This is a genomic window from Tropicimonas sp. TH_r6 (assembly GCF_033101155.1).
Classification (GTDB): domain Bacteria; phylum Pseudomonadota; class Alphaproteobacteria; order Rhodobacterales; family Rhodobacteraceae; genus Tropicimonas.
Map to the genome: position 1 here is coordinate 1 of NZ_JAWMPX010000029.1, position 55,171 is coordinate 55,171.

At 62.5% G+C, this 55,171-nt stretch carries 57 protein-coding genes (1 of these 57 cut by a window edge); 26 read left to right on the forward strand and 31 right to left on the reverse strand.

Annotated elements, in window-relative coordinates; translation table 11 throughout:
- Window positions 1-168: 168 nt before the first annotated feature.
- The 5 genes from R3X27_RS20735 to fliL all read right to left on the reverse strand — a co-directional run bounded on the left by R3X27_RS20735 (window position 169) and on the right by fliL (window position 4,845).
- Entirely contained in the window at window positions 169-2,460 is a 2,292-nt protein-coding gene (locus R3X27_RS20735; protein WP_317710805.1) for a hypothetical protein, read from the reverse strand.
- Window positions 2,457-3,329 (reverse strand): flagellar motor stator protein MotA, encoded by an 873-nt coding sequence (motA, locus tag R3X27_RS20740; RefSeq protein ID WP_317710806.1) that lies wholly within the window; start codon window positions 3,327-3,329, stop codon window positions 2,457-2,459. Before motA ends, R3X27_RS20735 begins: the two co-directional genes overlap by 4 nt.
- A gap of 74 nt (window positions 3,330-3,403) precedes the next feature.
- The gene (locus R3X27_RS20745) at window positions 3,404-4,012 is read right to left on the reverse strand and encodes a hypothetical protein (protein ID WP_317710807.1); all 609 of its coding nucleotides are present in this window, start codon (window positions 4,010-4,012) and stop codon (window positions 3,404-3,406) included.
- Window positions 4,009-4,389, reverse strand: a complete 381-nt coding sequence (locus R3X27_RS20750) for a hypothetical protein (protein WP_317710808.1) — start codon at window positions 4,387-4,389, stop codon at window positions 4,009-4,011. The genes R3X27_RS20745 and R3X27_RS20750 overlap by 4 nt, the downstream gene beginning before the upstream one ends.
- A 9-nt stretch (window positions 4,390-4,398) precedes the next feature.
- Entirely contained in the window at window positions 4,399-4,845 is a 447-nt protein-coding gene (fliL, locus tag R3X27_RS20755) for a flagellar basal body-associated FliL family protein (protein ID WP_317710809.1), read from the reverse strand.
- Window positions 4,846-5,097: 252 nt separating this feature from the next.
- On the opposite strand from fliL, the gene R3X27_RS20760 reads away from it, so the two are divergent.
- From R3X27_RS20760 to R3X27_RS20790, 7 genes are all read left to right on the forward strand, one after another.
- On the forward strand, window positions 5,098-5,709 hold the full coding sequence (locus tag R3X27_RS20760; protein WP_317710810.1) for a ribonuclease D: 612 nt from the start codon (window positions 5,098-5,100) through the stop codon (window positions 5,707-5,709).
- Between the two features lie 13 nt (window positions 5,710-5,722).
- The gene (locus R3X27_RS20765) at window positions 5,723-6,691 is read left to right on the forward strand and encodes an SIS domain-containing protein (RefSeq protein ID WP_411572519.1); all 969 of its coding nucleotides are present in this window, start codon (window positions 5,723-5,725) and stop codon (window positions 6,689-6,691) included.
- Window positions 6,663-7,316 carry an LPS export ABC transporter periplasmic protein LptC gene (lptC, locus tag R3X27_RS20770; RefSeq protein WP_317710811.1) on the forward strand — a complete coding sequence of 218 codons (654 nt, stop codon included), beginning with the start codon at window positions 6,663-6,665 and terminating at the stop codon, window positions 7,314-7,316. Before R3X27_RS20765 ends, lptC begins: the two co-directional genes overlap by 29 nt.
- 13 nt (window positions 7,317-7,329) lie before the next feature.
- Window positions 7,330-7,842, forward strand: coding sequence for an LptA/OstA family protein (locus R3X27_RS20775; protein ID WP_411572520.1), 513 nt, complete (start codon window positions 7,330-7,332; stop codon window positions 7,840-7,842).
- Window positions 7,839-8,603, forward strand: coding sequence for an LPS export ABC transporter ATP-binding protein (gene lptB / locus R3X27_RS20780; RefSeq protein ID WP_317710813.1), 765 nt, complete (start codon window positions 7,839-7,841; stop codon window positions 8,601-8,603). Before R3X27_RS20775 ends, lptB begins: the two co-directional genes overlap by 4 nt.
- 337 nt (window positions 8,604-8,940) lie before the next feature.
- Entirely contained in the window at window positions 8,941-9,519 is a 579-nt protein-coding gene (gene hpf / locus R3X27_RS20785; protein WP_317710814.1) for a ribosome hibernation-promoting factor, HPF/YfiA family, read from the forward strand.
- 36 nt (window positions 9,520-9,555) lie between these two features.
- On the forward strand, window positions 9,556-10,020 hold the full coding sequence (locus R3X27_RS20790; RefSeq protein WP_317710815.1) for a PTS sugar transporter subunit IIA: 465 nt from the start codon (window positions 9,556-9,558) through the stop codon (window positions 10,018-10,020).
- A gap of 3 nt (window positions 10,021-10,023) precedes the next feature.
- Here the strand turns inward: R3X27_RS20790 and R3X27_RS20795 are convergent, their stop codons facing one another.
- From R3X27_RS20795 to cysQ, 8 genes are all read right to left on the reverse strand, one after another.
- Window positions 10,024-11,448, reverse strand: a complete 1,425-nt coding sequence (locus R3X27_RS20795; protein WP_317710816.1) for a nodulation protein NodH — start codon at window positions 11,446-11,448, stop codon at window positions 10,024-10,026.
- Window positions 11,449-11,452: 4 nt separating this feature from the next.
- Window positions 11,453-13,138 carry a beta-1,6-N-acetylglucosaminyltransferase gene (locus R3X27_RS20800; protein WP_317710817.1) on the reverse strand — a complete coding sequence of 562 codons (1,686 nt, stop codon included), beginning with the start codon at window positions 13,136-13,138 and terminating at the stop codon, window positions 11,453-11,455.
- Window positions 13,135-14,145: a glycosyltransferase family 2 protein gene (locus R3X27_RS20805; protein WP_317710818.1), complete on the reverse strand. Its 1,011-nt coding sequence runs from the start codon at window positions 14,143-14,145 to the stop codon at window positions 13,135-13,137. Before R3X27_RS20805 ends, R3X27_RS20800 begins: the two co-directional genes overlap by 4 nt.
- Before the next feature lie 219 nt (window positions 14,146-14,364).
- Entirely contained in the window at window positions 14,365-15,414 is a 1,050-nt protein-coding gene (locus R3X27_RS20810; RefSeq protein ID WP_317710819.1) for a glycosyltransferase family 2 protein, read from the reverse strand.
- A complete protein-coding gene (galE, locus tag R3X27_RS20815; RefSeq protein WP_317710820.1) occupies window positions 15,411-16,394 on the reverse strand; it encodes a UDP-glucose 4-epimerase GalE in 984 nt (327 codons plus the stop codon). Before galE ends, R3X27_RS20810 begins: the two co-directional genes overlap by 4 nt.
- 18 nt (window positions 16,395-16,412) lie before the next feature.
- The gene (gene galU / locus R3X27_RS20820; protein WP_317710821.1) at window positions 16,413-17,303 is read right to left on the reverse strand and encodes a UTP--glucose-1-phosphate uridylyltransferase GalU; all 891 of its coding nucleotides are present in this window, start codon (window positions 17,301-17,303) and stop codon (window positions 16,413-16,415) included.
- 175 nt (window positions 17,304-17,478) lie between these two features.
- Window positions 17,479-18,279 carry a manno-octulosonate cytidylyltransferase gene (locus R3X27_RS20825; RefSeq protein WP_317710822.1) on the reverse strand — a complete coding sequence of 267 codons (801 nt, stop codon included), beginning with the start codon at window positions 18,277-18,279 and terminating at the stop codon, window positions 17,479-17,481.
- Window positions 18,276-19,076, reverse strand: a complete 801-nt coding sequence (cysQ, locus tag R3X27_RS20830) for a 3'(2'),5'-bisphosphate nucleotidase CysQ (RefSeq protein WP_317710823.1) — start codon at window positions 19,074-19,076, stop codon at window positions 18,276-18,278. Before cysQ ends, R3X27_RS20825 begins: the two co-directional genes overlap by 4 nt.
- Before the next feature lie 132 nt (window positions 19,077-19,208).
- Between cysQ and R3X27_RS20835 the strand changes: the two genes are divergently transcribed.
- The 4 genes from R3X27_RS20835 (at window position 19,209) to recR (ending at window position 21,680) form a co-directional block, all read left to right on the forward strand.
- Window positions 19,209-20,030, forward strand: coding sequence for an ABC transporter permease (locus tag R3X27_RS20835; RefSeq protein ID WP_317710824.1), 822 nt, complete (start codon window positions 19,209-19,211; stop codon window positions 20,028-20,030).
- Window positions 20,027-20,656: a COG3650 family protein gene (locus tag R3X27_RS20840; RefSeq protein ID WP_317710825.1), complete on the forward strand. Its 630-nt coding sequence runs from the start codon at window positions 20,027-20,029 to the stop codon at window positions 20,654-20,656. Before R3X27_RS20835 ends, R3X27_RS20840 begins: the two co-directional genes overlap by 4 nt.
- 77 nt (window positions 20,657-20,733) lie before the next feature.
- Complete coding sequence (locus tag R3X27_RS20845) at window positions 20,734-21,081, forward strand: YbaB/EbfC family nucleoid-associated protein (RefSeq protein WP_317710826.1); 348 nt, start codon at window positions 20,734-20,736, stop codon at window positions 21,079-21,081.
- Complete coding sequence (recR, locus tag R3X27_RS20850) at window positions 21,081-21,680, forward strand: recombination mediator RecR (protein WP_317710827.1); 600 nt, start codon at window positions 21,081-21,083, stop codon at window positions 21,678-21,680. The genes R3X27_RS20845 and recR overlap by 1 nt, the downstream gene beginning before the upstream one ends.
- A gap of 6 nt (window positions 21,681-21,686) precedes the next feature.
- On the opposite strand, the gene R3X27_RS20855 is transcribed toward recR, so the two are convergent.
- Together R3X27_RS20855 and R3X27_RS20860 are read right to left on the reverse strand one after the other, a co-directional pair.
- Window positions 21,687-23,189, reverse strand: coding sequence for a DUF6798 domain-containing protein (locus tag R3X27_RS20855; RefSeq protein WP_317710828.1), 1,503 nt, complete (start codon window positions 23,187-23,189; stop codon window positions 21,687-21,689).
- Between the two features lie 69 nt (window positions 23,190-23,258).
- Window positions 23,259-24,026, reverse strand: a complete 768-nt coding sequence (locus tag R3X27_RS20860; protein ID WP_317710829.1) for a DUF1013 domain-containing protein — start codon at window positions 24,024-24,026, stop codon at window positions 23,259-23,261.
- 122 nt (window positions 24,027-24,148) lie between these two features.
- On the opposite strand from R3X27_RS20860, the gene R3X27_RS20865 reads away from it, so the two are divergent.
- On the forward strand, window positions 24,149-24,778 hold the full coding sequence (locus R3X27_RS20865) for a ribonuclease T2 (RefSeq protein ID WP_317710830.1): 630 nt from the start codon (window positions 24,149-24,151) through the stop codon (window positions 24,776-24,778).
- Between the two features lie 182 nt (window positions 24,779-24,960).
- Here the strand turns inward: R3X27_RS20865 and aqpZ are convergent, their stop codons facing one another.
- The 3 genes from aqpZ to R3X27_RS20880 form a co-directional block, all read right to left on the reverse strand.
- Window positions 24,961-25,665, reverse strand: a complete 705-nt coding sequence (gene aqpZ, locus R3X27_RS20870) for an aquaporin Z (protein ID WP_317710831.1) — start codon at window positions 25,663-25,665, stop codon at window positions 24,961-24,963.
- A 109-nt stretch (window positions 25,666-25,774) separates the two neighbouring features.
- Complete coding sequence (locus R3X27_RS20875; protein WP_411572521.1) at window positions 25,775-26,764, reverse strand: NAD(P)H-quinone oxidoreductase; 990 nt, start codon at window positions 26,762-26,764, stop codon at window positions 25,775-25,777.
- Window positions 26,765-26,821: 57 nt separating this feature from the next.
- Window positions 26,822-27,532 (reverse strand): COQ9 family protein, encoded by a 711-nt coding sequence (locus R3X27_RS20880; protein WP_317710832.1) that lies wholly within the window; start codon window positions 27,530-27,532, stop codon window positions 26,822-26,824.
- Window positions 27,533-27,648: 116 nt separating this feature from the next.
- On the opposite strand from R3X27_RS20880, the gene rpsU reads away from it, so the two are divergent.
- Window positions 27,649-27,855: a 30S ribosomal protein S21 gene (rpsU, locus tag R3X27_RS20885; protein ID WP_005614280.1), complete on the forward strand. Its 207-nt coding sequence runs from the start codon at window positions 27,649-27,651 to the stop codon at window positions 27,853-27,855.
- 112 nt (window positions 27,856-27,967) lie between these two features.
- Here rpsU and R3X27_RS20890 read toward each other — a convergent pair whose 3' ends face one another.
- Both R3X27_RS20890 and R3X27_RS20895 read right to left on the reverse strand, forming a co-directional pair.
- A complete protein-coding gene (locus R3X27_RS20890; protein ID WP_317710833.1) occupies window positions 27,968-28,414 on the reverse strand; it encodes a YtoQ family protein in 447 nt (148 codons plus the stop codon).
- A 31-nt stretch (window positions 28,415-28,445) separates the two neighbouring features.
- Window positions 28,446-29,045, reverse strand: coding sequence for a sulfite oxidase heme-binding subunit YedZ (locus tag R3X27_RS20895; protein WP_317710834.1), 600 nt, complete (start codon window positions 29,043-29,045; stop codon window positions 28,446-28,448).
- 324 nt (window positions 29,046-29,369) lie between these two features.
- Here R3X27_RS20895 and R3X27_RS20900 point away from each other — a divergent pair, with 324 nt between their 5' ends.
- Window positions 29,370-30,296, forward strand: coding sequence for a glycine--tRNA ligase subunit alpha (locus R3X27_RS20900; protein WP_317710835.1), 927 nt, complete (start codon window positions 29,370-29,372; stop codon window positions 30,294-30,296).
- A 32-nt stretch (window positions 30,297-30,328) separates the two neighbouring features.
- On the opposite strand, the gene R3X27_RS20905 is transcribed toward R3X27_RS20900, so the two are convergent.
- Window positions 30,329-30,961, reverse strand: a complete 633-nt coding sequence (locus R3X27_RS20905; protein ID WP_317710836.1) for a MarC family protein — start codon at window positions 30,959-30,961, stop codon at window positions 30,329-30,331.
- A gap of 89 nt (window positions 30,962-31,050) precedes the next feature.
- Here R3X27_RS20905 and R3X27_RS20910 point away from each other — a divergent pair, with 89 nt between their 5' ends.
- The 10 genes from R3X27_RS20910 to R3X27_RS20955 all read left to right on the forward strand — a co-directional run bounded on the left by R3X27_RS20910 (window position 31,051) and on the right by R3X27_RS20955 (window position 43,095).
- Window positions 31,051-31,518, forward strand: a complete 468-nt coding sequence (locus R3X27_RS20910) for a DUF6446 family protein (RefSeq protein ID WP_317710837.1) — start codon at window positions 31,051-31,053, stop codon at window positions 31,516-31,518.
- Entirely contained in the window at window positions 31,518-32,726 is a 1,209-nt protein-coding gene (gene gltS, locus R3X27_RS20915; protein WP_317710838.1) for a sodium/glutamate symporter, read from the forward strand. Before R3X27_RS20910 ends, gltS begins: the two co-directional genes overlap by 1 nt.
- Before the next feature lie 10 nt (window positions 32,727-32,736).
- Complete coding sequence (gene glyS, locus R3X27_RS20920; protein WP_317710839.1) at window positions 32,737-34,950, forward strand: glycine--tRNA ligase subunit beta; 2,214 nt, start codon at window positions 32,737-32,739, stop codon at window positions 34,948-34,950.
- A 70-nt stretch (window positions 34,951-35,020) separates the two neighbouring features.
- Window positions 35,021-37,576: a putative PEP-binding protein gene (locus R3X27_RS20925; RefSeq protein ID WP_317710862.1), complete on the forward strand. Its 2,556-nt coding sequence runs from the start codon at window positions 35,021-35,023 to the stop codon at window positions 37,574-37,576.
- A 189-nt stretch (window positions 37,577-37,765) separates the two neighbouring features.
- The gene (locus R3X27_RS20930) at window positions 37,766-38,449 is read left to right on the forward strand and encodes a cell wall hydrolase (RefSeq protein WP_317710840.1); all 684 of its coding nucleotides are present in this window, start codon (window positions 37,766-37,768) and stop codon (window positions 38,447-38,449) included.
- A gap of 133 nt (window positions 38,450-38,582) precedes the next feature.
- Entirely contained in the window at window positions 38,583-39,371 is a 789-nt protein-coding gene (locus R3X27_RS20935) for an exodeoxyribonuclease III (protein ID WP_317710841.1), read from the forward strand.
- Window positions 39,372-39,441: 70 nt separating this feature from the next.
- Entirely contained in the window at window positions 39,442-40,362 is a 921-nt protein-coding gene (locus R3X27_RS20940) for a tetratricopeptide repeat protein (RefSeq protein ID WP_317710842.1), read from the forward strand.
- Window positions 40,363-40,389: 27 nt separating this feature from the next.
- A complete protein-coding gene (locus tag R3X27_RS20945; protein WP_317710843.1) occupies window positions 40,390-41,028 on the forward strand; it encodes an LON peptidase substrate-binding domain-containing protein in 639 nt (212 codons plus the stop codon).
- A gap of 38 nt (window positions 41,029-41,066) precedes the next feature.
- Entirely contained in the window at window positions 41,067-41,219 is a 153-nt protein-coding gene (locus R3X27_RS20950; RefSeq protein WP_317710863.1) for a Trm112 family protein, read from the forward strand.
- Between the two features lie 193 nt (window positions 41,220-41,412).
- A complete protein-coding gene (locus R3X27_RS20955) occupies window positions 41,413-43,095 on the forward strand; it encodes an ABC1 kinase family protein (RefSeq protein ID WP_317710844.1) in 1,683 nt (560 codons plus the stop codon).
- Between the two features lie 6 nt (window positions 43,096-43,101).
- Here the strand turns inward: R3X27_RS20955 and R3X27_RS20960 are convergent, their stop codons facing one another.
- From R3X27_RS20960 to R3X27_RS20985, 6 genes are all read right to left on the reverse strand, one after another.
- The gene (locus tag R3X27_RS20960) at window positions 43,102-43,614 is read right to left on the reverse strand and encodes a DUF3299 domain-containing protein (protein WP_317710845.1); all 513 of its coding nucleotides are present in this window, start codon (window positions 43,612-43,614) and stop codon (window positions 43,102-43,104) included.
- An 8-nt stretch (window positions 43,615-43,622) separates the two neighbouring features.
- Window positions 43,623-44,660 (reverse strand): hypothetical protein, encoded by a 1,038-nt coding sequence (locus tag R3X27_RS20965; RefSeq protein ID WP_317710846.1) that lies wholly within the window; start codon window positions 44,658-44,660, stop codon window positions 43,623-43,625.
- Window positions 44,661-44,671: 11 nt separating this feature from the next.
- Window positions 44,672-45,919: an ABC transporter permease gene (locus R3X27_RS20970; RefSeq protein ID WP_317710864.1), complete on the reverse strand. Its 1,248-nt coding sequence runs from the start codon at window positions 45,917-45,919 to the stop codon at window positions 44,672-44,674.
- The gene (locus tag R3X27_RS20975) at window positions 45,919-46,629 is read right to left on the reverse strand and encodes an ABC transporter ATP-binding protein (protein ID WP_317710847.1); all 711 of its coding nucleotides are present in this window, start codon (window positions 46,627-46,629) and stop codon (window positions 45,919-45,921) included. Before R3X27_RS20975 ends, R3X27_RS20970 begins: the two co-directional genes overlap by 1 nt.
- 11 nt (window positions 46,630-46,640) lie before the next feature.
- A complete protein-coding gene (gene zrgA, locus R3X27_RS20980; RefSeq protein ID WP_317710848.1) occupies window positions 46,641-47,273 on the reverse strand; it encodes a zinc uptake protein ZrgA in 633 nt (210 codons plus the stop codon).
- A gap of 134 nt (window positions 47,274-47,407) precedes the next feature.
- Window positions 47,408-48,925 (reverse strand): DUF2125 domain-containing protein, encoded by a 1,518-nt coding sequence (locus tag R3X27_RS20985; RefSeq protein ID WP_317710849.1) that lies wholly within the window; start codon window positions 48,923-48,925, stop codon window positions 47,408-47,410.
- Between the two features lie 157 nt (window positions 48,926-49,082).
- On the opposite strand from R3X27_RS20985, the gene R3X27_RS20990 reads away from it, so the two are divergent.
- On the forward strand, window positions 49,083-49,838 hold the full coding sequence (locus R3X27_RS20990) for an SDR family oxidoreductase (RefSeq protein WP_317710850.1): 756 nt from the start codon (window positions 49,083-49,085) through the stop codon (window positions 49,836-49,838).
- Window positions 49,835-50,467: an enoyl-CoA hydratase/isomerase family protein gene (locus R3X27_RS20995; protein WP_317710851.1), complete on the forward strand. Its 633-nt coding sequence runs from the start codon at window positions 49,835-49,837 to the stop codon at window positions 50,465-50,467. The genes R3X27_RS20990 and R3X27_RS20995 overlap by 4 nt, the downstream gene beginning before the upstream one ends.
- Window positions 50,468-50,492: 25 nt before the next feature.
- On the opposite strand, the gene mscL is transcribed toward R3X27_RS20995, so the two are convergent.
- The 4 genes from mscL to R3X27_RS21015 all read right to left on the reverse strand — a co-directional run.
- On the reverse strand, window positions 50,493-50,891 hold the full coding sequence (gene mscL, locus R3X27_RS21000) for a large conductance mechanosensitive channel protein MscL (RefSeq protein ID WP_317710852.1): 399 nt from the start codon (window positions 50,889-50,891) through the stop codon (window positions 50,493-50,495).
- A gap of 86 nt (window positions 50,892-50,977) precedes the next feature.
- Window positions 50,978-51,274, reverse strand: coding sequence for an HNH endonuclease (locus tag R3X27_RS21005; protein WP_317710853.1), 297 nt, complete (start codon window positions 51,272-51,274; stop codon window positions 50,978-50,980).
- Window positions 51,275-51,334: 60 nt separating this feature from the next.
- Window positions 51,335-52,381: a tRNA preQ1(34) S-adenosylmethionine ribosyltransferase-isomerase QueA gene (gene queA / locus R3X27_RS21010; RefSeq protein WP_317710854.1), complete on the reverse strand. Its 1,047-nt coding sequence runs from the start codon at window positions 52,379-52,381 to the stop codon at window positions 51,335-51,337.
- A gap of 2 nt (window positions 52,382-52,383) precedes the next feature.
- Window positions 52,384-55,171 carry the 3' portion of an AsmA-like C-terminal region-containing protein gene (locus tag R3X27_RS21015; protein ID WP_317710855.1) on the reverse strand. 605 nt of this gene lie beyond the right edge of the window, so only the last 2,788 of its 3,393 coding nucleotides appear in the window; the start codon falls outside the window, past its right edge; the stop codon is at window positions 52,384-52,386.

Below are 55,171 nucleotides of genomic sequence, written 5' to 3' on the forward strand. Positions count from 1 at the left end.
TGAAAGATACCGTTGCTAAGAAAGCAAACCGACAAAACTTTCACCGCGTCGCTCTAGTGAACCACTTCTCGGCACTCGTATGTAATTGATGAGTGCATCGGGGGGGGGGGGAGGGGCTCGTCCTATGGACGAATTTCGCATACACGCCTATTCCATGTGACACAACAACTACGGAAACCGGTTATCCAAAAGCAAGGCCTCGATAACATCTCTTGCTTCTTTGCTCCGAGAAAGCACAGCCCTGCGGCTTTCAAGTCCCGAGTCAACCGTAGCACCGGTGAAGGTTGGACCCTCATTCAAGGTAGAATTACTTCGAAGCGGCTGAGACCCACTTTTTCTATCGAGAAAACTAGGTGGAACATCCTGCATGGAGGTGTTAAAAAAATCAATGAAATCTATTTGGCTTGAGTTCCCCAAGTCCATTATCAAATCTATTTCTCCAGATAACCACGCCTCTCTAGAGAGCTCCTGCTTGGCAGTTCCTAAGTTCCTAAGGATATTTGCGGTCGCATCGTGCCGACCAAGACTAGACAATGCCTGTGCTCTAAGCTGAGTGCTTTCGATGTCACTTTCGGCGGCAATATAAGATAATGCAAGTGCGTGCTCGCCGTTCAAGTTCGCTATGCGAGAGCGCAGTTGTCGAACCCTTAGGAGTTGGTCATTTGCAGTGCCTGAAATTAGATCATAGCCCGATTTTGTGTTTCCATAGTCAAGATGCCACTCCGCTACAGCCAGAGCCGCTCCGGGATTAAGATATCCCGTGCGTTGACTAAAAAAGTCAGAGTGAATAAACTTTGCAATTTCAACGTCTTTCCTCGAGTCGATCAAATAGTTCACAAAAATAGAAAATGCTTCATCGGGCCTTGACCTTGATCTTAGCTCAAATTCTTTCCAAGCATTGATCGCTTGGGCAAAATCTTCATTCGCAGCCCACGATAGGGAGATCTCCTCAAGAAGTTTTTGGCCGGGTGCTGTCGCCTTATGCTCGAAAGCAATGGCCTCCGCAACCAAAATGCTTTGAGATTTGGTGTTGTTACTTTCTCTAGCGGCACTCAGGTGTATAGTCAGAGCGTTAGGAGTTAATTCCGTAGTTTCGAAATCCGGAAGTTGGTTTTGCGCAAGGGTTGAAAGAAAGGAATCATCTACAATAGCAGAATCGTCTTCGAATATCAAAGAAGAGGAGGCAAGGAAGGGAGAGGTTCGTTGTGTTGCACTCCGGATTGAACTTGCCAAAGAATTGTTGTCCGATAGAGAAAGTCGTTCAACCAGAGCAGCCCCGATTTGCACTCTCAGTGGGATAGGTAGCCGCAGAAATGCCGAATGAATTGCATCAAAATTCGGCGTCTTCTCACTGTGGATGCCTGAGATGAACGACCATAAAGATGTAGGGTCGTCACAGTCTTGACCAAATATTAACGCGCTTGGAGCGATCGGCATATCTCCGTCAACAATTTCCGACATTTCGAGGAGCAGCGCTCTGTTCTTTGGCGTCGCTTCGCTTTCTAGAATTATGGCGCGGGCCTCGGCGCCAAATCCTAAGGCTAGGTAGGTTTGAGCCATTTTTTGGACCGACCTCTCGCTCGGATAGTCAAGCTCTGAAACCATTCCGCGCCTAGCCATAGAGATTGCAGTCGTTGGATCCTCGTCCATTAGCCAGCTCGAAACGTCCAAAACGTCACTTCCATAGCAATTTGTTTTGGGAGGAATTCGACGTGATTCTTTTCTACTGTCCGCGTCGAGTGCTGTTCGCGCTGAAACATGGCGATCGATCGTTTCCCGCGGATTTACCTCAAAGTCGACTCGCGGCTTGGTTTCTGGGTTCGTCACGGGAGAGGCGTCTACTACAACTGCGATTCCCTGGCTTGCAGCGCGTCCAAGCTGCTCCAATAGTTTCGCCTCAAGTTCTGGAACAGATTTTGGTGACGCCTTTTTCTGGCCTTTCAAGTTTCCTTTCTGGGTTGGTAGTATTTCCACAAGTCCACTATTATCGCCGTGTGACTCGGGAGGCGCTGATAGATGGCCCCCGTATTGAGGAGTTCCAAACGGAAAGAAGTCGGGCTGAAGTTTTGTCGTGACTGTAGAGGTATAGTTGCTTGGCAGTATTTCGCTTTTTACGTCTATCGCTACTGTGTTTCGTCCCGCCGAAAAAACCTCCGTCGATCTGTGCCCGTTCGTTATGATCGATAGGGTGCCACTTTGGGGGTTAAACTTGACGTCTGATACTCGTGTCCTGGGAATTTTCTCGAATACACCGTCCAAATTAATTGTGGCATTTGTGGTGTTGAATTTTAGCGTCAAGCCGTTCTTTGTGCTTTTACTTTTCCAAGTGACTCCTTCGTTGTGGACGAGCACAATTCTTGAAAAATCCTCATGCTCTCCCGAGTATATTTTAATTTCAGCGGCTTTCGACAGGCTCGGGGCCAGTGATAAAAGGATCCAAAACAAGGCCGCTCTAATCATGCCGCTTCCCGTTGTTTGACTTCTTTCAATGCCTCTTCAAGTTCTGAAAAGGTTGGGCGAATATGTCTAGGTGTGTTTTGGCGCCCAACTTCTATGCAGATGTTGGTTGAGTGGCTGTGGAGGTTTGCAACGAGGACCTCCCGTATCAATTGGTAAAAGTGGCCATCTTCATCAGTTACATCCTTTACCTTCGCAGCGAATGGGCCTACCAGGCCGTAGGCAAGGAATACACCAAGAAATGTTCCAACCAGGGCGCCCCCAATCAGTTTGCCCAAGATCTCGGGAGGTTGATCAATGGAGCCCATTGTTTTGATCACGCCGAGCACTGCGGCAACAATTCCAAGAGCGGGCAAACCGTCTGCCATGGTCTGGAGAGCATGGCTGGAATGAAGGGCTGCTTCTTGGTTCGCGTCCATTCGTTTCTCAAGTACTTCTTCGACCTGATGGGGGTCGTCGTAGTTCATTGACGCAGATCTAAGAGTGTCGCAAATTAGGTCGATTGCTTCGCCGTCGCTGAGTATTCTGGGGTAATTTGAGAAAATCGAAGACTCTGCCGGATCCTCGATATGTTCTTCAAGGGCAACCGGATTTTGACGTGCGAGGCGAATGAGTTCGAAAAGGAGACATAGCAGGTCGCGATAGTCGTCTGGCTTCCATCGCGGTCCCTTGAATACCTTTCCGACGTCTTTCAATGTGTGCTTGATTCCCGCGATGTCATTTGAGATCACGAACGCGCCGACTGCGGCACCTCCAATCATTGTCATCTCGTACGGAAGGGATTTCAGAATGATTGCCATCTTGCCCCCAGCAGCAATGTAGCCGCCGAAGACCATTACGAAGATCACTATGATCCCAATGATTCCAATCATTCGTACTCTCCATTTTCGGAGTCCATTCTCTAGAGAATTCCTATCTGGCCGGTTAAGATTGGATCGAGAGTTCTCTATTCCGTCGGTACGTCTGTGTTTCTTCCGGCAAGCAAAATGCTTACTGAGTAAGCCTTCGCTGGCGACATGCCCGCCATAATCGCGGCCGAAACGTCCGGTCGTAATCGTGCAAGGAAACCGGCGGCAAAGGTTGGATCCATCGCCTCGAACAAGTTCGCGGCTTCTTTTGGCTTCATTTTTTCATAGACGGCAATCAGTCGCTCGATGTCTCGTTCGGCGGCACCGTCAGCTTGCGCGATTGTGGCCGACAAGCTCTCCTCGGCCTGAACCATCGCAGCCAAGTTCCTCTGGATCTCTTCTTCTGCGCGCTGCAGGGTCACCATTCGGTATTCGACTTGTTTTTCTCGCTCATCCAGTTCGGCCATTCTTTCGCGGACCGTTGACAAGGCTTGACCCAGGCCGTCCTCGGTTGCGCATTCCAAAGGCTGAGCTATCCCGCCCTCGGCCGGCGCCACTTTTGGGCGCGTGGTGAAAGCTTCAACTTCGCGCGCCACGGCGTTCCCCGTCCCGTCGGCAAGCCGGATTACACCGGATGCAAAAAACAGCGCACCGATGACGAGGAGGGTGCCGCGACCTGGGCGCCGTTTCTTAGTCCTGGCTGTCATTCTGCCGCATCCAATTCTTCAATCGGCTTGGACCGGCGGCTCCGTCGAACAGCCCCGCGCGTACCTTTCGGAGCATCGTCACGCTTTTCCGGTTCTTCGAGGTCATGCATGGAAGCCAGTACCAATTCGATCCTGGCTGCTGCGGCTTCTGCCCGTTCTGTCATTTGCTGTAGCGAGTCGGCAGAGCTCTTGGAGGTATTCTGAGCTTGTTCGAGGGCCTTGGTCATTTCATCGACCTGGACTGACAAAACGGCGACTGCGCCGCCCATACCTTGCTCCAGATTCGTGAAGCGATTGAGTCTCCTTGCCAGGATAAAGCAGTAGAATGCCGCGCCAAGCGCGCCGGCGATCAGGAGAATATCCGCAATCAAGCCCATCTCTCGCTCCTAGTTCAGCACGAATTCAGTCACCAACAGGTCGCGGATCTCCCGATCTCCTGCGATCAATTGGATCCTGCGAAGCATTTGTGCCCGAAGCCGTATCAGCGCCGTCGGGCGTTCCAGATCCTCTGTCGCGACGGCTCTGAGGTAACTGTTCAGGACGTCGAGAATTCTGGGCATGATCTCAGCCACAGCGTCTTTGTGTTCCGGGATCGTTTCGATCTCTGCCCGAAATCTCAGGTGGCGCGGCATGCTTTCATGCGGAAGCGACACGAGAATCGGCTCGATCGGAACGAAGGCAATAGCGTCACCAGCGTGGTTCGCGCCGTCAGGCGAATCTGTAGCCGCGTGTGCGTCTTCGCCTCCACCTCCCCCGAGCATTCCGGAATAGGTTGCATAGAATCCGCCTCCACCAAGCAACACGGCCAGAACCAGGCCGGCCAGCAGCGGCATTTTTGTCTTTTTCTTCGATTCGCCAGCGTCGGTTTCGGCGGCAGATTCGTCGGGCATCCGAAAACTCCCTTGTCCTCGTTTGCTCCATATCTACGCTCGATAGAGCTAACCGACTGTTAAGCACGCTCGTTTTTCTGCAGCTGATCCCGTGGAACGCTTGCTCCTGATCCCCTGCCCGAAAGACGCCGAGCATTGAATTTGGTGTGCGAACTCCGTATCTGACCGCAAAAGCAAGCGGAAAGGGCCCCGAACATGGCCATCCATCTCCACCAGAACGACCTACCCGACGACCTCGATCTTGGCAGTATTGTTGCCATCGATTGTGAGACCATGGGGCTCAACCCGCACCGGGACAGGCTCTGCCTCGTGCAGCTATCTGCCGGAGACGGGGACGCGCATCTGGTCCAGATCGGTCTCGGACAGACCGACGCGCCGAATCTGGCAGCAATGTTGACCGACCCGGCTGTCCTCAAGCTGTTCCATTTCGGTCGTTTCGACATCGCGGCGCTCTTTCACAGCTTTGGCGCGCTCGCAGCCCCGGTCTATTGCACGAAAATCGCATCGAAGCTCATCCGTACCTACACGGACCGCCACGGGCTTCGGAATCTCTGCCAGGAACTCATCGACGTCGATATTTCCAAGCAGCAGCAATCCAGCGATTGGGGCGCGGAGAAGCTGACCACAGCCCAGCAGGAATACGCCGCGTCGGACGTGCTCTATCTGCACAGGCTCCGTGCGGAACTGGACCGGCGACTCGCCCGCGAAGGACGCAGTGATATTGCCCAGGCCTGTTTCGACTTCCTCCCGACCCGGGCACGGCTCGACCTTGCCGGTTGGCCGGAGATCGACATATTTGCTCATTGATCGGATGGATTCCTTGCCCGAAGCTGACTGCCTGATCGCCACTGGCCGCCGCGTGATCGCACGCGAGGCCGATGCCCTCGCCCTTTTGAAAGACGCGCTTGGCCCCGGTTTCGCCGAAGCCGTCGGGCTCATTCTCAAGGCGCGCGGGCGGGTGATCGTTTCGGGCATGGGCAAGTCGGGGCATATCGCCCGCAAGATCGCCGCAACGCTTGCATCGACAGGAACACCCTCCCATTTCGTGCATCCCGCCGAAGCCAGCCATGGCGATCTCGGCATGATGGCCGAAGGGGATGTGGCGTTGCTGATGTCGAATTCGGGTGAGACGCCGGAACTGGCGGACATGATCGCTTACACCCGGCGCTTCGGGATTCCGCTGATCGGGATCGCCGGGCGTCCGGATAGCACGCTCTTGCGGCGTGCAGATGTTGCGCTGTTGCTCCCCGCAGCCCCCGAGGCGTGCGGAAATGGCATTGTTCCGACCACGTCAACCACGATGACGCTCGCGCTTGGCGATGCGATCGCGGTTGCCCTGATGGAACACCGCCGTTTTACACCGGAACATTTCCGCGCCTTCCACCCCGGCGGCAGCCTCGGCGCGCAGCTCGCCAGCGTCTCGGATCTGATGCATGGTGGTGTGGCCGTGCCGTTGGTTCAGGAGGAAACGGCGATGTCCGATGCGCTCCTGACCATGACCCAGAAAGGGTTCGGAGTGGTTGGCGTTGTCTCCGAAAGCGACGCCCTGATCGGGATTGTTACCGACGGAGACCTGCGGCGCCACATGGAGGGCCTGCTCAAGATGAACGCCGCCGAGGTCATGACACATACCCCGCGGACCATCGAGCCCGACGCGCTTGCCGAAGAGGCGGTGGCCCGGATGAATGAGAGCAAGATAACCTGTCTCTTCGTCGTGGATCCGGTTCAGGGCGGGCGCCCGGTCGGGATACTGCATATCCATGATTGCCTTCGCGCGGGGATCGTCTGAGCCGATGGCCGCCCGGGACAATCTTCACTCGCGCGTCGTTGCCTGGCTGAAGATTCTTCTGCCGCTCTCCGCGCTTGCCATTCTCTCCTCTGTCTTCCTCATGGCACGACAGGGAGAAATTAGTGGCGAGCTTCCGTTCTCGAAAAAAGATCTCGAGGAGATGGCGAACGAGCAGTCCATCGACTCTCCGGTTTTCTCAAGCGTGACCGATGATGGGAAGCGCATCGTGGTCACGGCGCAGACGGCAACGCCGCGCACCGGAGACTACAGTGTCGTCGACGCGGTTGTACTTCATGGTACGCTCGAAGAGACCGATGGCGAGACCATCGATGTCCGGTCCGAAACCGGGACGGTCTTCTCCTCCGACTCGCGAACGATCCTGCGCGGAAATGTCCGAATCGCGACCTCGTCCGGTTACCGGCTGGTGACCGAGGAACTGACTTCCTACATGGACCGAACCGAGATGGAGACCGCCGGCCCGGTCAGCGGAGACGGACCTCTCGGCACCATCGAAGCCGGCCGGATGTTTGTCACCTCCGAACCGATCGGGGAAGGGCCGGAAGAGAAGATTACCGTGGTTTTCAAGGACGGTGTGAAGGTGATATACGATCCCGGAACCCAGTGAGGTAATGCGCTCCGTGCTCTTGAAAACATCCCTGTTCTGCGTCGCTCTTGCGCTGGCTGCCCTTCCGGTCGCCGCACAGGGCACCGAGGTCGGCTTCGGCAATACCGAGCACGACAGTTCCGCCCCTGTCGAAGTCGTCGCCGACCAACTCGACGTCCAACGCTCTGAAGGAAAAGCGAAATTCACTGGAAACGTTGTCGTCACCCAGGCGGAGATGCGCCTCTTCGGTGACGTGGTGGATGTCCAATATGCAGAGAATCTCGAAGGCGAAACCGAGATTCAATGGGTCCATGCGGTCGGAAATGTAACGCTCCTGAACGGTGCGGAAGCGGCCGAGGGAGATGATGCCGTGTACACCGTGGAGAGCGGCGAGGTTGTCATGACAGGGGATGTCCTTGTCACCCAGGGTGAAAACACGATGGCGGGCGAGATGCTGACGGTGAATCTAGACAGCGGAGTCGGCGTGATGGAGGGGAGGGTCAAGGTCTTCTTCAACCCGGAAAGCCAGTCGGATCAGGCGGAATGACCAAGGACGGACGCGGGCTTTCCATTGCGCCGGGCTCGAGTGGCCTTCAGGTCGTGCAGCTTCGCAAGAGCTACCGCCGCCGCCCTGTGATTCATGACGTGACCCTGGAGTTGCAGCGCGGCGAGGTCGTTGCCCTGCTCGGTCCGAACGGATCCGGCAAGACGACCTGCTTCTACTCCATCGCCGGTCTGCTGACGCCCGAATCCGGTCTCGTTCAGATCGATGGCCGGGATGTAACCACGCTGCCGATGTATCGGCGCGCCCGTTATGGCATCGGCTACCTGCCGCAGGAAGTGTCGATCTTCCGGGGCCTCTCGGTCGAGGACAATATCGCCGCCATCCTGGAGATCACCGAGCGCGACCACCATAAACGCCGCGAGCGCCTCGAAGACCTGCTCTCCGAGTTCGGGATCGAGCATCTGCGCCGCGCCTCTGCGCTCTCGCTTTCGGGCGGCGAGCGCCGTCGTGTTGAGATCGCACGCTGCCTTGCGGCCGAGCCGAAATACCTCCTTCTCGATGAGCCCTTCGCCGGTGTCGATCCGATTTCGGTCGGTGATATCCGCCACTTGGTGACCGATCTCAAGAATCGCGGCATCGGTGTCCTGATCACCGATCACAACGTCCGTGAGACGCTGGAGATCGTCGATCGCGCCTATATCCTGCATGATGGCCAGGTGCTGATGAGCGGTACGGCAGAAGACGTGGTACGCGACGAGAATGTCCGACGCGTCTATCTCGGTCAGAATTTCCGCATCAGCTGACCCTTGCGTCCCTTTGATCACCACCCCACATCTAAATTACTGATTTGATACGGATCATGGACGCCGCCCCGGAGCCGTCCTCCACTGAACCAGACAGCTTCGCACCGATTCCGCGTCACGCGGGCGTTGACAGGACGGGGTGAAGCGTCGCCAAATGGTGAAAATGCTGAAAGCTTGTGCCAAACATTTGTTCCGTCTGCCGCTTCGCCCCGCATGGGAGCGCTCCGCAAGGCAGGACATGCACAATTCCCATAGATTTTTACGAATTACGGTTTTCCAACCGGGTCCGGACGGCATTTGCTGGACGAACCCCTAACTTCAACCTCATGGAGGCGAGATGCGCTACCAGATCAGCGGTCACCAAATCGATATTGGGGAATCCCTCACGACGCATGTGAAAACGGAGCTCGGCGAAGCCGTGGCGAAATATGCGGATCGGCCAACGGATTCCCAGGTGATCTTTTCCCGGCGCGGCCACGAGTTCATGTGCGAGACGACCGTCCACCTCTCGACCGGTCTGAACGCCAAGGCCTCGGGTCGTGCCAGCGAGATCTATGCCGCCTTCGACGATTGCCGCGAGAAGCTGGAGAAACAGCTGCGCCGCTACAAGCGTCGGCTCAAGGATCACTACAAGGACCGCAAGGAGCCGGTTGAAGTCTTCGGCGCAGCCTCGTATATCCTCGCCGCATCTGACGCCGGAGCCGAGGACAAGGAACCCGACACGCTTCAGCCGATGATCATCGCGGAGATGGAAACCCAGATCCCAAGCCTGTCCGTGGGCGAGGCCGTCATGCAGATGGAACTCGCCGGCGCGCCGGTCCTGGTTTTCCGGCCCGAGGGTGAGAGCGCCGTCAACGTGGTCTATCGCCGCGAGGATGGTAATATCGGCTGGATCGATCCCAAACAGGGTGCGTGATCCGGTCTCTGGCGCAAGTCTGAACACGAGAAGAACATGGATCTTTCGAGCATTCTGAAGCCCGAGGCGGTGAAGGTGGTATCCGAGGCGAGCAGCAAGAAACGGCTGTTCCAACGTCTCGGGGAAATCGCCGAATCAACCTATTCGATCGATGGAATGCAAGCGGCGGAAGCGCTGATGGAGCGTGAAAGCCTTGGTCCAACCGGCGTGGGACATGGTATCGCCTTGCCTCATGCCCGGCTTCTGGACGCTTCGGAAGTGACGGGTGTGTTCTTCCGACTCGAACGCGCGCTGGATTTCGGCGCGGTCGACCGCCAGCCGGTCGACCTCGTCTTTGCCCTCTTCGCGCCCGAAAACTCGGGCGTGGAGCATCTCAAGGCGCTGGCGCTGATCTCGCGCACCATGCGCGACGCCGATGTCTGTGCCAAGCTGCGGGCCAACGATAACCCGATGACGCTGCACACCGTGCTGACCGAGGGCGAGGCCCCGCAGGCGGCCTGACCTCTAGGCCTTCCAGCGCTTGAACCCGAATGCCATGTAATCGCGGTTGTAGACCGTTCGTGCCGCCATCTCGAGATCCGCGTCATGGATCTCGGCCAGCCGTGCGCGCCCCGGCATGACAGCCTTCGGCACGGGCGGAGGATCCGACAGCCCGGCCTGCCTGAACACCTGCCGCAAGCCGAGAGGCAGCTGATCTATCCGGATTACCATATCCGGCGTGAACACCTCCGACAGGCTCTGAACCAGCGTGGCCTGCGAGGAAAAGGCCGGATCAGAACGTTGGTTTGTCTGCCCCGCCAGGGTCTTTTTCACGAAATCCAGGTATCCGAGAAAGGCCGTTCGCCGTTCGCTCGACCCGTAGTTCGCATCCGGTTTCTCCTCGGGGATCGGCAGCCCGAGGTCGGCTCGCAAATGCCGTCGGATCGCCAGGAAGCCCCCCGGGCCGCAATCGAGAATATAGCGCTCAAAGACGGCATAGGCCCTCTCAAGCGGATGGCAGACGACCGTGAAGCTCCGCCCGCCCTTGTTGCGGTTTTTCCATTGGCGCAGGGACTTCCGGGTGAAGCCGCGCTGAAGCGTCTGGTCGCCATCGAGTTGGCCCAGCCAAGTCTCGATTGCCGCATTCGGTCCGCCCTTTACGGGCATGAAGAGCAGCGGGCTGTGCGGTGCCGCGACAAAGCTCGGCACCGTTGCATCATGGCGCGGTTCGGCCTCGCCCGGCGACTGCACGAGTCCGGCGAGGTCCATGCCCGCGAGGGCGGCCCGCATCTCCTCGAAATTCTCGACCTTGTCACTCAGGGCCGCCGGGTTCTGCCGCTTCAGGCGGTCGGAAACCGCCGGAAGCCGTTCCTCCAGCCCCAGAAAACGCAACAGGCCGTTCAGGATCTCGACATCCCCCGCCTCCTCGAAGCTGAGAGCGAAAGCCGTCTGCCCAGAGAGCTTGAGAGCGCGGCTGACCCGCGCCTGGTGTGCCCGAAGACCCTGAACCATCTCGGCGAACTCGCCCGGTTCGAAGCGGATCTTCTGCGACTTGCGATGACGTTCATTGGTCAGTCGCCATTGCCCTGTCGCGGTCGCGATCTTGCGAGAGACATAGGACTCCAGCGGATTGCGGCTGAGATGGATCTTGGCAATCCGTGGATCTGGAAGGATGGCTTCCAGCACTGCCGGTTCATGATCGTGGAAGAGCCGGAACCCCCCGAGACCGTCCGTGCGCGCGAAGATCCTTTTCATTAGCTCCAAAGGGTCGGCGTCGCGTTCTGCCAGTTTCATGCCAAAGAGTTCGGTCCCGTCGTGATGCCCCAGGAACGCCGGGTTGAACGCCTCGCCATGGCAGGTGAGCCCCGGGCAGAGATTGAGCGTCTCCTCCAGGAAATTCGACCCGGTCCGCATCTCGGCCAGCAGAACAAAACCGTCAAATTCCGCCATGGTCTCACTTCACCAGATAGGGGCGTGCGGTCGGGTTCAGCGGCGCGGGCGTGTGTCCTACCGGAAAATCTCCGGCCATGTGCAGGTTCATCCCGTCATTTTTGAGCTGCTGCAGGAACTGCCCGAAGCCCGAGAGGTCCACGAGGCGCGGCGCTTCTGTCAGTCGGCGCGGACCGTTGAGGGAGATCTCGTTGAGGATTTCCTGAAGATTGTCCATCGGTGCCTCGATGAACTCGGCCAGGGTCCAGATCCGGATCTGCGCCTTGGTCCAGCGCTGCCGGAGCAGCTCGACATGGGCGTGCTCGATACGCTGGAGCCGCGCCGCCTCCTTGCGTACGACTTCGGAGGTGATTTTTGTCCGGTAGAGGCCGATCGCCCAGGCGCCGGTGATGACCGAGATCTGTGCATTCGGATCGCCCGCCATGAAACCATGCGGGTATTGATTGTCCGCCGGGCCAAACATGAAGCACTGGCGCTCGCCCCGCGTGTTCCAGAGCAACCCGGTCAGGAAACCGCACGGGTTGTAGTCCCGCAGCCGGGCGCTGTCTGAAATGCAGCCGTTATAGGTCTTCTCCCCGCCGGAGAATTCCACCCGGTTGGGAGCGTAGAGATGTCCGTGCACCCGACATCCCGTGACCTTGCCGAGCCAGGATTCAAAATTCTCGAACAGGCTGTCGAAGCCTTCGAAAACCGAATAGGGGCCGGCCGAACGGTCCGAATGGGGATACCGGCTCTGCATGTAGAGCCCGTTGCGTCCCCGGACGCGGAGATCCGAAGCCTTGGCGAAGAGCCGGTCGATCTTTCCTGGGTTCGGTTCGGCATTCTTGGTCACGCGCGGGTCATTGGACAGAAAACTCGAATAGAGCCGCTCCGCACGCGGCCAGATCTTGCGCGCGACGAAACAGTCCGACCGGCGCAGCAATTGCAGGTGGTCGTCATAGAATGTGTGTGGCTTGCCCTGGAAATCGAACTTCGACAACGTCAGCGACCGACTTTCGATCCGGGCCGAATGCAACCGGGCGAGGCTCTGGAAATAACTCTCGTCCGGAATCCAGACCTGACGGAAATATCGGTCGTACTCACCGCGCCGCGGATCGGTCAGAATCGCCTCCAGGGTCCGTCGCGACAGGCACCACCATTGCGAGCCGAGATGCGGAACCAGCCCGCCTGGCAGCTTGCGTACCATGCCGAGGCGTCGTTGCATGTCGACGAAACGGTCAAAGAGGAAGCGCTGCTTCTTGAAGGAGAACGGGAAGCGCAGCGAGAAGCGCTCGTGATCGAAACCACCTTTGGACCAGCTGACATCCTCTATGGTCACCGACTCAATGAAGTCCGTGCGTACGCGCTCGGCGAGATAGGCGACAAGTTCAGGCACCGGGCGGAGCGGAAGGCAGGAGCCAGACGCGAGATATATATGCGAAAGCGCGGCGTGGTCCGCCAGCATCCGTTCGCCGGCCTCGATCGTTGCGCCTATGATCCCCCATGTGCCCCATTCGCAACGCTGCCGCTGTTCGGTGAAGGCCACGTTATCCAGATCCGCCAGCGAGTCCCGGAAAGGAAGGAAATCCGCATCAGGCACTTTTGCATCGGCGTGGATGACAACCGGGCAGCCGCTTTCGGCCCAGTGCCGCGCCACCTGGGCGGCACGGTCCAGCGCCGTGTGGACCAGCATCACGAAGCCGACGGTCATGCCCAGTTCCCCTTCGACATCAGCCCGAGGATCTCGAGCTGGCGCCAGTTGATATATTTCTCGGACCAGCGATTCCAAAGCACCGTGCCGGTCTGGATATGGTCGTGATAGGCCCGATACTCACGGCTGCCGGCATAGTGCTGCCCACGCTCCAGTTCTTCTTCGGCCTTCTCGACAAGCGTGTTGAGGAATTTCGTGTGCAGCAGCGCGCCGGAGGTCATCTCACCGCCATGCGGTTCGTAGACGTTGTTGAGCCCGCGCGGCAGCAGCATATGCGTCGACTGAACATAAGCGTATCGACGGTGCCACTTCACCAACGGGATCTTGTTGAGAGAGGGCGCGGCGTCGGGAGTCTCCGAGAAGAAGGCGCGGGCGCGGGGGCCACCCTGGATCCAGAGGTTGTTATACAGGTGATTGCGCGAAATCGTGTAGTTGCCGCTGTCGAACCAGTGAACAATCTCCAGCGGGTCCTGCCCCTCCATATAGGGCTCCGCATCCAACGACCCTTTTGGATAGAGGTCGAGCAGCATGGCCGAGAAGCTGCGCTGACCGCAACTGTCCAGCCAGTCCGTCAGGGCCTGGATCGGGCGCGTATCGCAGAAGGGATAGATGAAGAACTCGTCCGGATCGACAACCAGCGTCCAGTGTCCGTGCCCGTAGCGTGCCTGCAACCGGTTCAGCCAGTCGACTCCGAAGCGGGACGCCTTGTAACTGCCCTGCGTGCGCCAGAGCGACACGTCGGGCTGCTCCGCGAGATAGGCACCACTGCCGTCCTCGGAGCCATTGTCGACGAAGAAGAAATGTCCGACGCCCTTGTCGCGGTAATAGTCGAGGAAATGAGGCAGCCGGATTCGTTCGTTGCGCAGCGTCGAGAACAGCAGGAGATCTTCAGGGCCAATCGACTTTGTGCGGTTCGCCACCGAGCGAAGCTCGCGCCCCTTGCGCAGCGCCCGCAGACGGTAGCGTTTGCGCCGCAACCGCAGGTGATATGACTGAAGAAGGCTCACGTCTCGGCCCCTGGCTCTCGTTTTCCGCTCGACCGGCCGCATCCTCGCGCGACAGGGTTAAGAAGGCATTGCCAGCGGCCGGAGGAACGTCGTATCGCGAGGTTCGGGACAATACTGGACACGACCGGCCGGGACCTCATGAAGCGCTTTTCAGGACAAGATAGTTAATGGATCCGGTGCGGTAAACCGCCCCGTTTGGCGCGCCCGCCCGACGTCGCTTCAGCGCCACGCCCCGCGCGACAACAATCCAAGCTCTTCCAGCTGGCGCCAGTCACGCAAGCGGACCGAATCCACGGTCCAGAGATCCGGATTGGCCGCAATTGCATCGTAATAGGCATCGTACTGGCCGGGTGAGCCGAAATGTTCGCGCCGCCGCTTCTCGATCACGGAACGCTCGACCGCGGAGGGAAGGAATTTCGTGTGCAGCAATATCCCGCTCGCCCTGTCGTCGCCGGGGCCGTCATAGGAGAGATTTAGATGGCGCGGTAGAATCGAATGGGTGGAGTTGCGGTAGGCGTAGCGGCGATTCCAGCGGATAAACGGTAGCTTGTTCAAGGTCGGTGCCTGCTGGGGGCGGTCGGCGAAGAAGAGCCGATCACGGACACCGCCCTGTACCCAGAGATTCCATTCGAAAGCCTTGCGCCGCGCGCGGTAGGGTGCGGCATCGAAGAAAGCCAATGTCTCCAGAGGGCGTGCGCCGGGGCGGTGGTCTGTCTCGGCAAGCGGCCCTTTCGGGTAGAGGTCCAGCATCAGGGCGCCAAACGCCACGTCCCCGCGTTCCTCGAGCCAGGCCGAGAGATCGGAAAGGGTGCGCTGCGGCCAATGCGGGATCAGCAGCAACTCGTCCGCATCGACCGTCAGGCACCAGTGCCCATGCCCGTGGCGCATCTGCAACCAGCCCAGCCAGTCGACGCCGAAGCGGGACGCCTTGTAGCTCGCGCCCGTGCTCCAGAGCGAGACATCCGGCTGCTCGGCCAGCCATTCCGCCGAGCCGTCATCGCTGTCATTGTCCACGACGAGGAAATGCGACACGCCAAGCAGCCGGTTATGCTCCATGAAGTGGGGGAGCCGGTCGATCTCGTTTCGCAGGGTTGTGAAGGCGAGGATCTGTCCGGAGCGGATCGCCCCCGTCCGGTCGACGACGCTGTCAAGCTGGTGTCGGCTGCGCAGAGACCGCCAGAGGGTCCTGCGCCGTTTCCAGCGCAGGCGGAGGGCGTCGCGCGCCCATTGAACTGGGCCGGCAGGCTCACCTTCCGGCGCCAGCGTCACTTCTCGTAGGCGCCGGTCTGGTGCCAGCGCCAGGCATCTTCGATCATCTGCGGCATGGTCGAGCGGCGCGGCTTCCAGCCCAGCTCGTCGATGGCCCGGCTGGAGCCGGAGACAAGCTTGGTCGCGTCGCCTGCCCGGCGCGGTCCCTCGTCATAGGGCACGGGCCGGTTGGTGACCTGGCCCGCGGCATCCATAACTTCGCGGACGGAGAAGCCGGAGCCGGTGCCGAGGTTGAACTCGCGGCTCTGCTTGCCCGATTCGAGCCATTTCAGCCCCAGAACATGCGCCTCGACCAGATCCATCACATGGACATAGTCGCGAATGCAGGTGCCGTCCGGCGTGTCGTAATCGGTGCCATAGACGGTGAGTTTCGGCCGGCGTCCATCGATGGCGTCCAGCACGAGCGGGATCAGGTGGGTCTCGGGGCGGTGAAACTCGCCGACCTGCGCCTCTTCATCGCCGCCAGCGACGTTGAAATAGCGATAGATCACCCGCTTCAGGCCGAAGCTGGCCTCGAAATTGTCGAGGATATCCTCGATGGCCCGCTTGGAAGCGCCATAGGCATTGATCGGCATCTGCTTGGAGTTTTCGTCCAGTACCACGCCGTCCTGGTCGCCATAGGTGGCGCAGGTCGATGAGAAGATGAACTTCTCGCAACCAGCCGCCACGGCCGCCTCGCAGAGATTGGCCGCGCCGCCGACATTGGAGCGCCAGTACCAACCCGGCTCGTGCATCGACTCGCCCACCTGGCTGAGCGCCGCGAAATGCATGATCGCGTCCGGTTTGTGCGTGGCGAAGACCTCGTCCAGCCTGGCGCGATCCAGCAGATCGCCCTTTTCGAGCGGGCCGAACTGGACCGCATCTTCCCAGCCGGTCGAGATGTTGTCGAAGGTGACAGGGGTGTAGCCCTCGCGGGCGAGCACCTTGCAGGCGTGCGAGCCGATATAGCCCGCACCGCCCGTAACGAGGATCTTGGTCATCTTGCGGTCCCGATTTGATTACTCGGCGTTACGTAGCGCCATCAGGTCTTCAAGATAATGGGAGAATTCGTCACGCAGATCTTCGCGGTCGAGTCCGAAGGCCACCGTGGCCTGCAGGAACCCGGCCTTGGAGCCGCAATCGAAGCGCTTGCCGTCGAAGCGGTATCCAAAGACGTTCCGCCCGGCCCGGATCTCGTCGGAGATCGCGTCCGTGAGCTGGATCTCGCCGCCAGCGCCGGATTTCGCCCGGTTGATGTTTTCCAACACGCTCGGGGTCAGGATATAGCGTCCGATCACCGCAAGGTTCGACGGAGCCGTGCCCGCTTCGGGTTTCTCGACCATGCCCTTGACCCGGATCTTCGCTCCGTCCTCGGAATCCACATCGAGAATTCCATAGGCGGATGCCTTCTCGTCGGGCACTTCCATCGCCGCGACCATGCTGCCGCCGGTCTCCTCATAGGCTTCGACCATCTGCTGCAGGCAGGGCTTTTTGCCGGAGATAACGTCATCCGGCAGCATCACCGCGAATGGCTCGTCGCCGATCAGACGCCGCGCGCACCAGACCGCGTGACCGAGGCCGAGCGCCTGGTGCTGGCGGATATAGGCGATGGCGCCGCTTGGCATGTTGGTTTGCTGCAGAACTTCCAGCAGGTCGTCCTTGCCCTTGTTGCGCAGGGAAGTCTCGAGTTCGGACGACGTGTCGAAATAGTCTTCCAGCGCGCTCTTGCCGCGCGACGTAACGAAAATGAAATCGGTGATGCCGGCCGCGCGCGCTTCGTCGATCGCGTATTGGATCAAGGGGCGGTCAACCAGCGTCATGATCTCCTTCGGCACCGATTTCGTCGCCGGCAGGAACCTTGTCCCCATGCCTGCGACCGGGAATACGGCTTTCGTAACCTTGCGCTGCATTACGTACGTCCTTTCTTCGCGGCTTCGGGCCGCGCCTATTCCAGAGAATTCCAGTCGGAACCTAACGGATACCCCTACGGAAAGTCCCCTCCAAATACTCGGTTATGGGGCGACACTTGCCCCCGCTTGGTTAACATGTGGGCAGTCTTGCTTGAGAATTGTGCAAGTTTTGAGGTCATTCGATCCCCATCTCTGCCATCATTGCCTCAAGACGCGGCACATCCTGCGGATTGTTCAACTCCCAGAACTGCCGCCCTCGCGCTTCGACCTCGACGCAGAGCACATGGCGTCCATTCTCGAGGAACCGCAGCTGTTCCAGCCCTTCCAGCGCCTCGAGCGGGCCATGCGGCCAGGTCGGGTAGGCGGCGAGCGCCTCGGCCCTGTACGCATAGACGCCAACATGGTGGAAGACCGGGGTCTCCACTTCGGACGCATAGACGGTTGCGGTGTAGGGGACCACTTCCTTGGAGAAGTAGAGTGCCCGGTTGCCGGAATCGAAGACAGCGGTGGTCCCGCCCACGCGACCCTCCGCGCGGTCGCCCTTGAGCGCCGACAGCGCGCGGCCGTCGCAGCGCAGCACCGGCGTGGCGATCTGTGCCTGGCTGTCGGCCTGGAGGCCCTTCAGAAGATCGAAGACAAACCAGGCCGGTGTCAGCGGTGCGTCGCCCTGCAGGTTGACGACGATCTCGTAGCCGCCGCCAAGATTGGCATGGGCTTCGGCGCAGCGTTCGGTGCCATTTGCACAGGCTTCCGAGGTCATGACGACTTCGGCACCGAAGCTTTCCGCCTCGTCGCGGATCCGCGCATCGTCGGTCGCCACGACGACACGATCCACGCCGTCGACTGCTATTGCCGCTTCCCAACTGCGTTGGATCAGCGTTCGTCCCTCGCCGCTTACGCCCTTGAGCGGAACAAGCGGCTTGCCGGGGTAGCGATGCGAGGCGTAGCGGGCGGGAATGGCGATCAGGACGCTCATGAGGCGGGCTTCAGCTCTACGCCGGGGGCAAAGGCGATGAAGAACGGGTTCTCGTAGCCGGGCTTGCCATAGGTGAAATCGGAATGGTCGTCGAAGCGGACCATCTTTCCGCCCGCGCCGCGCAGCACCGCGTCGGCGGCTGCCGTATCCCATTCCATCGTCCGACCGAGCCGCGGGTAAAGATCCGCCTCGCCTGCCGCAACAAGGCAGAATTTCAGCGAAGAGCCGGCCGAGGTCATGTCCTTGGTGTTGTACTTGGCGATGTAGTCGTCGGTCGCCTGATCGCGATGCGACTTGGAAGCCACGACCATCAGCGCACCATTGTCGGGCGTGGTGACCTTGATCGGGGAAATCGGCCCGGCGGCGTCCTTGGCAAATCCGCCCGTTTCCTCGACGGACTGGCCGGAGGCATCGGTGTAGAACAGCCGGCCCTTGGCGGGGGCATATACAACGCCGCGTACCGGAACGCCGTTTTCCACATAGGCAATGTTCACGGTGAACTCACCGCGGCGCTTGATGAATTCCTTGGTGCCGTCGAGCGGGTCGACAATCAGGAAGTTCGCCGCGCTTTCCGTATGCGTTCCGGCCTGCTCCTCGGTCACGATCAGCACATCGGGGAAAGCTTCTGCCAGACCGGCGGAAATCAGCGCATCCGCCGCTTCATCGGCTGCGGTAACGGGGCTCGCATCCGATTTTGCCTTCACCTCGAAATCATCGGAATTGTAGATCTCCATGATCGTGTCGCCTGCTTCCAGTGCCAGGCGTCGCGTAACTGTGCTCAGGCGGTCATAATCCATAGTCGCGCTCCCGGGGTCAGGCGAATTCGTTGATATATCGTGTTTCGCTCCTTATCGTTCCGCGTCAAGGGAACGGCAAGATTTCCTTGTCAGAAAGAAAGAGCCCCGGCCCAAGAGCGACAATTCATCCACATGTTCCAGGCATCCAAACCGCAGACGAGCACGGGATCGGCCCTCCGGCTGTTGGCGCTGATCTATCACGCCACCGTGCGGAACCTGCGCAAGACGCATGGAAACGCGGTGGTCGGCCTGTTGATGAACATGATGCAGACGGTTGTCTTCGTCCTGGCCTTCTTCATGATGTTCAGTTTCATGGGGTGGCGTGGTTCCGCACTGCGCGGCGACTTCCTGCTCTACATCATGTCGGGCATCTTCCTCTTCATGGTCCACACCAAGGCGATGAGCGCCGTCGTTCAATCGGAGGGTCCTGCCTCGGCGATGATGAAGCATGCGCCGATGAATACGGTCATCGCCATCGCCTCAGCAGCCCTCGGCTCCCTCTATATCCAGATCCTGTCGATGGTCATCATCCTCGGTGTCTACCATCTCGCCTTTACCCCCATCGTGATCGACAAGCCCGTTGGCGCCATGGGCATGCTGCTGCTCTCCTGGTTCTCCGGTGTCGCCATCGGCATGGTATTCCTGTCCATCAAGCCATGGTTCCCCGGATTCACGCAGATTGCATCGTCGGTCTATTCACGCGCCAATATGATCGCCTCGGGCAAGATGTTCGTTGCCAACCAGATGCCGAGTTACATGCTCGCCTTCTTCACCTGGAACCCGCTTTTTCACACGATCGACCAGTGTCGCGGCTTCGTCTTCATCAACTACAATCCGCACTTCTCCAATATCGCCTATCCGTTCTGGTTGAGCATCGGCCTTCTGTTCATCGGGATGCTGGGCGAGCATTTCACGCGCAAAAACGCGTCTATCTCCTGGCAGGCGAAACGATGATCTTACGTGCAGCCCTTTTCTTGCTGGTCGTCCTTTTCGCCCCGGTGGCGCAAGCACAGCCGTCAAACGACCCCTTCATTCCCGGCCTTCACGGCGTCACAGGCGTTGCCGCCGACGACTCGTTGAATGTCCGCGCGGCGCCCTCCGCTTCGGCCGCGATTCTCGGCGTGCTCGCGCCCGACACGACAGGGCTCGAGGTCACCGCGCTGGACGAGACCGGCAAATGGGGTCGGATTGGCAGCGGGGAGCTCGATGGCTGGGTTTCGATGCGCTATCTCGTCGGCGAACCCCTTCCGGAAGGAGACATTCCCGACGGCATGCGCTGTCATGGCAACGAACCGTTCTGGTCTCTCGACTTCGGGCAGGGAACCGCAACCTACTCCGCGCCAGACGCCGAGACGCAAAGCCACCCCATCCGCGCCGCGTCCAGTCGGCTCACCCCGCGTGGTCTCACCTACGCTTTCGCGATGAATCACGGAGGAGGGGATTTGACCGGTTTCATTGAGGCCGCAGAGTGCTCCGATGGCATGGCTGACCGAACCTATGGCTGGTATGTCAAGCTTCTGTGGCAGGACCCCGGCGGCGTGACGCTTCAGTCCGGCTGCTGCACGCTCGACCGGCGCTAGCCCCGCCCCGCTTGCCTCCCGGCGCAATCGCGGGCATTCAGGGGCCAAAGCGTGACAACACCAGACAGGAGAACCCCATGCTGAAAGGGCTCGGCAATCTCGGCGACATGGCCAAGATGATGAAGAAGGCGCAGGAGATGCAGGGCAAGATGGCCGCGCTCCAGTCGGACCTCGAGAACACGGTCGTTATCGGCGAAAGCGGCGCTGGCCTGGTCCGGGCGCGCGCCACTGCCAAGGGCGAGCTGACCGGGCTTGAGATCGATCCGTCGATTTTCAACCCGGACGAGAAGGAGGTCGTCGAGGACCTGATCCTTGCCGCGATCAAGGACGCCCAGAGCAAGGCCGCGCAGAAGTCCAAGGAGGAGATGGAAAAGCTCACCTCCGAGCTCGGCCTGCCCGCCGGCATGGACATTCCCGGCCTCTGATGGCGGAGGCGCCGCGCGATATCGAGGAGCTGATCGAGCTGATGGCCCGCCTGCCCGGGCTCGGCCCGCGCTCGGCCCGCCGCGCGGTGCTGCAACTGATCAAGAAGCGCGGCCAGCTGCTCATGCCGTTGGCCGACGCGATGCGTAATGTTGCCGTCTCGGCGCGCGAATGCGTCAATTGCGGAAATGTCGGCACGAGTGAGATCTGCGAGATCTGCAGCTCCGGGAAACGGGCCACCGGCGAGATCTGTGTCGTCGAGGATGTGGCCGATCTCTGGGCCATGGAGCGCGCCGCCGTGTTTCGCGGCCGGTATCACGTCCTCGGCGGAACACTCTCGGCGCTGGATTCCGTCGGGCCGGAGGAGTTGCGCATCCCGCGCCTGATTGAACGTGTCGAGCAGGAGCAGATCACGGAGGTGATCCTCGCTCTCAACGCCACCATCGACGGTCAGACCACCGCCCATTACATCGCCGAACAGCTCGAACGCATGGGAGTTCCGGTGACCTCGCTGGCTCAGGGCGTCCCGGTTGGCGGCGAGCTGGACTATCTCGATGATGGCACGATCAGCGCCGCTCTGCGCGCGCGCAAGGCGTTCTGATCCGCGTCAGCCCGGTGCCATCACGGCAAGGATCACGTGGCTTTTGCCTTCGAAGAGCGGCGAGAGTCCTGCGCAGAGCTGCGTTGGCAGTCTGTCCTTTTTCAACAGAACATGGCTGATCGCGTAGCTGGTAACGGTCTTTGACAGCGCGTCACATTCCATTGCCTGACCTGCCGGGAAGACCCTCTCGGCAAGACGCAACCGCCGATCCCATTCAATGACCTCCCGGTCGAGATAGGGGTGGGTCTTCCGTGTGACGAACTGCGCCACCATCGCGTCGAGCCGGAAATCGGCCATGTCGGGGGGCGTGAGATAGAGATCCCCGGGGCGCTGATGCGTACGGGCGAAGGCAATATGATCGGGAGAGTCGCCCTTGACGATCTGGTGCGCCTTGATTGCCATCCCGTCCAGAGCAGCCCACCCCGCCCAGAGCAGCGTTCCGGCGGTTGCGGCAAGGACCAGCCGGCGGTCCCGAACCAATTGCAGCCCCCGCTCAAGAAGCCAGCCGATCAGGATAGCGGCGGCTAGGGGGACGATCACGATGGAGGCGCGCCAGGGGGCCATGAGGGCCAGTTCCGCATTGCCGGTCACTGCGACGAACGCTGTCCCGCCGGCTGCCAGGGCCAGCAGGGCCAGAAGCATCCCACGCAGAATGCCGCGCGGTGTCACGGCCAGCGCCGCCAGCGTGATCGCGAGCTTGCGCAGCGCGGTCCCATCCGCCCATTGCCAGGGGTCGGAATGATGCGGGATGCGCTCAAAAGCAAGGATGCGGTTGGCTTCGGCGAAGAGGTCCGGATCGGTCGGCGCGAAGCGGAACGCGAGGTAGAGCGGGGGCAGGATGAGCAGCGCCAGCGCACAACCGGTGGCGACAAGTGGCAGCCGCACCCCGGCGCGCCAACGGTCCCAGAGGATGATGGCCACGCCGATCCCCGAGATCGGGATATAGGCTGGGTGGATCGCGGCGGGCAGCGCCATGACGATCAGCGCGGAGGCGCGGCGGTCCATTGCGAGAAGGACCGCCGGCAGGAAGAGAATGCCGAATTCCGAGGGCTGCAGGTAGCCGCGCATCATGTATTGGCCGGCCACGCCGCGCAGGCTGTCTTCCTGCGGCGGATGCACGAGGCCCACGAAGCAGGCGGCGGCAATCAGGATGAAAGCGGCGCTCCGGCCATGCGTCGGTGCCATGCGGCGCGTGATTTCGAGCAGCGACAGCGCCATGACGACCAGCAGCGCCGCTTCGATGGCGTAGAAGAGGAGCGGGTCGGCCCAGGCGGCGACCGCATGCACGAGGGCCGAGAAAAGGGGCAGCCCATCTGCGGTTCCTGCCGTCCAGTCGGCGCCGAGACGTTCGGGAAAGGCCGTCGCCAGCCCGTGCAGGAACTTGGTGTTCTGGTTCGAGAAATAGAGCGGCGCCATCCAGGTCGCGGCGATGAACATCGCAGAGAACCCAATCCGGATCGCGCGGAGCGAGACCCTGGAGAGGCGGTCCGGCCGGGGCGGAATCGTCATCGCACAAGCTCCTGCGGAATTGGCCGGAGGCGGCAACGGGCCGGGGCAGGGCGCCCCGGCACCCGGGGCTTAACGGTTGTCGTCCTCGTCGTCTTCGTCGTCCGTGTCCTTGTCGGGCAGGTTGAAGAAGCTGTCAGCATCGACAATCGGGTCCTGGTTGTCCTCGTCGTCGCCGCGCGGATCGCCACCAAGCGTAAAGGTCTCCAGCCCCGAGATCGAGCTCGGGATCTTCGGCTCCGGCTCTGCTGCCAGGGATTGTTCGGTCGAGACCAGCTTGCGGCGCTCGTCATCGGTCATCACGTCGCCGTCGGCGGCGCGCTTGGCGGCCGCTTTCTGCACGACCGCGTCAAGTTCGGTCTGCTTGCACAGACCAAGGGCCACCGGGTCGATGGGCTGCATGTTGGAAATGTTCCAATGCGTGCGCTCGCGGATCGACTGGATGGTGGGCTTGGTCGTACCGACCAGCTTGGAGATCTGTCCATCGGTCAGCTCTGGGTGGAACTTGACCAGCCAGAGGATCGAGTTCGGACGGTCCTGGCGCTTGGAGAGCGGGGTGTAGCGCGGGCCGCGGCGCTTTTCCTCACCGACCGCGGCGGCGTTGTACTTGAGCTTGAGCTTGTGAATCGGGTCCTTCTCGGCCCGGTCGATCTCGATCTGGTCGAGCTGGTTGTTGGCGACCGGGTCGAACCCCTTCACGCCGGCGGCAACGTCGCCATCGGCGATGCCCTGGACTTCCAGCTCGTGCAGCCCACAGAAATCGGCGATCTGCTTGAAGCTGATCGTCGTGTTGTCGACCAGCCAGACGGCGGTCGCTTTTGCCATGAGCGGCTTGTTCATTTCTGCCTCCTTCGCACAAATCTCCCGTGGCCGGGAAACGGCCGCGACCTTTCGGGCCGCTTTTCCTCGTTTTCGGGAATTGTGGGGGATATAAGCCCGATAAGCCAGAAAGGGAAGTGCAAATGCGTTGGTTGGTTATGTGGGCGGCTCTCGCGGGGGCGGCGTATGCGGACGGTGAGCGTCCGGGGGATTTCGACTATTATGTCATGGCCCTGAGCTGGACGCCGAACTTCTGTGCGTTGCAGGGCGATGCGAAGGGCTATGAGCAATGCGATGACGGCACCGGGCATGGCTGGGTGCTGCATGGGCTCTGGCCGCAATATGAGGATGGCTGGCCCGCGAATTGCCCGTCCAACGAACGCAACCCGTCCAAGGGCGAGACGGCGGCGATGGCCGATATCATGGGCTCGTCAGGACTGGCCTGGTATCAGTGGAAGAAGCACGGGCGCTGCTCGGGGCTTTCGTCCACGGAGTATTTCGATCTTTCGCGGGAAGCTTATGAAAGCGTCTCGCGCCCGGAGGTGCTGCGCAAGCTGGACAAGGCGGTGGCCGTTCCCGCCAGCGTGATCGAGGAGGCATGGTTGGAGGCGAATCCGGCGCTGAAACCGGATATGGTGACCGTGACCTGCAGGGACGGGCGGATCGCCGAGACGCGGATCTGTTTCTCCAAGGGGCTCGTGCCGCGTTATTGTTCGACGAAGGCGTCGCGGGATTGCACGTTGAGCGACGCATTGTTGGATCCGGTGCGGTAACCAGCTAACGATTTCTCCTTGATGGGGCCAATCGGATAGAGCGGATTGTTCGGTAGCTGCTGGCCGCGCCTGCGCTGGGCAGTGGGTTGACGCTGGCATCGCGCAATCGTCTTGCTTCCGTGCCAGTCAACCTGTGGCTCTGAGAATTGCGGCCGGCTCAGAGAGCCGGCCGCCAGATCCTCTTAGCTTGCGTCGTCCAGTTGGTCAGGCTCCATCAGTTTCCAGATCATCGCGCCAAGCGCGGCCCCGGCCAGTGGCGCCAGCCAGAACAGCCAGAGCTGGAGCATGGCCGTGCCGCCGCCGAACAAGGCAACACCGGTTGAGCGGGCCGGATTGACCGACGTATTGGTGACCGGGATCGATATCAGGTGGATCAGTGTCAGGCCGAGCCCGATGGCGATGGGGGCGAAGGCTGCGCTGGCGTTCTTCGAGGTGGCGCCGAGAATGATGAGCAGGAACATTGCCGTCATGACGATCTCGGTCACAAGCGCCGCGAAGACGCCGTAACCGCCGGGCGAGGCGGAGCCATAGCCGTTCAGCGCGAAATTGCCGGTCGAGGAGAAGCCTTCAGCGCCATTGGCGATAATCCAGAGGACGAGCCCTGCGACGACCCCGCCAACGACTTGGGCGCCCCAATAGGGAAAGAGCTCCGCACGGTCATGCTTGCCGGCCATGGTCAGGCCGAGCGTTACGGCAGGGTTGAAATGTCCCCCCGAGATGTGGCCGACCGCAAAGGCCATGGTCATCACGGTCAGGCCAAAGGCGAGCGCAACGCCGAGCCAGCCGATGCCGACATCGAGGTTGCCGGTTGCCAACACGGCGGAGCCGCAACCACCGAGCACCAGCCAGAAGGTCCCGAAAAATTCCGCGTAGAGTTTCTTTGTCATGAAGCAATTCCTGAATCTGTGTCCGTTGAGGCAGGCATCCTGCCGCGCGGTGAGGAGATTGCGTCAGAATCGGCCTGCCGCGAAGCTTTTCCTTGCGGCAGGCGCGGTGTCAGGCGGTTTTGAGAACAATCTTGCCAATATGGCCCGAGCTTTCCATATGCGCATGGGCCTTTGCGACCTCATCGAGAGAGAACTCGGAATCGACCAGCGGCGCGATCGTGCCGGCCTCCAGCAACGGCCAGACCTTTGCCTTGAGCGCTTCGGCAATCCGCGCCTTGGCGAGATCGGATTGCGGACGCAGGGTCGAGCCGGTGATGGTCAGCCGGCGCAGCATGATCTGGGCGAAGTTGAGTTCCGCCTTGGGGCCTTGCAGGAAGGCGATGAAGACCATCCGGCCCTCATCGGCCATCGCCTTGACGTTGCGCGGGATGTAGTCGCCGCCGACCATGTCGAGCACCAGATCCGCGCCGCCTTCTGCCCGTAGGATCGGGACAAAATCTTCCTCGCGATAATTGATCGCCCGCTCGGCGCCGAGCCGGGTGCAGGCCGCGCATTTCTCGGCCGAGCCTGCAGTCGCGAAGACCCGGGCGCCGAAAGCATTTGCGAGCTGGATCGCGGTCGTGCCGATCCCCGAGGAGCCGCCATGGACCAGGAAGCGTTCGCCCGCCTTGAGCCCGCCACGCTCGAAGACGTTGGACCACACGGTGAAGAACGTCTCCGGCAGGCAGGCCGCCTCGCGCATCCCCATTCCGGCGGGGATGGGCAGGGCATGGGCGGCGGGTGTGGTGACGTATTCCGCGTAGCCGCCGCCTGGCAGCAGCGCGCAGACCTTGTCGCCGGGCTTCCAGTCGCTGACATCCGGCCCGATGGCGACCACTTCGCCCGAGGCCTCAAGTCCCGGCAGATCGCTCGCCTCGGGCGGTGCCTTGTAAAGCCCGGCGCGTTGCAGCGCGTCAGGCCGGTTCACCCCGACCCATTCCGTCCGGATCAGGATCTCTCCGAGCCCCGGCTGCGGAAGTTCCCGCGTGACGGGCTGGAGCACGTCCGGCCCACCGGGCTTGCTGATTTCAACGGCGCGCATCTCTTCGGGCAGGCTCATCACGGGGACTCCTTTTCAGCTTGTCCCGCTTCTGACTCGTCTCGCTCCGGGGCGCAATCACCCGCCGGGCGTCTCGTCGTCGCCCCAGCTGCCGGGAAAGCCCTGCTCGCGCTTGCGCGGCGCGCGGATCTGGCCGGCGAGCCAGTTTGGCCCGGCGAAGATCAGCTTCATTACCGGGTTCCCCGTCACCTGCGCGCGGACCCGCTCGAGATTCATCACGTCATCGACCCGCGCATCGAGAAAGGCCCAGGTCCGCTCCGCCTCGTTGCTCTCGTCGCCGAGCCAGTAGAGAATGGTCGACGAATAGACGCCCGCCAGCGAGGCGCGTTTGGTGTACCAGTTGATGTCGTCGGCATTGTCGCCGAGCGCGGTCCAGATCTTGTCGGCGGTGCCCCAGATCGCCCGCGCACCGTCGCCGGCATAAGGCGGCAGCGAAAAGAGCGCCGAGCCGCGGCGAACGGCCTCGCGGTCGTCGATCGCCTCGATGCGGAAACGGATGGCCCTGGCGATACGGTCCCGCAGGCGCAGCGTCGGCAGATCCTCCAGCGCGAGACGGCGGAGCATCTCCTCGTCGCCACGCTCGTGATAGGCCAGCGCGAGGTCCACGGCGCCGCGCGGACAGATCACGCGGGCGACTTCCGGATCGATCTCGGCATCCCTCGCGGCGGCACGGAATGTCTCTTCGCTCCAGCCGTCGAAGGTGACATGCATCAGGGCGGCATCGAGAAGCTTCGACTTCAGTTCGGCCTGCGTATCGGTTTCGGTCATGAAAGCCTCCGGTCTGGCGAATCGTTACGGGCAAGGTAGACAGGCCACCCATGCTTTGCTATAGGGGCCACTCCTGCAATCATTGCAACTCTTACAAGAAAGGTGGTGACAACCACATGCAGGTTAGTGTTCGCGACAACAATGTCGATCAGGCGCTCCGCGCTCTGAAGAAAAAGCTGCAACGGGAAGGCGTTTTCCGTGAGATGAAGCTCAAGCAGCACTTCGAGAAACCTTCTGAGAAGAAGGCGCGCGAGAAAGCCGAGGCGATTCGCCGTGCACGCAAGCTGGCGCGGAAGAAAGCGCAGCGCGAAGGGCTCCTCTGAGACGAGGACGCCAAACGGCGCCGTCTTGAAGGCGCAAAAGAGATCGACATGGCGAACGCCTTGTCACGGAACCCCCGGCGCAAGCGCGGGGGTTTTTCTTTTGGTGAAGACGTTATGGAAGCGTGCTGTCAAGCACGTAGCGCAGGATCTGAACCACCTGAGCAGGTGTCTCGGTCACGGCGAGCGCCGCTGCATCCACTTCCTTCAACGCATGCTGATGGTCAGGACCATGCATGACGATAAGGGATTTTCCGAGAGCGGCGGCGTATCCGGCGTCGAACGCCGCATTCCACTGCTTGTATTTCTCGCCAAAGCGGACGACCACGATATCGGCCTGCCCGATGCCGCGCCGCGTCCGAATCGCATTGACCTTGGCGCCCTTGTGATCATGCCAGAACTTGTCCGGTTCAGCGCCGAGGATGGCCACGCCGCAATCGTCGCTGGCCGCATGATCGGTCACGGGGCTGTCGAAGCTGACATCCAGCCCCTTGGCCCCATCGATGATCTGTTCACGCCAGTCGGTGTGGATTTCTCCAGACAGATAGATCCTGAGCGTCATTTTCCCTCCCATTGGCACTTTGGCCCTGATGTCATGCCGGCACGGTGCGTGCGCGGTTCAGGTTCCACCAGATACGATAGCACTCGAGAAGTGCAAGCGGCGCGAAATGCACGATGGCGGCGGCGGGGTGCTCCCAATTGTGCAGCGCAGCCCAGTGGAGCAGCGTCAGAACGGCTGCCGGGTAGGTCCAGCGTTGCAGGGATTTCCACGCCTTTGGGCCCAACCGACGGATGGCGCCGTTATAGGAGGTCGCGGCGAGGGGGATGAAAATGAAGAAGGCGAGCCAGCCGGTCCACATGTCGAAATGCGTGGCCTGCTGGAGAATGCGCTCCAGGACGCCCTTGTCGATCACGTAGAAGATCGTGTGCAGGGCGGCATACCCAAAGGCAGCGACGCCGAAATAGCGTCGATTCTTCACCATCCAGCGGGGGCCGCGCCAGCCGGGCAGGAGCAGCGTCAGCGGCGTGGCCATCATGGCAATGATCATGAAGCGGGCGGCGAATTCGCCGGTCGGGTGGAGGAGCTGGTGGCTGATCCGGGGGTCGGAAGAGGAAATGAGTTCGGAAAGCATGCCGAGGGCGGGCAGAGCGAGGAGCGACCAGAGAAGATATGGGAAGAAGCGTTTCAGCATGGGAAGTCCGTGAGTTTGAGCCATGATTGCAGCTTGAACGCCCGCCGGTGCGAAATCTGTCGGAACAAGTCGAGAAAACTGGACGCCGCCCTTGGTTGTTGTTCGGCTCATGTTGCTCGTTCCGGCGCCGGTGCGTCCCCGAGGTCCGGCGTTGGAACGGCGCAGCAAAGCGCGGCCTCACCGCCCTCCGGCATGCGCCTCCCGCCTCCTTGCAGGTGGCGCACCTGCGGAGTGCGTCGCAATTGACCCCGGTGAACCACACGCCTATTGAGGCGCAACTCCCGCGCCGGTAGCGGCGCAGCCATTCAAGACCGGGACAGCGCCATGACCGAGACCAGCCGACCGACCTGTTTTCAGGAAGTGATCCTGAACCTGCAGAATTACTGGGCGGAGAAAGGCTGCGCCGTATTGCAGCCCTATGACATGGAAGTGGGCGCTGGAACGTTTCACCCGGCCACCACGCTGCGCGCGCTCGGTTCCAAGGCCTGGGCTGCCGCCTATGTCCAGCCCTCGCGCCGCCCCACCGACGGCCGCTACGGCGAGAACCCCAACCGGTTGCAGCATTACTACCAGTACCAGGTGCTGATCAAACCGAGCCCGCCGGATCTCCAGGCGCTCTATCTCGGCTCGCTTCAAGCGATTGGCATCGACATGGCCCTGCATGACATCCGCTTCGTAGAGGATGACTGGGAGAGCCCGACGCTCGGTGCCTGGGGTCTTGGCTGGGAGGTTTGGTGCGACGGGATGGAAGTCAGCCAGTTTACCTATTTTCAGCAGGTCGGCGGGCATGATTGCAAGCCGGTCTCCGGCGAGCTGACCTACGGGCTGGAACGGCTGGCGATGTATGTGCTGGGCGTCGATCATGTGATGGACATGCCCTTCAACTGCCCCGACGCGCCGATCCCGCTGACCTATGGCGATGTCTTCCGCCAGACCGAGGCCGAGTATTCGCGCTGGAATTTCGACACCGCCGATACGGATGTCCTGCTCAAGCAATTCGAGGACGCGGAGACGCATTGCGACTACATCCTCAGCAAGGAGCATGACGATCCCAAGACCGGCAAGCGCATCGTCATGGCGCATCCGGCTTATGACCAGTGCATCAAGGCGTCTCACCTGTTCAACCTGCTGGACGCGCGCGGCGTGATCTCGGTCACCGAACGTCAGGCTTATATCGGCCGCGTTCGTGCGCTCGCAAAGAAATGCGCCGATGCCTTCGTTCAGACCGAAGCGGGCGGCTGGAGCGCCTGATGGCCCCACCCCGGCAGATGTGCCGGCTGGCCTCAGGCCAGCCCGGGCAGCAGGGTTTTCAGCCCGGTCGCGATCATGTCGATCGCGATGGCGGCCAGGATCATGCCCATCAGCCGGCTCATGATCACCTTCGCCGTGCCCGACAGGTGCTTGCCGATATCGCCGGCAAACCAGAACACCAGAGCAATCGCCGCCACGATGCCGCCGAACACCGCGAAATAGGTGATCCAGCCGCCAAGCCCCTGCGCCTGGCTGGAAAACAGGATCAGCGTCGTGATCGTGCCCGGCCCGACCAGGATCGGGAAGGTCAGCGGATAGAAGGCGACAGTCGCCGCGTCAGGGTAGCTGTCCTTTTCTCCCTCGGTGCCGTGATGCGAAGCGCTCTCGCCGCCATTGAGCATGTTCAGCGCGATGAGCAGGACGACCAGCCCGCCCGCGACGCGGAAATCATCCACGCCGATGCCGAAGAGCTTCAGGATCGCCGAGCCTGCAAAGGCGATCACCACGCCCATGATCGTGACATAGCTCGCCGTCTTGAGCGCGATGGCGCGCTGCACCTGCGGCGGCGCCCCCTCCGTCACGCCGAGAAAGACCGGCAGGTTGGTGATCGGGTTCATGATGGCGAAAAGCGCGCCGAAGAACTTGATGGCGAAATCGGGTTCCATGGGATGGTCCTGCAAACTGTTGCCCTCACTGGCGCGCTACCACGCCGGAACAGGGACGGGAAACCCCTTTCCAGTCGGAGGACCGCAGCATGAGCGGCAAGATAATCGGAGGCGGGATCGTGGCACTGGCGCTGGTCGCAGGCATCGCGATCTACTACCTGCAGGTCTACTATTATTACGAAGAAGTCGACGCCTCCGCTGAAACGGTGATGATGACCCTGCTGGATGGCGGACCCGAGCCGATTCTGGCCGAGAATGTGGAGGCTATCGACGCCTCCTCCTCGCCGATCCGGTACCGCGCCTGCTTCACGACGACCAGTTCGCTGGCCATGCTGACCGAGACATACGAGATGTATGAGGAGGCCGAACCGCTGGTCGCCCCACACTGGTTCGAGTGTTTCGACGCGATGGAGGTCGGCAAGGCGCTCGAGGACGGCCGGGCACTCGCTTTTCTGGGGCAAAAGAATATCGCTCACGGCGTCGATCGCGTCGTCGCCATACACGAGGACGGACGTGGTTTCGTCTGGCATCAGGTAAATGAGGAGATAAAGAAGTAATGGAACCGATCCTTATCAACGCTTTCGTCTCCGTCAACGTTGCCTTCCTGGTCTACCTTCTGGGCGCCTACCTGACCCGCAAGGTCGCCGTGCTGCGCGATTTCAACATCCCCGAGCCGGTCTCGGGGGGGCTGATTGCCGCGATCCTCACCATGACGATCTTCGTGATCTGGGGCCGGCCGGTGGAATTCGACCTCTCTGCACGCGACTACTTTCTCATCGTCTTCTTCACCGGGATCGGCCTGAACGCGCGGGTCTCGGACCTGATCAAGGGCGGGCTGCCGCTGGCGATCCTGCTGGCGCTGACCATCATCTACGTCATCCTGCAGAACCTCATCGGCGTTGCCGGGGCGCGGATCTTCGACCTGCCGCGCGAGTTCTCCGTGCTGCTCAGTTCCGCCGCCCTGATCGGCGGGCATGGCACCGTGATCGCCTGGACGCCGCGCATCGAGGAAATGACCGGTGGCGCGGTCGGCGTGAGCGAGCTTGGCGTGGCTGTGGCCACGATCGGTCTCGTCTGTGCCGCGCTGATCGGTGGCCCGATCGCGAAGTTCCTGATCAACCGCTGGAAGCTTGAGCCGGAACGGCCCGGTGAAGAGCACACGATCGGCGTCAGCTTCGAGGACGAGAAGACCGAGACGATCAATCACCTGACCTTCATGCAGGTGATGCTCTGGGTCCATCTGACGATGGCGCTTGGTTTCGCTCTGGGCGAGGCGCTGACCGAGGCCGGCCTGGCGCTGCCGCCTTTCGTGCCTTGCCTGCTGATGGGGATCGTTGTCGGCAATCTCAAGCCGGTCCTGCTTCGGCGCTCTGCTCCCGTCAGCCGCACGCCGACGCTGGCGATGATCTCCGATTTCGCGCTCGGCACGTTTCTCGCCATGTCGCTGATGTCTCTCCAGCTCTGGACGTTGCAAGGTATGGGGTTGGTGCTGATCGTGGTAATGGCGGCGCAGACTGCGCTCTCCATCGTATTTTCGATCTACATCCTGTTTCCGGCGATGGGGCGCGGCTATCGCGCCGCCGTGCTGGCAGCTGGCTTCGGTGGCGTCACGCTTGGCGCCACGCCCACGGCCATTGCCAACATGACCGCCGTGACCAAGCGCTACGGGCCCTCGCCCATGGCCTTCGTCATCCTGCCGCTCGTCTCGGCCTTCTTCGTGGATATCGTGAACAGCTTCGCGATCCAGTTCTTCCTACCGCTCTGAGGTTCCGCAAATGCCCGATCTACTGATCGAACTCTTTTCCGAAGAAATCCCGGCCCGCATGCAGGCGCGTGCCGGTGCCGACCTCAAGAAGCTGGTGACCGACGGTCTCGTCGAGGCTGGGCTGACCTATGGCTCCGCGCAGGCCTTCACGACGCCGCGCCGACTGGCCCTGACCGTCGAAGGGCTCAGCACCGAGAGCCCGACCGTGACCGAGGAGCGCAAGGGACCGCGCGTCGATGCGCCGGAGAAAGCTCTCGCGGGATTCCTGCGGGCGACCGGTCTCACCAAGGAGCAACTTGAGGCGCGGGACGACAAGAAGGGCCAGGTCTGGTTCGCCAAGATGACCAAGGAAGGCCGCCCGGCCGCCGAGATCACAGGCGAGGTGCTGGAAGCCACGATCCGCGCCTTTCCCTGGCCGAAATCGATGCGGTGGGGCGCGGGGACGCTGCGTTGGGTTCGCCCGCTGCATTCGGTGCTCTGTATCCTGTCGGACGAAGCGGGCGCGGAGGTCGTTCCGATGGAGATCGAAGGCATCGCTGCGGGCAACACGACCTGTGGCCACCGTTTCCTTGCCCCGGACGCCTTCTCTGTGACAGGTTTCGACGACTATGTTGCCGGGCTCAAGCGCGCCAATGTCATCCTCGATCCGGCCGAGCGGGCGGAGACGATCTGGCATGACGCGACCAACATGGCCTTCGCGCAAGGTCTCGAACTGGTCGAGGACAAGGGGCTGCTGGCCGAGGTTGCCGGGCTGGTCGAATGGCCGGTGGTGCTGATGGGCGATATCGCCGAGGATTTCCTCGGCCTGCCCCCCGAGGTGCTCAAGACCTCGATGAAGGAGCACCAGAAATTCTTCTCCGTCCGCAATCCGAAGACCGGCCGGATCGAGAAATTCGTCACCGTCGCCAATATGGTGACCGAGGATGACGGCGCGACGATCCTCGCGGGGAACCAGAAAGTGCTGTTTGCGCGGCTCTCGGATGCCAAGTTCTTCTGGGAGAACGACCTGCGCGTGGCGCAGAAGGAGCAGATGGCGCCCTGGCTTGCCTCACTCGACAACGTGACCTTCCATAACAAGCTCGGCAGCCAGAAGGCCCGGATCGACCGCATTGCGGCGCTGTCGAAAGAGATTGCCCCGCTGGTCGGCGCCGACCCGGAGGCGGCGGAAAAAGCCGCGCAGGTCGCCAAGGCGGATCTCTCCTCCGAGATGGTCTACGAATTCCCCGAGCTTCAGGGCATCATGGGCCGCTACTATGCCGAGGCCGCTGGCCTGCCGGCAGATGTCGCCGCCGCCGCCGAGGAACACTACTCCCCGCTCGGCCCGTCGGATGACGTTCCCACCGCCCCGGTCTCCGTCGCCGTGGCGCTGGCTGACAAGCTGGACACGCTCACCGGCTTCTGGGCCATCGACGAGAAGCCCACCGGCTCGAAGGACCCGTTCGCGCTGCGGCGTGCGGCCTTGGGGGTGATCCGGTTGGTGCGTGACAATTCCGCGGTTCTGGAACTTGAAACGGTCCTTCACGGTGCGTTCTTCGCCTGTTTCAAGGACATTGTTCAGAACCGGGTTGCGCATGCGGAGCATGAGATCGAAGACCTGAGCGACTCGAATGCCAAACAGGTTGCGGCGGATAATCTCGCAGCCTTCGACATCGACTGGGAACTCGTGGATCGGAAGGAATATATCAACGAAGGCGAGTTGAAAGACCTCCTCTCCTTCTTCCACGACCGCCTCAAGGTTCACCTGCGCGACGAGGGTATCCGTCACGACGTGATCGACGCCTGCCTTGCAATGCCAGGCAATGACGACCTGCTGCTGCTGGTGAAGCGGGCCGAGGCGCTGGCCGATTTCCTTAAGAGCGAGGATGGGGAAAACCTGCTGCAGGGCTTCAAGCGGGCCAACAATATCCTGACCCAGGCCGAGGAAGCCGATGGGGTGTCCTATGAATACGGCCCGGACCGGAAATTCTCCGAGACCGACGAGGAACGCGCCCTGTTCGACGCGCTGGACCAAGCCGAGGGAGCGATCTCTTCGGCCATTGAGACCGAAGATTTCGCGTCGCCCATGGCAAGCATGGCCTCCCTGCGCGCCCCGATTGACGCGTTTTTCGAGGCGGTGCAGGTCAATACGGACAACCAGATCGTGCGGCGCAACCGGCTCAACCTGTTGCACCGGATCCGCGAGACCTGCCTCAAGGCGGCTGATCTGACCCGGATCGAAGGCTAGGGCTGTTGCCCGGGCATGGCGCCGGGCTATCCTGCCGGCGTTCCAGAGCAAAGGAGTCGGCCCCGTGCTGATGAGTGGCGAGACGAAGGACTTCACCCTGATCACGCCCACGGCGGAGATTGCGGACACGACCCATGGCGGGCGGGCGAAATGTCTCCAGCGACTGGTTCGGCTGGAGATCCCGGTGCCGCGCACCGTGTCGCTCTCCTTCGAGGCTGTTCACCAGATCGCCGACGGGCATCGGCCGGACACCGCGCGGCTGCTCTCGGCTTTCGGGCGGCAGCCGCTGGTCTCCGTGCGGCCCTCCAGTGAGGACCCGGATTGGGGTGGGCCGGGGGCGGTCCTCAATATCGGCATGAATGACGAGCGCCGGGCGCAACTAGCCGAGAAACTCGGGCAGGAGGCAGCCGACGCGCTCTACCTGCGTTTCATCATAGCCTATGCCAGCGATGTGGCGCGGCTCGATCCCGAGCCTTTCGAGGAGGCGATGGAGACCGGAGATCCGGTCGCTGCGGCTCTGGCGGCCTATGATGACGAGGCCGGTGTGCCCTTCCCGCAGGACCCCGCCAAGCAGCTCGCCGAGGTGTTGCGCTCCATGGCCCGCGCATGGGAAGGCGTGAGCGCGCGGTTGCTGCGGCAGGCGCGCGGGGCGCCGGTCGATGCCGGTCTCGGGCTTGTCGTGCAGGACATGGCACATGGGTTGGGCGCGGGCGAGAGTGGGTCCGGGATCATCCGCATGATCGACAAGGTGACCGGCGCGCATCAGATCACCGGGCGCTACAGGCGCAAGACTCCGGCGATGCGGGCGATGGGACGCAAGGGCGAGGAGCTTTTCCTGGCTTTGGATCCACGCGGCACCTCGATGCAGGACGAAGCACCCGAGCTGTTCGACATGATTGTCGATATCGCCGACAAGTGCAGGCACCGATTGCGCGAGGAGATGGAGATCAAGTTCACCATCTCCGAGGGTCAGTTGCGGGTACTTGACGCCGTAAGGGTTCAACGCGGGGCGCGGGCCAACGTCAATGTCGCCGTGGCGCTGGCCGAGGACGGGATCATCTCGCCGCGTGAGGCCCTTCTCAGGGTCGAGCCGAGTTCGTTGACCGAGCTGCTGCACACGCAGGTCGACCCGGAAGCTGAGAGGGACGTGATCCTCTCCGGCATCGCCGCCTCTCCCGGCGGCGCGACGGGGCGGCTGGTCTTCACCGCGCGAGCGGCGCAGACCTCGGCCAGCCACGAGATCCCCTGTATTCTGGTGCGCCGGGAGACCACGCCCGAGGATATCCGTGGCATGCATGCCGCTCAGGGTATTATCACCGAACGTGGCGGGATGACCTCGCATGCCGCCGTGATTGCGCGTGGGCTCGGCCTGCCCTGCGTCGTTGGCGCCTCCGGCATGCAGATCTCGGTGCGCAAGAAGACCGTGACCACCGCCGATGGGCGCGTCTTTCAGGAGGGCGATCTCGTCACACTGGACGGCTCGGCGGGCAAGGCGCTGGCCGGCGCTGTGCCGATGCTGGAGCCGTCGCTGGACGAGCCTTTCCGCAAGCTCATGAGCTGGGCCGACGAGGTGCGCGATATCGGCATCCGCGCCAATGCGGACACGCCCCAGGATGCGCATATGGCCCATACCTTCAATGCCGACGGTATCGGGCTGTGTCGCACCGAACACATGTTCTTCGAGCCTGCGCGGCTCATGGTCATGCGCGAGATGATCTTCACCGACAACAAAGCCGATCGACAATCCGCGCTGGAACAACTCCTGCCGATGCAACGCGAGGATTTCGTCGAGTTGTTTCGCATCATGGCAGGCTTGCCGGTCTGCATCCGTCTCTTCGACCCGCCGCTGCACGAGTTCCTTCCCTCTGACCGCGAGGGGCTGATGGGGATGGCGGAATCGCTCGACCTGCCACTGTCGGATGTCACGCGGCGGGTGGAATCGCTCTCCGAGTTCAACCCGATGCTCGGGATGCGCGGCGTCCGGCTCGGGGTGACCGTGCCGGAGATATACGACATGCAGGTCCGCGCCATCTTCGAGGCGACCGTCGAGGCCAGCCAGCAGGCGGGCAAGGCGGTCGTGCCGGAGGTGATGATTCCACTGGTCTCGGCCAAGCGGGAAGTGGAGCTGGTCAAGGCGCGCATCGATGCTGTGGCCGCCGCCGTGCGGATCGAGACGGGGGTAGAGTTTGCCTATCGCCTCGGCGTCATGGTCGAAACCCCCCGCGCCGCCCTGCGCGCCAGCGAGATCGCGTCGCACGCCTCCTTCCTCAGCTTCGGCACCAATGACCTCACACAAATGACATATGGCCTCTCGCGCGATGATGCCGGCCGGTTCATGGGCACCTATGTCAGCAATGGCGTTTTCCCCGAAGACCCGTTCCACACGCTCGACAAGGAGGGCGTGGGCGAGTTGCTTGAGCTCGGTGCCGCGCGCGGTCGCACGACCCTTCCGGGGATCGTGCTCTCGGTCTGCGGTGAGCATGGCGGCGACCCCGACACGATCGCATTCTGCCGTCAGCTGGGATTCGATTATGTCTCCTGTTCTCCCTTCCGAGTCCCCGTCGCACGGCTCGCGGCGGCCCACCTGGCACTGAAACCTGCCAAGCCTTTTAATCCAGAGGTTTGATTTGGCGCGGGATTCTGCCGGTGATCGGCAAAATCCTGCTCAATATTGGAGGGAATTTGAGACGAATCGCGCTGATATTTCAAATTCGAAATATTGATGTGATTCGTAGGATTTACTTCTCCTTAAGCCCTTTGCTATCGCGACGGTTGGCTCGGTGCGGCCTTGCGCACTGCTGGGTGGGATTAAAAAATGCTGCGCTTGCGCACTCTGTTTCTGACTGTCTTCGTTTGTCTGGTGGCACCTGTTTCTGCTTCGGCCGAGGTCTTCCTGTCGACCTCGAACTATTCCGGAGACGAGGCAACCGCCGGGCTCGAAGGTTTGATGGGACTGGAGAACCGGGTGCTGAACTCTCTCAGCGACGAACATCTCGGCTTGCTCAGCCCGCGCAGCTCGATTCGTGCCATGCCGCGCCCACGCACCTTTGCCAAGGTAAACTACTCGCGCAAATGGATCGATGCGCAGCCGGAGATCGCGGGCGACGCGGAGTGGCGCTGCCTCTCGGAGGCGCTCTATTTCGAGGCCCGGGGCGAGAGCGTGAAGGGCCAGTTTGCAGTGGCCGAGGTGATCCTCAACCGCGTGAAGAGCCCCCTCTACCCGAACTCGGTCTGCGGCGTGATCAACCAGGGCACGGGCAAGAAATACCAGTGCCAGTTCACCTATACCTGCGACGGCAACCCGGAGAATATTCGCGAACCGAAGGCGTTCGAACGGGTTGGCAAGGTTGCGCGGCTGATGCTCGAGGGCGCGCCCAAGGTGCTGACCGCTGGCGCCACCCATTATCACACCGTCGCGGTCCGTCCTTCCTGGTCGCGGAAATTCGCCAGGACGGCTTCCATCGGCGTGCATCACTTCTACCGCCACCCGAGTTCCTGACCCGGGGCGTCGACGCGCCGCCCGATCCCGAACACGCATCTCCGCCGCAATATGGATCGGAAAACAGGGCGACATCCTGCTTCAACGTGAGCCGGAAACAGGCTAGGCACGGCGAAACAGTCGGAGCCAACCCATGCCCTTCACCATCGCCACCTGGAATATCAACTCCGTCCGCCTGCGCGCGCCGCTGGTTGCGCAGCTCCTGAAGGAGGAGGCGCCGGACGTCCTTTGCCTGCAGGAATGCAAGAGCCCGGTGGACAAGATCCCCACCGAGACCTTCGCCGAGCTTGGCTACGGCCACATGGTTGCCCGCGGTCAGAAGGGCTATAACGGCGTTGCTATCCTGTCGAAACATCCGCTCGAGGATGTTGGGGACAAGGATTTCGCCGGCCTCGGTCATGCACGGCATGTTGCCGCGCGGATGGAAAACGGCGTCACCATCCAGAATTTCTATGTCCCCGCCGGTGGCGATGTCGCGGACCGGGAGGTGAACGAGAAATTCGGTCAGAAGCTCGACTACCTGACCGAGATGCGCGACTGGTTCCGCGAAGAGGCCCCGGAAAGGGCGATCCTCGTTGGAGACCTGAACATCGCGCCGCGCGAGGACGATGTCTGGAGCCACAAACAGCTCCTCAAGGTCGTCAGCCACACGCCGGTCGAAGTCGAGCAGCTTGCCGAGACGCAGGAGGCGGGAAAATGGGTCGACGTGACCCGGGCCGACATCCCGGACGGCAAGCTCTATAGCTGGTGGTCCTACCGTGCCCGCGATTGGGACGCTGCCGACAAGGGGCGCCGGCTCGACCATGTCTGGGCGACGCCGGATATCTCGGGCGCGGCGCATTCGAGCCGTGTTTTGCGTCATGTGCGCGGCTGGGAAAAGCCCTCCGATCACGCGCCGGTGCTGGCGACATTCGATCTCTAGGGTCGCGCCCCTTGCAAGGGAGCGGTCCATGGGCCATCTAACGCCCAACCCATTGATACAGGAGCAACCGATGCTTGAATTCGGCCAGAGCCCGTCGCAACCCGCCGCCGACCTGATCAAGGACGGCACCGAGGAAACTTTCATGCCCGACGTTGTCGAGGCGAGCCAGGAAGTGCCGGTCATCGTCGATTTCTGGGCGCCCTGGTGCGGGCCCTGCAAGACGCTTGGGCCGATGTTGGAACAGGCCGTGACCGCCGCCAAGGGGCGGGTGAAAATGGTCAAGATCGACGTGGACCAGAACCAGCGCCTGGCGCAGATGCTGTCGCAGCAGGGCCTGCCGTTGCAGTCGATCCCGACCGTGGTCGCCTTCTTCAAGGGGCAGATCGCGGACATGTTCCAGGGCGCGCAGCCGGAATCGGAGATCAAGGCCTTTGTTGAGCGCGTTGCCGGGCTTGCTGGCGATGGCGGGCTGGGCGAAGCGCTCGAAGCGGCTGAAACGATGTTGGCTGAGGGCGCTGCTGCCGATGCCGCCCAGACCTTCGCCGCGATCCTCGGCGAGGATGCCGCCAACGCCGCCGCCTTTGGTGGAATGGTGCGCGCCTATCTCGCGCTCGGTGAGACAGAGCAGGCCGAGGGCTTTCTCAACGCCGTACCGCCGGAGCTCGCGGGCAAGCCCGAGGTCGAGGCCGCCCGCGCCCAGCTCGAACTCGCCCGCCAGGCCGCCGATGCCGGGCCGCTGGGCGAGCTGCGCGCCGCCGTCGAGGCCGATCCGGCCAACCACCAGGCCCGTTTCGATCTCGCAACGGCGCTGCATGCCGCCGGGGATGTCGAGGACGCCGTGGCCGAATTGCTGGAGCTGTTCCGCCGCGATCGTGAGTGGAATGACGGTGCCGCCAAGGCGCAGCTCTTCACCATTTTCGATGCGCTCAAGCCGACCGACCCGGTGGTCCTCAACGGCCGCCGCAAACTCAGCTCGATGATATTTGCCTGATGGCCTGTTCGGGCTACCCTTGGCATCATGATAAACGAAGCTGACCTGCCGGATCGCATCCCGGTCTTCCCACTGCCCGGCGCGCTGCTCCTGCCGCGCGCCAAGCTGCCGCTCCACATCTTTGAGCCGCGCTATCTCGCGATGCTCGACGACACGCTCAAGACCTCGCACCGGCTGATCGGCATGATCCAGCCGCGCGAGGATGAGAGCGGCACATTCAGCGCCATCGGCTGTGCTGGTCGTGTCACCGGGTTCTCGGAGACCGAGGACGGGCGGTACATGATCACGCTGAACGGCGTTTCCCGCTTCCGCATGAGCACGCAGATTGAAGGGTTCACGCCCTATATCCGCGCCGAAGTCGACTGGTCGGGATTCGCCCGCGACCTCGGCACGGTCGAACAGGATCCGAATTTCCGTCGGGAAGCCTTTCTCGGATTGCTGGAGCGCTTCTTCGAGGCGCGCGGGCTTTCGACCGATTGGGAGAGCCTCAAGGATGCGGAAGATGAGCTGATGATCAATTCGCTGTCGATGCTGCTGCCCTTTGACACCGGCGACAAGCAGGCGCTTCTGGAAGCGCCAAGTCTCGTTGACCGCCGCGAGACGCTGTCCGCGCTGATGGAGTTCGCCCTGCACACGGGCGAGGATGGTTCGGAGGTTCTTCAGTGAACGACACGCCCGCCGCCCCCCCGCCGATCGACCGCAAGATGCTGGAAGCGCTTGTCTGCCCACAGACGAGGACAGTGCTGCGCTACGATGCCGGGCGGCAAGAGCTGATCTCGTCAGCCGCCCGCCTCGCCTATCCGATCCGTAACGGTATCCCGATCATGCTCGTGGACGAGGCCCGCGTATTGGATTGAGACGTCCCGTTCGGATTCCGCTCCGGAATGGACGCACGGATCGAAGCGCGATCCTCTCATGTCTGGCCTGGCTGCTGGCGGAACGCCAAGCTGGCGCGCCTTTTCCGATTCAACCTCTCTCCGAATTGCGATAACGAAAAGGGCAGGAGAGCGGCCGGCCTCGATCGTCCGCAACGTGTTGGAGGTCCGCCCCTTGCCCAAAGCCCCCGGCTCCCCGAGTGAACTGCGCCGTCTGACGGAGCTGTCGAGCATCCTGCTCCGTTTCGGATTCGGAGATTTTCTGCGTTATGCCGGGGTCGATAACCTCGTCGAGAAGGCGGGCGAGTTCCTGCACCGGCGCGACCAGGAGAAGGTCGAGGATGCGCCCGCCCCGGTGCGCCTGCGACAGGCACTCGAGGAGATGGGGCCGACCTTCATCAAGCTCGGCCAGATCCTCTCAACGCGTGTCGACTTGCTGCCGCCCGACTATATCTGCGAGCTGGAAAAGCTGCGCGACCATGTTCCCACGGTGAGTTTCGACAAGCTCGTGGTCGAAATCGAAGAGGAACTGGGACAGCCCCTCAAACAGGTCTTCGAGCGCATAGATATTGTCCCGCTCGCGGCAGGCTCCATCGCCCAGACCCACCGCGCCTTGCTCAAGACTGGCGAGGAGGTTGTGGTCAAGATCCGGCGTCCCGGCATCCGGGGCGTGATCGAGGCCGACCTGCGCCTGCTGACCCGCGTCGCCCGCTTCGCGTCGCGGCGCTTCGAAGATGTGCGACGACTGCATCCAGAGGCGATCATCAAGGAGTTTGCCAACTCCATCCATGCGGAGCTCGATTTCGCCATCGAGGGGCGCAACGCCGAGACCATTGCGACCAATTTCGCCGAAGACCCGAATATCGACACGCCGAAGGTGTTCTGGGACTGGACGAACGAGATGATGAACGTGCAGGCCTATATCGACGGCGTGCCGGGCTCCGACCGGGAGGCGGTCGACGCGAGCGGGCTGGACAAGAAGGAAATCGCCAAACGGGGCGCGACGGCGGTGCTCAAGATGATGTTCGAGGACCGGTTCTTTCATGCCGATCCGCATCCCGGCAATGTCTTCTACCAACCCGGCAACAAGATCGTTTTCATCGATTTCGGCATGGTCGGGCAGATGTCCCGGCAGCGGCGCGACGAGATGGTGGACCTGCTCTATGGCATGGTCGAGCGCCGCTCCGACAAGGTCACCGAGATCCTGCTCACCTGGGCCGATGCCGACGATCGCCAGAACCCGCAGCTCGAGAACCGGCTCGATGCCTTCATCGACCGTATCCACGGCGTGGCGCTGGACCGGCTGGACATCGCGGCACTGACCCGTGACCTCTTTTCGGCCATGCGCGACCACGATCTCGCGTTGCCTTCGGATCTCACGCTGATGGCCAAGGCTTTTGCCTCGCTTGACGGCATGGGCCGGCAACTCGACCCGGAATTCGACATGGTCGCCGTGGCTCAACCCTTCCTGCGCAGCCAGATGCTGCGCCGCTATGCACCGGACCGCTTGGCGGGGAAGGCCAAGGACGGCGTGACCGAGGGGATAGATCTCGTCACCGGCCTGCCACGCGATCTCAAGAAGCTGCTGCAGATGGCGCAGCGCGGCCGTCTCAGCTTCGGCATCGATATCGTCCAGATGGAGCATTACATCGACCGGATCGACCGCTCCGTGACCCGTGTCACCATGGCGATCCTGACCTCGGCGCTGATCATCGGCTCTTCGCTGGTGATGAGCTTTTCCGGCGCCAAGATGCCGATCGGCCTCTCGGTCTTCGCCATGCTGGGCTTCTCTGCCTCGGTGCTTGGTGGCTTCTGGCTGATCTATACAACGATTCGTGGGCGCGGGGGGCGACGCTAACCGCGCCTAGCCGTCGTAAGGTTCCACCTTCTCCGCCGAGAGCGCGTAGCCGATATCGGCGAGATCGGTCGCGGTCGCTGCTGTGCCGAAGACACCCGTGACCCAGACCGGCTCAAACAAGCCGGAGAATTCCTGCGGCTCCTCGGTCGTCACGAGCACGAGCTGGTTCGCCGGCGGCGGCGGGACGTGTATGCAGGCGCCGACATACGGCACGAGGATGAAGGTGGTCACGCCGGTGGAGAGATATTCCAGCGGCACGACGAAGCCCGGAATCTTCACCATCTTGCCGTTATACTCATCGGTGGTGGGGGCGAAATCCGGCTGATCCGGCATGGTGGAAATCTGGTCATGCACGATCACGCCGAGATCCTCGGCAGCCTGTTCCAGCGCGTTGCCGTCATGCGGGATCAGGTCGTCCCATTCCAGTTCGATCAGATCCTCGGCGGCGCGGGCAGTTAGCGGCAATGCCAGCGTGGCGAGCAGCGCGAGGGCGTGGCGACGTGTCAGGGTGTTCTGCATCATCTCTCTCACGGGTTACCGGATTTGGCGGTTGCCACATAGGCCGAGACCGGAAGAAGAACCCGGGCTGATCTGATCGTGCCCTCTTCCAGCAGCGCCAGCAAGGCATCGGCCATGCCGAAATCGTAGCGAATCTGGAACTGGCGCGCGACCATATCCGCGGTATCAGGGTGCGACATGACGAAATCTGTCAACAGATCAATCACATGGGCGCGCATCGCCTCGTCGCCCGTACCGGCATGAATCGCAAGCGCCTCGACGATCACCTCCAGCTCCGTGTCGTCCAGGCTCCCGTCGGATAGTCGTTCCGCCAGTCGACCTGCTCCGGCCAGCCCCTTCTGTTCAACCATCGCCGTTGCGTAGGGGCCGAGATTGATCACGCTGCCGCCCCGAAGCGCCCGGTCAAGGCCCTCACGGACCTCCTCATGCGCGGCCGGATCAGTGCTCCGCCCAAGAAGCAGGATGCGGATCGGCTGGTAGCCGATCTGATCGACCCGCCACATGTCGCGCAGGATCGCCTCCGAATCCGGAACGAGATCCAGTGCCCGGAGCATGGCATAGGGCGCGAGGTCGAGTTCGCGCAGGGCGAGCGCCCGGATTGTCGGCGACGGGTGGTCGAGCAGGTCGGCGAAAAACTGGAACCGCGCCATGTCATTGCCGGTGATCCAGTCCTCTTTCTGCGCCATCACGCTGTCGATCACGGCGCGATAGGCCGAATCGAGATAGGCCAGCCGCACGAAGGGGCCATAGCCGCCGCCATCGCGCGCGAAGAGGACCGTGTCCTCGGGATTGGCCGCCAACCGGCGGCGGGTGGAGGAATCGACCAGCGTCGGCAGGTCGGCCTGCTCCAGCGTTCCCTCCAGCGCCTCGACCGCCTCGAAGCGGAACGGGTTCGCCTCGGCGGCGCGGGCGAGCACCACATTCTCCGTTTCCAGTAGCCGGTCGATCACCGTGCGCTCGGGAAGGTAGGTATGAAAGGCACAGGCGTTCGCGGGCCCTGCCAGCCCGAGCGCCACTGCCAACAACCAGGCGAAGATCTTGCGCAAACCCGTCTCCCTCAGTTTCGAACCGTCATCCCGTCGGCCAACGACATCCGGTAGGCCCGCAGCGCCGGCATCAGACCGACAAGCCCCCCTGCCAGAACGACCGCGCCAAAGCCGACCAGTTCGCGGCGGCCGGGCGGGTCGAGAGGAAGGTACAGGCCGAAGGCGGCATCTACCATCGGTTGTGCGATCACCATGCCGAGAGTGAGCAACGCCATGCCGAGCAATGCGCCTGCTGCCGCGATCAGCATCGCCTCCAGCACCAGCATGAGCAGGATCGTGCCCGGTCGCGCGCCCATGGCGCGGAAGATCGCCATCTCGCGGCGGCGCTCGTTCAACCCGGCGAAGATCATCGCCGCCATGCCGAGAAGTGCCGTGACCACGACCATCGCCGAGACCCCGACCAGTGCCGTCTCGGCGACGCCGACGATCTCCCAGAGCTCCTGCAGCGCCAGCCCGGGGATGATCGCCATCAGCGGCTCGCGCGGATACTCGTTGATCGCCCGTTGTAGCGCGAAGACCTTGAGTCGCGAGGTTGTGCCGATCATTGCCGCGGTGACCGTTTCCGGTGTCAGGTCCATATTCCGCACCGCGTCCGCCGCGATCCGGTTGGTTGATTGCGCGCCATTCTTCCAGTCGACATGGATCGCCGAGATCGCTTCGAGGCTGACGATCACCGTCCGGTCGACCGGCGTGCCCGTCTTCTCCAGGATGCCGGAGACGCGGAAGGGCTTGTCGTCATGGTCGGTGAAGGAAGCAAGCCCGTGCGAGACGACAATCGGGTCGCCGACCGAATAGCCCATCTCGCGGGCGACATCGGCGCCGATCACCGTGTCGAAAAGATCGTCGAGGCCGGTTCCTTCGGCGAAACCGAGGCTGCGGCCACCGCGATAGCGATGGTGTTCGAAATACCCCGTGTCTGTCCCCATGACGCGGAAGCCGTGATGACTGTCGCCCAGCGAGATTGGAACGATCCAGTCGATCTCGGGCCGCTCCGCGATCTCGCTGTAGGCTTCCCAGCCGATATTGTTGGTCGCGTTACCGATGCGGAAGACGGAATAGAGCAGGAGTTGTACGCCGCCGGTGCGGGCGCCGACGATCAGATCGGTGCCGGAAATCGTGTCGGCAAAGCTCGCCCGTGCCCCGGTGCGCACCTTCTCGACCCCGAGGAAGAGGGCGACGGAGAGGGCGATGGCGAAGACGGTCAGGCCGACCGTGAAGCGTCGGGCGGTCAGGGACCGTATGGCGAGGCGGAACAGGATCATCGCGCGCCCCGCTCGATCCGGGCGATCTCGGAGAGCTGGACCTGGCGGTCGAAACGGTCGGCAAGCCGTGCGTCATGGCTGACCATGAGCAGGGTCGACCCCACCGCGCGCACCTGCTCGAAGAGCAGCTCGAGAAAGGCTGCCTGGGCACCGGCATCGAGCGCGGAGGTTGGCTCGTCGGCGACGATGAGCGGCGGCTGGCCGATCAGCGCGCGTGCCACCGCGACGCGTTGCTGCTGCCCGGTGCTGAGGGCAGCGGCCGGGCCGTGCTCGACCAGGTCCGAGGGCAGGCCGAGCGCTGTCGCCAGCCGCATCGCTTCCGCCCGCGCATCGCCCACGCGCTTGCGCCGTTCGGGCGCGAAGCGCAGCGGCAGCAGGATATTGTCCAGCGCGCCGGCATAGGGCAGCAGGTTGAACATCTGGAAGATCACCCCGATATTCTCCGCCCGAAACCGGTCGCGCTGGCCAGCGCGCAGCGCGGAGAGCTCCTTGCCCGCGATCTCGACACGGCCCTGCTGCGGTCGGTTGATGCCGCAGATCAAGCTGAGAAACGTTGACTTGCCGGAACCGCTTTCGCCGAGCAAGAACACGGTCTCGCCGGCGGCGACGGTGAAATCCGCCACGCCAAGCCGGAAGGCGGGCGGACCAGCCCAGCCGAACGCCATTTCGCGCACGCGAATGGCCGCCTGATCTCCCGCTTCAACCATGGTTCCGCCGTTCAGAGATGCCCTTCGAGCGCAATGCCCGCCGCATCGCGCGGCAGCGTTTCGCTCTGTGCACCCTTGCCCGTAATCAGACGGATCTCAAGCTGTTCCGACCGTTCGAAGGCTTCGAAAAAAGGCAGGGCAAGCTGCGTGAGCTTCTCGGGATGGGCGCAGGTGAAGGCATACTCCGCGTGGAATTCCGAATGCGTCGCCTGACCCTCATGGGCGTGTTCGTCCTCATGCGCTTCGTCATGTTCGTCTTCATGCGCGTCATGGCCGTCCTCGGCATGCTCTTCATGGTCACCATCATCATGATCATCATGGTGCCCTTCGCCGGTATGCAGGTCTGCCTCTGCCGACGTCACGTCGCATCCAGCCGCTTCATTCGGAACGAAAAGCGTCTCGGGATGGGACAGGATCTCCAACGCTGCGGCTATGGCTGCCTTGTCTTCGTCCTCTTGGGCGGCGTGTTCGAAGCCGACGATGTCAGCGCCGGGGGCGCGCAGCTCCATCGAGATCACATTGCCCTCGACGGCAATATCGAGCGCGCCGGTTCCATGCACATGGGCTGCGTGCTGCTCCATCTCCTGAGCCGTCGCGGCGCCGGCGCAGAGAACGGCAAGAATGGCAAGGCGGGACGCTGTCATGGGGAACCTCCGGAGGTGTAATTGAAATGTTATCTCATAACACATATGCCAAGCGCGTTACGAGCGGTCAAGGCACGGAAAGGCAGAACGGCCGGCCATAAGAAGCCGGCCGTTCGTATGTCGTCGCTTCAGGATCAGAACGGCATCGGCGCGCCGTTGATCAGCAACTGACCATTGCCATCCACCGTGATCTCGGAGAGCAGCTCGTCCTGTCCGGGGCCAGGCTTGGCGAACATACCGGTCATCATCCGCACCATCATCACCTGGTCCTCGGGCACGAGGCCCATCTTGGTCAGGTTGTCGAGCAGACCGTTGCCGCCGACGAGGCGGACATTGGCCGTGCCCTCGGGCCGCGGCACGCCGCCGAAGGTCTCCATATCGGTGTTGTCGATCTTGAAGGCACCGGTGCCGGACAGCTCTGCGCCGCCGACCGACAGCATCAGCTCTTTCAACTCGACCGTCTCGAGTTCACCCGGCGTCTCCCCGGAGGATTCGACTGCCAGCATCGCTTCCTCGTCGAAGATATCGAGAGTCCAGCGGCCGGTGCCGGCGAGGTCGACGATCAGTGTCGCGGGATCGCGCGGCAGGACGGCGGCCGGATCGAAGAGCGACCAGATCTCTTCGCCGAGCTCAAGCCCTTCCAGCGCGGTGCGGAAAGCGAACGGTTCGGCGCTTTCGGTCTGCAGGACCGGAAGCATGACACGCGTTGCGGCCGCAGCGGCTTTCACCGTGACCTGCGGGAAGGGAATTTCAGAGCCGGACACGGCAACATCCAGACCTTCATATCCGACGTCGTAGCGCATTCCGTCCGCGTTCAACCCGAAATCGATCCCGCCACCGGTGAGCGAGCCGTTGGCCTTGGCTGTTTCGCCAGATTCATCGAAGTCGAACGCGAAGCTTACCGGGCCGTATTCAGCCTTGCCCTCAACCGCGAAACCGTCGGCCAGCATCTTCGCCATATCCTCGGTCTCGGCGGAGTCCAGGCCACTGGCAAAGGAGGTGGAGGTGATGCCGTCGATCGTGGCATCCACGCTCAGCTTGCCCGGGCCTTCCGGATCGCTGACATCGATATCGACCACGATGCCGGCCGCCTCGAAGGAGGATTCCATCGGTGATCCGGCCTCCGCCTTGACGGCGTAGTTCCCCAACGTGTCGTTCAGCGCAACGGTGATCTGCATCGGGATCGCCACGTCATCGACCTTCAGCTCGGTCAGGCTCACCGAAAGCGAGGGCGCGTCGTAGCTGAAGGCGGTTCCGCCGTCGGCATCGGAGGCGGTCATTGTCATGCCCGGCTGGGCGACGGTCACGACGGCATCGACCTTCTCGCCGCTCTCCGGGTCGGTCCCGTTGACGGTCAGCGGGAAACTGTCGGACAGGGTCACGGCGACCGAGCCGTCGTCCTGCTCGGCAAAGGAGACCTCGTCGATCTTTACAGCGACGGTCATGCCGTCCACATCCGAGTTGAGCGCGACGCCACGGATGGTCAGCTTCCCGTCCATGGTCTGCTCACCGTCATTGGTCATCTCCTGGCCGTAGCTGGCAGCGGCGGTTTGCCATTTTTCCCAGGCTTCCTGAGCCGTCAGGCTCCAGCCAGCAGCGGGAATGGCGATGAATGCGGCGGCTGACACGCTGCCGAGAATCCACGGTTTCATTGGAAACGTCCTTCCTTTCGAAATCTCGGATCGACTCTCCGCTAGCGCCCCGCCGGGGTCAAGGGGAATGGCCGAAAGCGCTTCCTTTCGTCAGGAAAAATCGGCAAGGATCAGGGGGACGCGCCCGGGGCCGGGTGAACAGGGAAAAGGGAATGAAATGACCGACATGAGCGGAAAGGCGGTGCTTATCACCGGCGCCAGCCGCGGAATCGGCGCGGCGGCGGCGCGGGTCTTCGCCAGGGCGGGGGCGCAGGTGGCATTGGTTTCGCGCAGCAAGGACGAGTTGGCGGAACTGGCCGGGGAGATCGGCGACGCCGCGCTGGCCATTCCCTGCGATATCAGCCGCTACTGGGAGGTCGAGGCGGCCACGCGCGCCACGGTCGAAACCTTCGGGAGATTGGACGTTCTGGTCAATAATGCCGGGGCGATAGACCCCATCGTGCATATGGCCGAAGCCGATCCGGATGCCTGGGGCCAGACCATCGATGTCAATATCAAGGGCGTCTTTCACGGCATCCGCGCGGCCCTCCCGATCATGCTCGACCAGGGCGGCGGCTCGGTGTTGACCGTCAGCTCTGGCGCCGCGCATGGTCCGGTCGAGGCCTGGAGCGCCTATTGTGCGTCCAAGGCCGGCGCGGCGATGCTGACCCGCTCTCTGGACAAGGAATACGCCCCCGCCGGCATCCGCGCCATCGGCCTTTCGCCCGGCACCGTGGCCACGCAGATGCAGCGAGAGATCAAGGCCAGCGGCATCAACCCGGTCAGCCAGCTCGACTGGAGCGATCATATCCCCGCCGAATGGCCGGCCGAAGCGCTTCTGTGGATGTGCGGCACCGATGCGGACGAGTTCATCGGTCTGGAAATCTCGCTGCGCGACGAAGACATCCGCCGTCGCGTGGGGTTGGTCGCATGATCGAGATCCTCCGCGAGAGCCAGGGCGGGTCCGAGATCTGGACCCTGAAGCTCAACCGCCCCGAAAAGGCCAATTCTCTCACCCGCGAGATGCTGGCCGCGATCGAGACCGCCACCGCGGAGGCCGAACAGGCCGGCGTGGCGGCCCTCGTGCTGACCGGCGAGGGGAAGGTCTTCTCCGCAGGCGCCGATCTCGACCAGGCGCGCAATGATGGGCTGACCACGGATCCGCTTTGGGAGCGTGTCTCCTCCCGTCTTGCCGCGCTGCCCTGCCTGACCATCGCCGCTCTGAACGGCACGTTGGCGGGCGGCTCTTTTGGCATGGTGCTCGCCTGTGACCTGCGAATCTCGGTCCCGACGGCGAAGTTCTTCTACCCGGTGATGAAGCTCGGCTTCCTGCCGCAACCGTCCGACGCTGTCCGATTGTCTTCGCTGCTCGGTCCGGCGCGGGCGCGGATGATCCTGATGGCAAGCCAGAAGATCGAGGCGCCGGCGGCGTTGGACTGGGGGCTCGTCGACCGGATCGTCGAGCCGGCAATGATGGGCGAGGCGATCGCAGATCTGACCGAAGCCGTCTGCGCCGCCCCGCCCGAGATCCGCAAGGGGATCAAGGGGATGATCCCGGGCTGACCGCCCGGGGATCGTTGAGGATCGATCAGTTGCGGGCCTGAAGGGCGTCCCGGATCTCGACCAGAATGTCCTTTTCCGAAGGCTCCGGATCCGCCGGCGCCTCTTCTTCCTCCTCGGCTTCGATCATCCCCTTGGCGCTGTTCACGCCTTTGACCAGGAGGAACACGACCCAGGCAATGATCAGGAAGTTGATCAGTGCCATGATGAAGTTGCCGAAGGCGAAGAAGGCGGCATTGTCACCCTCGCCGATGGTCAGGCCGAGCGATGAGAAATCGATACCGCCAATGAAGATCCCGATCAGCGGGTTGATAAGGTCCTCCACAAGCGAGGTGACGATGGCGGTGAAGGCCGCGCCGATGATGATTCCGACAGCCATATCCATGACATTGCCGCGGGCGATGAAGGTCTTGAACTCGTTAAGCATCTTTCTGTCTCCGTGTTGACGCTGATTCTGGTTCGAAGCCGGGTATGCCCTTCAAGGATCGTTGCGTCTCTAGGGAATATTACTGATCAGCGCCTCCGACGGGGCCCCGGGCTGGGCGCAAAGAAGGCTGGCGGGCGCCGCACCACCCAGCGGATGAACCTCGCCAGCCGCGGCTGCGCCCGGAGCGCTTCGATGCTCGAATAGTCCCGCGCCAGCTCCGTTTCGCTAAGACTCGCATGGATTTCGTTGTGACATATCTGGTGCAGCAACACGGTCGGCCCGCCCTTGCCACCGCGCAGCCGCGGCACGAGATGATGTCGGCTCTGCCGCACATCGGCCGGGATGGGCCGCCCACAGAGCGGACAGATCGGATCGTCGGGCATCTCACGCCTCCTGCGCCGTGCAGCACGGTTTGATTTTGTCCCAAGCCGGTCCTCTGGTCCTCACGGCAGCAGAAGCGATGCGTCCCCATATGAAAAGAACCGGTAGCGTTCCGCAATCGCATGGGCATAGAGCCCGAGCATCCGTTCCCGTCCCATCAGGGCCGACACCAGCATCATCAGCGTCGATTTCGGCAGATGGAAATTGGTCATCAGCCCGTCCACGACGCGGAACCTGTAGCCCGGACGGATGAAGATATCGGTCTCACCTGTCCATGGCGCGATCCCTGTCACATCGGCCGCGCTCTCGATCAGACGGCAGGCCGTGGTGCCGACCGCGATCACCCGTCCGCCCGAAGCGCGGGTGGCGTTGATCTCGGCGGCGGCCTGACCGCTCACCTCGCCCCATTCCGAATGCATCCTGTGCTGGCGCACATCGTCGACCTTGACCGGCAGGAACGTCCCGGCGCCCACATGCAGCGTCACCTCGGTGAAATCGACCCCCATCGCCGCGATCTCCTGTAGCAGGGCACGGTCGAAATGCAGCGAGGCGGTCGGTGCTGCCACGGCGCCGGAATGGCGGGCGAAGACGGTTTGGTAATCCGTCCGATCCTGGGCATCGGCCGCGCGCTTGGCGGCGATATAGGGCGGCAGCGGCATGAAGCCCGCGGCGTCCAGCGCGGCGTCGAAATCGTCGCCTGCGAGCGAGAAGACGAGGTTGAGCTGCCCCTCGGCGCGCCCCGTTACCCGCGCCGAGAAACCGGGTGCGAAATGGATCTCCTCGCCGTCGCGCACCTTGCGCGCGGGCTTGGCCAGCACCTGCCAGGACCCGTCCGGGCGCGGCTCCAGCAGCGTCACCTCGATCCCCGCTTCGGTCACGCCATTGTCGCTCACCCGGCGGCGCTGCCCAAAGAGCCGCGCCGGAATCACCTTGGTATTGTTCAGCACCAGCCGGTCGCCGGGGCGCAGGAAACGCGGCAGGTCATGGACATGCGCGTCCTCCGTCGCCGCTCCCTGGGCCACGAGCAGGCGCGCGGAGCTCCGCGGATCGGCCGGGCGGGTCGCGATCAACGCGTCCGGCAGGTCGAAATCGAAATCGGACAGCAGCATGTTCAGCCTCCGGAGTTCGGCACAGGCGGTGGTGCGCGGAAAATCTCCCGGAACATGCCCGGCGTCAGCGCCGAAAGCGGGTTCACATCGACGCGCGGATCGTCCGCGCTGCCGCGCATCCGGTAGGTGAAGCCGATCAGCCCCTCGCCCTTGCGGGTGAAGATCCGGCCAATGGAATTGACCATGTAGACCGGCGAGAAGACGCCCTGCATGTTGAGCCGGTCCGAGACCATGTCATAGACCCCTTCCATGGAGATGCCGAGCGATGGCCCGACGCCGGAGGAGCGTGTGACGTGCACGAAGCTGGGCGTCAAGCGGAACACCGCCTCGACATCGGTGAAGACGAGTCCGGCACCGTTCAACTCGTCTATCAACCCGACCACCGAGATCGCGTTGACCAGAGCGGTGAGCCCCGAGGCCGATCGCACCCGGATATCCTCGACCGTCAACTGGCCATCGTACTCGCCGGCTGTCCGGCGCGGCTGAAGGATCAGGTTCATCGTGCCGCCGCTGGCCTGCTGGAACATCCCGGCGGCCTTGAAGACTGCGCCGGCATTGTCGGACCGGATTCGCACCGCGGTGCCACCATTGCGCCCGGGCACGACTGTCCCCGAGACCCTCGCCTTCCCATTCACCGAGCCGGTGAAATCGCCCGAATAGCCTTTCGCCTTGGTCAGCGTGCCGCGAAACCCCGTCAGGTCGATGGAATCGGAGATGGTGAGCCGGTCGAGCGCCAAGGTGACCGGAGGGCCCGAAGCCGAGCTCCCGCCACTGGCCCCTCCGAGAGAGGTCTTGCGGATGTCGATCCGGCCACCTTCAACCGCGATGGCGGGTTCCCGTCCCAGTCCACGCCCGGTGAGCGTTACGGGCGCATCAAGCCAGGCCCCGACCGAGACACGTGAGAAACGCGCGCGCTCCAGCCCGCCTTCGGCGCTGGTCGTCAGGCTGCCGGTCGTCGTCAACCCTGCCGCCTTCAGCTCAAGGCTTTCGACAGAGGGCCGCGCGCCCAGCCGTCCGGAGAGTTCCAGCGTACCGGCCGCGTTGCGCCCCTTGGACCAGCCAAGCGGCGGCATGGAGAGACCGACCCCGACGAGATCCGAGCTGAGCGTGAAGCGCATCGCTTCCCCGCGTGGCATGGCGAGCGCGAAACGCCCCCAGCCCGCGCCGGTGACGGACCCGTCGGGCAGTCCGATCCCGAAGGTCTTCACAAACCGTTCGCCGATCTCGACCTGCCCTTCGACGGATGGGACCGGGCCGTCCTTGCGGAAGGAGAGCTCGAAGCTCCCTTGTACGGGCACGTCATCCAACGTCCCGGTCCCGGCAAGCTCCATCCCGTCGGGCGTGGCCAGCAAGGTCACATCCCGCGCGTCCAGCTGCCGCTCCGGCACGATAACGGTCGATCGCAGCGCATCGGCCCGGGCGTCGATGCGAAAATCGACATCGGCCGCCGTGAGGCCTTGTTTCATCGGGAAGGCGATGCGTCCCTCGGTTTTTGCCGTTCCTTGCGCCAGCGCCACCGGCTGTCCGGCATTGGACAGGAAGCGGAACGGTTCGTGGTCGAGAAGCGACAGGGCCGCGGTTGCCTCGGATGTCGACTGCAACAGGATTTCGCCAATGGACGGTTTCTCGCGCATGTTCGGAACCCGGAAGGTCGAGCCCGCGAGGTCGATCAGCCCGCCCTCCGGTGGCGCGATCTGTCCTTGCTCCAGCGTGGCCGCAAAACGATACCGCCCGACCGCGGCATAGCCGGTTGCCCCTGTGATCGGCGGTAGGCTGTCCATCGGGCGCACCGTCGCGTCCTCGAACTGAAAGCTCATCGCCACATCCGGCCGCTCCCCGGGCTCGATGCGCAGCCCGGCCTCGGCGTCCCGGATCACACCGGCGGTCATGCGTCGTTCGATCCAGCGGCGCGTCTGGGGCACCAACTCGAACGGCCAGAGCGCCATCATCGGGCCGGCCTCGACCGCGTCGACGCCGAGATCGAGGGATACGTGCCAGCCATCCGAATCCGCGCTGATCTGTCCTGTCGCGCGCAGCCGCGTCTGTCCGTGATCGCCCGTCGGATCGGCGGTGCGCAACGACATCTGCCCGATCCGCGCCGTGAAAGGCTCCGGGGTCAGCTTCACGTCGATCGTGCCCTCGTCGAACAGCGCCGGCTCCGGCAAAAGCCCCTGAGGGGCCAACCGCATGTTGGCGATCTGGAACTGACCGATCAGCGCGGTTGGCCATCCGGTCTCGATTCCTTCCAGATCGGCGTGGCCCGACGCCAGGACCGTGCCGTCCGGTGCCCGAATCTCCACCTCTTGGAACGAGATGCGCTGGGCTTCGGGGCGATACCCGAAATAGGTGCGTGCGCCATCAAAAGGGATTGCCCGTGCGCCGGTCTCGGGTTGGAACAGCCCCGGACCAATCTCCAGCGTGCCGTTGAGCGGCCCCATCCGCCCATCCTCGGTTGTGCCCAGGATCACCGCGCCCGATACCCGCGCCTCCAGCGGCTCCAGCCAGGACAGCGCCGGGCTGTGGGCGGCGATATCGGCAGCGGCGACATTCTCCACCAATGCCGAGACCTCCGCCTCGGCCCCCGCCTTTCCGAGGCTCAGGCGCAGCGCAACGCTGGCCGGCGCGTCGTTGGCCGCCTCCGCATCCGGCAACTCAAGAGAGGCCGCGAGCGAGAGCGCCTCGGCGGTGTGAGTCAACAGAAGGCTGCCTTCGGAGATCCGCCAGGCCCGCTCCGCACGCGCATCCTCGTAGAAGACCCGCAAAGACCGCACCTCCACCCGCTCCACCGGC

What these genes read in the sequence shown, in the direction of transcription:
- R3X27_RS20735 (WP_317710805.1), bottom strand. Translation starts at nt 2,460, where the DNA reads ATGATTAGAGCGGCCTTGTTTTGGATCCTTTTATCACTGGCCCCGAGC.
- motA (WP_317710806.1), bottom strand. Translation starts at nt 3,329, where the DNA reads ATGATTGGAATCATTGGGATCATAGTGATCTTCGTAATGGTCTTCGGC.
- R3X27_RS20745 (WP_317710807.1), bottom strand. Translation starts at nt 4,012, where the DNA reads ATGACAGCCAGGACTAAGAAACGGCGCCCAGGTCGCGGCACCCTCCTC.
- R3X27_RS20750 (WP_317710808.1), bottom strand. Translation starts at nt 4,389, where the DNA reads ATGGGCTTGATTGCGGATATTCTCCTGATCGCCGGCGCGCTTGGCGCG.
- fliL (WP_317710809.1), bottom strand. Translation starts at nt 4,845, where the DNA reads ATGCCGCTGCTGGCCGGCCTGGTTCTGGCCGTGTTGCTTGGTGGAGGC.
- R3X27_RS20760 (WP_317710810.1), top strand. Translation starts at nt 5,098, where the DNA reads ATGGCCATCCATCTCCACCAGAACGACCTACCCGACGACCTCGATCTT.
- lptC (WP_317710811.1), top strand. Translation starts at nt 6,663, where the DNA reads ATGATTGCCTTCGCGCGGGGATCGTCTGAGCCGATGGCCGCCCGGGAC.
- lptB (WP_317710813.1), top strand. Translation starts at nt 7,839, where the DNA reads ATGACCAAGGACGGACGCGGGCTTTCCATTGCGCCGGGCTCGAGTGGC.
- hpf (WP_317710814.1), top strand. Translation starts at nt 8,941, where the DNA reads ATGCGCTACCAGATCAGCGGTCACCAAATCGATATTGGGGAATCCCTC.
- R3X27_RS20790 (WP_317710815.1), top strand. Translation starts at nt 9,556, where the DNA reads ATGGATCTTTCGAGCATTCTGAAGCCCGAGGCGGTGAAGGTGGTATCC.
- R3X27_RS20795 (WP_317710816.1), bottom strand. Translation starts at nt 11,448, where the DNA reads ATGGCGGAATTTGACGGTTTTGTTCTGCTGGCCGAGATGCGGACCGGG.
- R3X27_RS20800 (WP_317710817.1), bottom strand. Translation starts at nt 13,138, where the DNA reads ATGACCGTCGGCTTCGTGATGCTGGTCCACACGGCGCTGGACCGTGCC.
- galE (WP_317710820.1), bottom strand. Translation starts at nt 16,394, where the DNA reads ATGACCAAGATCCTCGTTACGGGCGGTGCGGGCTATATCGGCTCGCAC.
- galU (WP_317710821.1), bottom strand. Translation starts at nt 17,303, where the DNA reads ATGCAGCGCAAGGTTACGAAAGCCGTATTCCCGGTCGCAGGCATGGGG.
- R3X27_RS20825 (WP_317710822.1), bottom strand. Translation starts at nt 18,279, where the DNA reads ATGAGCGTCCTGATCGCCATTCCCGCCCGCTACGCCTCGCATCGCTAC.
- cysQ (WP_317710823.1), bottom strand. Translation starts at nt 19,076, where the DNA reads ATGGATTATGACCGCCTGAGCACAGTTACGCGACGCCTGGCACTGGAA.
- R3X27_RS20835 (WP_317710824.1), top strand. Translation starts at nt 19,209, where the DNA reads ATGTTCCAGGCATCCAAACCGCAGACGAGCACGGGATCGGCCCTCCGG.
- R3X27_RS20840 (WP_317710825.1), top strand. Translation starts at nt 20,027, where the DNA reads ATGATCTTACGTGCAGCCCTTTTCTTGCTGGTCGTCCTTTTCGCCCCG.
- R3X27_RS20845 (WP_317710826.1), top strand. Translation starts at nt 20,734, where the DNA reads ATGCTGAAAGGGCTCGGCAATCTCGGCGACATGGCCAAGATGATGAAG.
- recR (WP_317710827.1), top strand. Translation starts at nt 21,081, where the DNA reads ATGGCGGAGGCGCCGCGCGATATCGAGGAGCTGATCGAGCTGATGGCC.
- R3X27_RS20855 (WP_317710828.1), bottom strand. Translation starts at nt 23,189, where the DNA reads ATGACGATTCCGCCCCGGCCGGACCGCCTCTCCAGGGTCTCGCTCCGC.
- R3X27_RS20860 (WP_317710829.1), bottom strand. Translation starts at nt 24,026, where the DNA reads ATGAACAAGCCGCTCATGGCAAAAGCGACCGCCGTCTGGCTGGTCGAC.
- R3X27_RS20865 (WP_317710830.1), top strand. Translation starts at nt 24,149, where the DNA reads ATGCGTTGGTTGGTTATGTGGGCGGCTCTCGCGGGGGCGGCGTATGCG.
- aqpZ (WP_317710831.1), bottom strand. Translation starts at nt 25,665, where the DNA reads ATGACAAAGAAACTCTACGCGGAATTTTTCGGGACCTTCTGGCTGGTG.
- R3X27_RS20875 (WP_411572521.1), bottom strand. Translation starts at nt 26,764, where the DNA reads ATGAGCCTGCCCGAAGAGATGCGCGCCGTTGAAATCAGCAAGCCCGGT.
- R3X27_RS20880 (WP_317710832.1), bottom strand. Translation starts at nt 27,532, where the DNA reads ATGACCGAAACCGATACGCAGGCCGAACTGAAGTCGAAGCTTCTCGAT.
- rpsU (WP_005614280.1), top strand. Translation starts at nt 27,649, where the DNA reads ATGCAGGTTAGTGTTCGCGACAACAATGTCGATCAGGCGCTCCGCGCT.
- R3X27_RS20890 (WP_317710833.1), bottom strand. Translation starts at nt 28,414, where the DNA reads ATGACGCTCAGGATCTATCTGTCTGGAGAAATCCACACCGACTGGCGT.
- R3X27_RS20895 (WP_317710834.1), bottom strand. Translation starts at nt 29,045, where the DNA reads ATGCTGAAACGCTTCTTCCCATATCTTCTCTGGTCGCTCCTCGCTCTG.
- R3X27_RS20900 (WP_317710835.1), top strand. Translation starts at nt 29,370, where the DNA reads ATGACCGAGACCAGCCGACCGACCTGTTTTCAGGAAGTGATCCTGAAC.
- R3X27_RS20905 (WP_317710836.1), bottom strand. Translation starts at nt 30,961, where the DNA reads ATGGAACCCGATTTCGCCATCAAGTTCTTCGGCGCGCTTTTCGCCATC.
- R3X27_RS20910 (WP_317710837.1), top strand. Translation starts at nt 31,051, where the DNA reads ATGAGCGGCAAGATAATCGGAGGCGGGATCGTGGCACTGGCGCTGGTC.
- gltS (WP_317710838.1), top strand. Translation starts at nt 31,518, where the DNA reads ATGGAACCGATCCTTATCAACGCTTTCGTCTCCGTCAACGTTGCCTTC.
- glyS (WP_317710839.1), top strand. Translation starts at nt 32,737, where the DNA reads ATGCCCGATCTACTGATCGAACTCTTTTCCGAAGAAATCCCGGCCCGC.
- R3X27_RS20925 (WP_317710862.1), top strand. Translation starts at nt 35,021, where the DNA reads ATGAGTGGCGAGACGAAGGACTTCACCCTGATCACGCCCACGGCGGAG.
- R3X27_RS20930 (WP_317710840.1), top strand. Translation starts at nt 37,766, where the DNA reads ATGCTGCGCTTGCGCACTCTGTTTCTGACTGTCTTCGTTTGTCTGGTG.
- R3X27_RS20935 (WP_317710841.1), top strand. Translation starts at nt 38,583, where the DNA reads ATGCCCTTCACCATCGCCACCTGGAATATCAACTCCGTCCGCCTGCGC.
- R3X27_RS20940 (WP_317710842.1), top strand. Translation starts at nt 39,442, where the DNA reads ATGCTTGAATTCGGCCAGAGCCCGTCGCAACCCGCCGCCGACCTGATC.
- R3X27_RS20945 (WP_317710843.1), top strand. Translation starts at nt 40,390, where the DNA reads ATGATAAACGAAGCTGACCTGCCGGATCGCATCCCGGTCTTCCCACTG.
- R3X27_RS20950 (WP_317710863.1), top strand. Translation starts at nt 41,067, where the DNA reads ATGCTGGAAGCGCTTGTCTGCCCACAGACGAGGACAGTGCTGCGCTAC.
- R3X27_RS20960 (WP_317710845.1), bottom strand. Translation starts at nt 43,614, where the DNA reads ATGCAGAACACCCTGACACGTCGCCACGCCCTCGCGCTGCTCGCCACG.
- R3X27_RS20975 (WP_317710847.1), bottom strand. Translation starts at nt 46,629, where the DNA reads ATGGTTGAAGCGGGAGATCAGGCGGCCATTCGCGTGCGCGAAATGGCG.
- zrgA (WP_317710848.1), bottom strand. Translation starts at nt 47,273, where the DNA reads ATGACAGCGTCCCGCCTTGCCATTCTTGCCGTTCTCTGCGCCGGCGCC.
- R3X27_RS20985 (WP_317710849.1), bottom strand. Translation starts at nt 48,925, where the DNA reads ATGAAACCGTGGATTCTCGGCAGCGTGTCAGCCGCCGCATTCATCGCC.
- R3X27_RS20990 (WP_317710850.1), top strand. Translation starts at nt 49,083, where the DNA reads ATGACCGACATGAGCGGAAAGGCGGTGCTTATCACCGGCGCCAGCCGC.
- R3X27_RS20995 (WP_317710851.1), top strand. Translation starts at nt 49,835, where the DNA reads ATGATCGAGATCCTCCGCGAGAGCCAGGGCGGGTCCGAGATCTGGACC.
- mscL (WP_317710852.1), bottom strand. Translation starts at nt 50,891, where the DNA reads ATGCTTAACGAGTTCAAGACCTTCATCGCCCGCGGCAATGTCATGGAT.
- R3X27_RS21005 (WP_317710853.1), bottom strand. Translation starts at nt 51,274, where the DNA reads ATGCCCGACGATCCGATCTGTCCGCTCTGTGGGCGGCCCATCCCGGCC.
- queA (WP_317710854.1), bottom strand. Translation starts at nt 52,381, where the DNA reads ATGCTGCTGTCCGATTTCGATTTCGACCTGCCGGACGCGTTGATCGCG.